This window comes from Variovorax paradoxus, from assembly GCF_009498455.1.
GTDB lineage: Bacteria > Pseudomonadota > Gammaproteobacteria > Burkholderiales > Burkholderiaceae_C > Variovorax > Variovorax paradoxus_H.
In genome coordinates, this window is the sequence record NZ_CP045644.1 from 2,689,572 (window position 1) to 2,743,811 (window position 54,240).

The following is a 54,240-nucleotide window of genomic DNA, read 5'->3' on the forward strand; positions in this document are numbered from 1 at the left end:
AGCGCGACGCTGTTGAAAAGGGACAGCGTTGAGGTAAGGAGCGAGCGACGATTCATTCAATGTGCTAGTTCTTGTTGATGCCGATCGCCTCATGCCTGCTCAGGTATCCCTTGTCCCTGTAGTGACTCGCCAAGAAATCCCAATCCGGCACTTGCCCATGCTCACCGCTCCTGCGCTGCATGAAGTCGAACGCGTTCGACCCCACCAGGGATGTCCCGATCTCCAGCGGAAATATCCACGGATCGTTTTCCCATTTCATGTCAGCACTCCAATCGGGCGTGGCCTTTCCCTTTTCGGGGCCCGTGGTGTACAGAGCGATCGTGGGCTTCTTCAGGATGACCTCGCAGAAGGCTTGCGTCACTCGCTGCATGAATAGAACCCCCGCACCTTTGGACAGGCCCGCAGCGCCACCCACAGCGGGGCGTGTGGAGGTCGTCACCATGGCTTCTGCCAGTTTCTTCAGGTCTGCCGAGGTGAAGCGCAATGCGCCCCCGGTCTCTGCGCGCTTGAACTCCGGAGTCAGGCAGTGCCAGGTTGAGGGCTTGGGTTTTTTCTTCTCGTCCACACGACCACCCTCAAAAATCCAGACCTTCATCGCCGCGATGCAGTCCAGCTTCTTCATTTGATCGTTCAACAGCACTTTCACGGTGTCAGCGCGCTCTTTGTTCAGCAGCCCTGTCCGAGATCCCCACGCGAAATGCACTGGCGCGTTGTCCGGTTGCAGCACGTGCAGGTAATCCAGGGCAACCGCCAGGCGTGGCACCTCGTTGTAACGAGTGCCTGTGTCGCGACCGGTGCGTTGGGTCTTGATTTGCCGGAGGTTGCGTTCGCTGCAATCGAGCAGGCTGCCTGCGGGTGGGCGCAGCGTGTGGCCGTTGAGTTCGCCAGCAAGGTTCTGGACACCGATAGGGCCGCCGCATGAACTCACCACGAATTGCGTACCGCTACGGGCATACGCTGTGAGTCCGTCCTTGTACATGCCGGGATCGCGCCGGGACGTGACGGTGATCGTGCCGGCGCCAAGGGCGTTGCGACCTTGATTGATGGTGTAGAGCGCGCTACGGTGGCTGTGCCCGCTAAGGTGCCAGTCGACGCGTGTCGGCTGTCCGGGCACGCTGGCGCAATGCGCGAAGTACCACTTGAGATTGCGCTCGCAGGTGCCGAAGTTGGCATTGTTGAAGCCGGCTGAGGTCAGTCCGCGCGGCCCGTCGTGGGGAACGAAGCTCAGCTCTTCCTGGAGGGCCGCAGCGTTGTAGTTGATCATCGTGAAGTGGCTGGCGACCACGAGCGGGGCGTTCGTGTTGCCCTTCAGTGCCAAAGCCTGACGCAGCACAGCCTGCTGGGCTGCATCGATGCTCGCACTGGCGCGCGGCAGGATCATTGCGCCATGGCGGTCGGTACCGAGCTTCGCGGCGCCTTCGACGTTCATGAAGTTCTCTGTTTCGCCCCACGCAAGACCGACGAGAACCTGCTGGGGAAGTCGCGTCGCATCGGGCTCTGTGGGCATTGCGATGCAAAAATCGGACAGCGGTGTGAAGAGCACGCTGAACCAGTCGAAGTTGGCGGTGGAGAAGTTCAGGCTGGTCCACGTCTGCCCATAGGTCGGTCCGTAGGCCAGCGTGGCTTCGAACACCGTCATGTTGTGATCTGCCGAGATGCCCGGATTGGCTTGCAGACCCGCGAACTTGCTGGCGCCTTCCACGTCTTTTCTGTGTGCGTCAATTGACGCATCCAACGTGGTGAGCATTTCCTTGTTGGCTTGCAGTGCGGCCTGCACGCTGACGCGCGCGACGCTGACCGCAAGATGTGACGACGTCGCCATGTGTGCAGCCACAGCCTGCGCCTGCACGACGCCGACACTCACGCCGAGGTCCCTCACGCGGGTGCCTAGGTCATCCGCGAGATCAGCCAGCTGGATGCCCAGATCTCCGGCGCTCTGGCCGAGGCCGATCGCGCCATGACCGACTGTGCTGACGGCGCTTGTGTACGTGCTCCAGAGTGCACTGATGCCGGCATTGGTTGCGTCGGCCACGGCTTGTTTGGCGCTTTGGAGTGCGGCGTGATAGATACCCCACGCCTGTGCAGCAAGACCGTTGCCGGACGACTTCAGGGCAGGCTCAGGCGACGCGACCTTGGGTTGCCCTGCCCGGGTCTGGCGCAGGTAGTCGTCGAGCGCGGCCTTGGCATTGGCGGCGGCGGTGTTGCTGCTGACCCGAAGCCCTTCGAGTGCGGCCTGATTCTGCTGGCGGACCGATCGCAGCGCAGCGTGTGTGTCCTCGCCCCGTTGCTGAGCCGACCGATCGAATGTGCTCTGAATGCTGTCGATCTGGCGGTCGCAGGCATCATGCGCTGCCAGCAGCTGTGCCCACTGCGCGAGCGTCTTGCGCATCTCGGCCTGCAGGATTTCCATGGCGCCGAGCGTCATGCCCCAGACGCCGACGCGCGGATAGACCCCATAGGCGATGTCGTAGGCCTCGTGGTTGCCCGTCGTCATGAACACAGGCAACTTGAGCTCGTTGTACGCATAGCGCACCAGGCTGTAGGCCAGCATGTCGTCCTGGCCGCGCGGGTACAGCTCGGGGTTCGCGGGATCATTGAGCCGGTTCAGGACGTTGAAGAGTTTCCATTGCTCCCCGATGCGCCGGTCCGGAACCTTGGCGGGGTCGATGTTGCGATTGAAGTCGATCAGGTCGCCTGTGAGCAGCAACATGGTGTCGGGACGCTTGTTGGCACCCACCTGATCGAACAAGGCCTTGAGTGCGTTGAAGGTGTTGCACACGAGCTCACCCACTGCAGGTCGTTGGCCCTTGGTGAACTGGCTGTCTTCGATCACATGCGCAGGCGACTTGGCCAGTGCGTTGTGCCGCACATTGATATGCACATCGCTCAGGTGCCCGACTTTCAAGGGTGCGTCGCTGGCGAGGCGGATGACCGGATGCCATGCGGCGAGGCGCGCATCGGTCTCGGTGAACAGCGATTGTGCGGAACGGGCGGTTCGTGGAACGTCATATTCCATCAAGGCCGCTTCCTTGCCGCGCCGCATCACGGCGGGCGCGTTGGTGGCTTGGTGACGATGCGACCGACTCGTGATTTGCCGAGAGAGAAAGGTTTCGACCAGCAAGTCCTGCGCGTGGACCGTGCCGCCCTTGCACAGCGATGGGTAGTCGTTCTTCTGGGCCTGTGTAGGCTTCACCATCCAGGCGAAGCTCTTGAACTCAGCGCTCTCTGGCTTGATGCTCAACCGGGCGAGGTCGAGTTCCACTTCGTAGATATCGCCTCCTGGAAAGCCGGCGGCACCGAACGCCTTGACGGCCTGCGGACTGACGGTGGCGAACACTTCGCCTTTCTGGTTGTAGATGATGGCGCCAGGCTCGAACTTGGCGACCCGCCAGACCTTGATGGCTGTTTTCGCGATAGCGCAGTCTCGGCCGTCGCCGGTCAGTGCGCCGACTTGAATGTCAGTGTCAGGCTTCGCCCCTTTCATTGCCACGAGTCGAAGATGGCGCGCGACGGTCGCTGATGCGTCGCTGGGCAGGAGGCTCACCCGTCCACGTTTGTCCAACGTGGTTCTCCCATCGCTGCTCGTGGCGAAACCGAGCGATTCCGCTGCAATGAAGAGACTGCACTTCTTCTGGTGCGGCCCGATCAGCAGAGGAGTCCCCAGGCTGGGGTAAAGGATCAACGCCAGCTTTGGCGAGGGCTCGCTGCAGTCGCAGACGGATGCTTGGGGGAGGGGGGCCATTGGCTAGCCTCCCGCTGTGGTCACGGCCAATCGATGGCGCGCGGGGTCTGAACCAGAAGCCGCGAACGCGACAAAGCGACGCATGAACATTGCGTTTTCCTCCCTGTTGTTTGACTGACCGGCGCTGTGCGCTCTTGTGGCCTCAACCTGTGACAAGGTGTGAGGCGAGGGCGCATTGTGCGGGGAGCATGTGCTCCCTGCGCAGGCAGTTCTTCACGAAGGCGAGAGGATTCGACGATGGTGCTTGCAGCGATGCACGGATGGGCGCGCTGCGGGTCGAGTCGGAGCAGCGTCCGACTCGACCTGGACCGATTCGATCAGTCCGGAGCAACTCGCGGCCAGGGCCGCTGCACTTCCCGGATCTGCTCGAACGCGCGCGCCACGCGCAGCACGCCGAGGTCATCGAAGCGCTGTCCCGCAATCTGCAGCCCGATCGGCAGACCGCCGGCCGAGTACCCGCAGTTCACCGACGCGGCCGGCTGCTCCGACATGTTGAACGGCACCGTGAAGCCGATGTGCTCCAGCGGCCGCAGCGGGTCGTTGGTGGGCGAGGGCGCCTCGGCCGCCGCCGGCATGTTGGGCGACACCGGCGAGATCACGTAGTCGAAGCGGGCGCAGGCGTTCACCGTCGTGACGCGCGTCGCGTGGAACTGGCTGAAGCTGCGGAACACATGCTCGCCGCTGAACTCCGCGGCGCTCTCGGCCCATTCGCGGATGTAGGGCAGCACCTTGGCGCGCTGGTCGGGGCGCAGGGCCTTCAGGTCCACGAGCGAGCGCATGCGCCACAGGTGGTCCATGCCGTCGAGCAGGGCCTGCGACATGAAGGGCTGCATCGGCTCGACGATGGCACCGGCCTTTTCGAACAGGCGCGCAGCCAGCTCGACCGCGGCCTGGATCTCGGGCTCGACCGCGAGGCCGCAGCCGGCGTCGAGCAGCAGCCCGATGCGCAGGCCGCGCAGGTGGTCGGGGGCGACGTCGAACGCGGCCCAGTCGATGTCCTGCGCGGGCAGGCTCATGCTGTCGCGCGCGTCGGGCCGGGCCAGCGCCTGCATCATGAGCGCAGCGTCGCCGACGGTGCGCGTCATGGGGCCGGCGGTGCGGCCCATGTAGGGCGGATCGATCGGGATGCGCCCCAGGCTGGGCTTGAGCGTGAAGATGCCGCACCAGCTGGCGGGCAGCCGCAGCGAGCCGCCGATGTCGGTGCCCAGGTGCAGCGGGCCGTAGCCCGCCGCCGCGGCCGCACCGGCGCCGGCGCTGGAACCGCCCGGCGTGCGGCTCAGGTCCCAGGGGTTGCGCGCGAGCGTGTGAAAGCTCGACAGCCCCGACGACAGCATGCCGTAGTCGGGCATGGTGGTCTTGCTGACGATGACGGCGCCGGCCTCCTTCAGGCGCGCGGCCGGCGGGGCGTCGGCTGCGGCGGGCATGAGGTCGACGGCGGCGGTGCCCGCAGGCAGCGGGTCACCGCGCGTGGCGATGTTTTCCTTGATGGTGGTCGGTACGCCGTCGAGCGGACCGCGCGCGTCGCCGCGCTGCCAGCGCTGCTCCGAGGCACGCGCCTGCTCCAGCGCAGCCTCGGGCCGGAACAGCCACGTGGCCTGCAGCCGGGGCTCGCAGTGCTCGATGCGCGCGATGACGGCGCGCGTCACCTCGACCGGCGACAGGCGCTTCTCGCGGTAGGCCGCGGACAGTTCCTGCGCCGACAGGTCGCTCAACGAAGGCAATGAAGGGTCGGACACTGCGGGGCTCATCCCCACGACAGCGCGGACAGGTCGTTCACGAAGATCGGGTTCTCTTTCCAGAGGCCTTTGACGTTCTTCTTGGCCACGGTCGGGAACTGCGGCTGGTAGAGGAAGCCGTTGGCCGCGTCGGTGGCCAGCAGCTTCTGCGCCTCGCCCAGCAGCTTGTTGCGCTCGGCCGCGTTGCCGGTGGACTTGATCTTGTCGAACAGCGTGTCGAAGGCCTTCGACTGGTAGCCCCAGTAGTAGTCGGGCTTGGCGTAGTTGCCGAGGTCGAAGGGCTCGACGTGCGAAATGATCGACAGGTCGTAGTCCTTGTTGCCGTAGGTGCCGCTGAGCCATTGCGCCCACTCGACGTTCTGGATCTTCACGTTGATGCCGATCTTGGCGAGCTGGGCCACGATGACTTCGCCGCCCTGGCGCGCATACGGCGGCGGGGGCAGGGTCATGCGCAGTTCGAGCGGGGTCTTCACGCCGGCTTCGGCGAGCAGCTTCTTGGCCTTCTCGATGTCGAAGGGGTTGATGCCCGTGGTGTCGACATAGCCCGCGGCGCCCGGCACGTAGTGGCTGCCGATCGGCACGCCCAGGCCGTCGGCCGCGCCCTCGATGAAGGCCTTGCGGTCGATGGCCGCGAGGATGGCGCGGCGCACGCGCACGTCGTCGAGCGGCTTCTTCTTGTTGTTGATCGAGAGGATGGTCTTGGCGCGCGAACCGGCCAGGATGGTCTGGAACTGCGGGTTGCTGCGGAACTGCGGCACGGCGCGCGTGCCGATGCGCGTGAACACATCGACGTCGCCCGAGAGCACGGCAGCGGCCTGCGCGGCGGTGTCCGAGATGAAGCGGAAGGTGACCTTGTTGATCTTCGCGACGGCGGGTGCGCGGAAGCCTTCCCACTTGCTCAGCGTGATCGACGAGCCCTTGGCCCAGCTGTCCAGCTTGTAGGGGCCGGTGCCGATCGGCTTGGTGGCGTTGGTGTCGACGCTCTTGGGCTCGACGATGGCGGCCGTGGCCTGGCCCAGCACGAAGGGCAGGTCGGGGTCGATCTCCTTGTTGATGACCACGACCGTGTGCTCGTCGACCACTTGCGTGGCGAGGTTGGCGAAGGTGCGCTTGTCCTTGTTGGTGCTCTTCTCGCCGCCGGCGCGGTCGAAGGCGAACTTGACGGTGGACGCGTTGAAGGGCTCGCCGTTCTGGAACTTGACGCCCTTGCGCAGCTTGAAGGTGTAGGTCTTCAGGTCGGGCGAGATTTCCCAGCTCTCGGCCAAGAGCGGCGTGACGCTGCCGTCGACGTTGATCTTGGTCAGCGTTTCCAGGATGTTGTATTGCACGACCTCGGCAATGGCGGCGGCGGCGCCGGTGGTCGGGTCCAGGCCCGGCGGCTCCAGGGCCATGCCGATCACGATGGCGTCCTTCCGGCCCTGCGCCATGCCGGCCAGCGGAGTGGCCAGGGCGACAGTGGCGCCGGCGGTGGTAAGGAGGGTGCGACGGTTCAACATACGGGGTGATCTCCGGAAAACGGTCAATGTCGAATGACTGCTTCGGCGCGCACCGTGCCCCAGGGGGAAGCGCAGCGCCACGAAAGAAAGACACACAGCACGAAAGATGCCACGTGCAGCGAATGATTCTCTCGCAGCAGGCCCTCCGGTGCGCGCCGGCGCAGGCGGTATTTCCTCGGGACGTTCCCGGATGGGCGAGCGATCTTGCGCGAAGCCAGGCGCTTGCGCCAGCAGATGCTCATGACCGATGTGTCCGAGGCCGCGCCCCGAGACTTCAGTCCGCGCGCAGCGTGCCGCCGGGCGGCGTGTGCAGCACCGCCGACAGCAAGGTGCGGGTGTACGGGTGCTGTGCGTGGTGGAACAGATCGGCCGGCGGTCCCTGCTCCACGATCTGGCCCTTGAACATCACGCACACGTCGTCGCACAGGTGGTTGACCACCGCGAGGTCGTGGCTGATGAGCAGGTAGCTGATGCCGAACTGCTGCTGCAGGTCCTGCATGAGGTTGAGCACCTGGGCCTGCACGGACACGTCGAGCGCGCTCACGGGCTCGTCGGCCACGATGAGCTTGGGGCGCGTGATGAGCGCACGTGCGATGGCGATGCGCTGGCGTTGGCCGCCCGAGAACTCGTGCGGGTACTTGTCGAGGTCGGTGGTGCGCAGGCCTACGGCAGCGAGCGCTTCCGATGCGCGCTCGCGCTGTTCGGCACGGCTGGTTTGCGCGAGTGCTTCGAGCGGTTCGGCGACGATGCGTGCGACGGTCTGGCGCGGGTCGAGCGAGCCGTAGGGGTCTTGGAACACCATCTGGAAGTCGCGCCGCGCGGTGCGCAGGTCGGCCTTCGACAGCGTGTGCAGGTTGCGGCCTTCGAGCGCGACGCTGCCCGAGGTCGGCGTGTCCAGCGCCATCACGAGGCGCGCGATGGTCGACTTGCCCGAACCCGATTCACCGACGATGCCCAGGCTCTTGCCGGCCTGCACCTCGAAGCTCACGCCGTTGAGCGCCTTTACGGTGGGCGGAGGGCCGAAGAGCTTTTCGCGCGGCAATGCGTAGTGCCGCACGAGGTCGGTCACCTGCAACAGCGGGGGCGATGAATTCATGGTGCGACGGCTTGTTCGGCCGCAATTTCTTCGAGGCGGATGCAGCGCACCGCATGGTCCGGCGGCAGCACCGTGGCGGACGGCCGCGTGGCGTGGCAGGCATCCACCGTGTACGCGCAGCGGCCCGCGAACGGGCAGCCCGGCGGCAGGTCGACCAGCTCGGGCACGCTGCCGCGGATGGTCGCCAGGCGCAGGCCGCGTGGTGCGCCGATGGCGGGGCGCGCGGCGAAGAGGCCCTGGGTGTAGGGGTGGGCGCGCTTGGCGAACACGGCATCGGTCGGGCCGCTCTCGACCACGCTGCCGCCGTACATCACGAGCATCTTCGAGACTGTCTGCGAGATCACGCCGAGGTCGTGCGAGATGAGGATCAGCGCCATGCCGCGCTCGGCCACAAGGCCCTGAATGAGCTCGAGGATCTGCTTCTGGATCGTCACGTCGAGCGCGGTGGTGGGCTCGTCGGCAATCAGCAGGTCGGGCCCGCAGGCCAGCGCCATCGCGATGCCGATGCGCTGGCGCTGCCCACCGGAGAACTGGTGCGGATACGCGTCGAGGCGCGAGGCGGCATCGGGAATGCCGACGCGGTCGAGCAGCGCGAGCACCTCCTTGCGCGCCTGCGCCTTCGACAGGCCGCGGTGCAGCCGCAGCGGCTCGCCGACCTGGCGCACGATGGTGTGCACCGGGTTCAGCGCTGTCATCGGCTCCTGGAAGATCATGCCGATGCGGTTGCCGCGGATCTGGCACATGTCCTTTTCATCGCGCCCGACCAGCTCGGTGCCATCGAAGCGGATGCTGCCTGTGACCTTCGCGGTGGACGGCAGCAGGCCCATGAGCGACATCACGGTGATCGACTTGCCGCAGCCCGATTCGCCGACGATGCCCAGCGTTTCGCCGCGTTCCAGCGAGAAGGAGATGCCGCGCACGGCTTCGGCCGGGCCGCGTTGCGTCTGCAGGCCGATGTGGAGGTCGTTGACTTTGAGAAGTGCCATGACGTGCTTGCTTACCTCGCGCGCGCCAGGCGCGGATCGAGCAGGTCGCGCAGGCCGTCGCCCATCAGGTTCAGGCCGAGCACCGCGAGGGCAATCGCCATGCCGGGGAAGACAGCCAGCAGCGGCTGTTGGAACATGAGGGTCTGGGCTTCGCTGAGCATGCGGCCCCATGAGGGCTGGGGCGGCTGCGTGCCGAGGCCGAGATACGACAGCGCCGCTTCGGCCAGGATCGCGATGGCGAAGCGGATCGTGATCTGCACGATCAGCACGGCCGAGATGTTGGGCAGCACGTGCTGCATCGTGATCGCGAAGCTGCCTTTGCCGCAGGCGCGTGCGGCAGCCACGTACTCGCGTGACCAGATCGCGTTGGCCGAGGCGCGTGTGATGCGCGCGAAGGTCGGGATGTTGTAGATGCCGATGGCGACGATGGCGTTGACGATGCCGGCGCCGAACACGGCGGTCATCATGATGGCCGAGAGGATGGCGGGGAAGGCGAGTGTGAAGTCCGACAGGCGCATCACCGCCTCTTCGACCCAGCCGCGCCTCGCCGCAGCGAGCAGGCCCAGCGCCGTACCGACCACAAGGCCGATGCCCACGGCGATCACGCCCACGAGGATGGACGCACGCGCACCCACGAGCAGCAGCGAGGCCACGTCGCGTCCGAAGGCATCGGTGCCGAGCCAGTGCGTGGCCGAGGGGCCCTGCATCTTGTTCGCCATGTCCATCGCGTAGGGGGACCAGGGCGTCCAGACGAAGGAGATCAAGGCGGCCAGCAACAGCAGCAGCGCGAACACGCCGCCGATGACGAAGCTGCGGTGCTTGACCGCGCGGCGCCAGAAGCCGGGCGCGAGGGGCGCGGCAGAAGCGGGCGCCAGGGGAGAGAGAATGGCGCTCATATGTCGCTCGCCTTGATGCGCGGGTCGATGACGGCATAGAGCACATCGACCACGAAGTTCACGATGACCACCATGGCCGCGAGCAGCATCACGCAGTTGCGCACCACGATCAGGTCACGGTTGCTGATGGCCTGGAAGATCAACCGGCCCAGGCCCGGCAGGTAGAACACGTTCTCCACCACGATGGTGCCGGCCAGCAGCTCGGAGAACTGCATGCCCATGACGGTGATGACGGGGATCATCGCGTTGCGCAGCACGTGGGTCCACAGCACCATGCGCTGCGACACGCCCTTGGCGCGGGCCGTGCGAACGAAGTCTTCGCGCATCACCTCGAGCACGGCCGAGCGTGTGATGCGCGCGAGGATCGCCGCTTGCACCACGGCCAGCGACAAGGCCGGCAACAGCAGCGATTTCAATCCCGCGAAGATGCCTTCGCCCCAGCCCTCGAAGCCACCAGCAGAAAACCACTGCAGCTGCACCGAGAACACAAGGATCAGCAGGATCGCGAACCAGAAGTTGGGAATGGCGATGCCGACCTGGGCCATGCCCATGAGGCCGACGTCGCCGAGCTTGTTGTGGCGAGCGGCGGCGGTCACGCCCACGAGCAATGCGATGACGACTGTCAGGCTCATCGCCATCACGGCCAGCGGCACGGTGAGGGCCAGGCGCTCGAGGATCAGGTCGATGACGGGCGAGCTGTAGGCGTAGGAGTCGCCGAGGTTGCCGGTGAGCATGCCGGCGATCCAGTGCCAGTAGCGGGTCCAGGCGGGCTGATCGAGGCCGAGCTTGGTGGCCAGGGCGGCGACGGCGTCGGGCGAGGCGTCGGGGCCCATGAGCATCTGCGCGGCATTGCCGGGCAGGATCTCGAGGACCAGGAAAACGATGACCGAGGCGCCGATCAGGGTGCCGATCAGCGTGGCGATGCGCTTGAATAGAAACAGACTCATGGGGCGGGCCGCAGCATAACTGACTGGTGCAACAACCGTGCCTCGACTGTGAACTTTGTCGTTCCTCGCCGGACCGCCCTGACGCTGGCGGGGGCTCCGCAAGGCCTGCGGCGGGGCATTCGCCCGGTCCGCCGATAATCGGGGGATGGCCCTCATGATCACCGACGAATGCATCAACTGCGATGTCTGCGAGCCCGAGTGCCCGAACGATGCGATCTACATGGGCGCCGAGTTCTACGAGATCGACCCGCACAAGTGCACCGAGTGCGTCGGCCACTTCGACGAGCCGCAGTGCGTGCAGATCTGTCCGGTGGCCTGCATTCCGGTGAACCCGGACCATGTGGAAACCCGCGAGACGCTGCTGCAGAAATACGTGCGCCTCACGGCAGACAAGGCGGCACCGCCCGCGTCGGATGCCGCCTCGCCGTCGTCTGCCGGCGCGGTCTGAGCCGGGCTACTCCTTCTTCTTTTTCTTCTTGCTGGTTTCCTTCGGGGTTGCGTCGTCGGTCGATGGGCTGTTGAAGCGCGCGCTCGTCGGACGGGGCTCGGCCATGTGCTTGCGCTGGCGGACCTGGGCGGTCTTTTCGGCGGGCGTGAGCGGTTGCGCGTTCGTGGTGAAGCGCCCCGCATCGAAGGTCGTGGCGCCGCCTTGACTGAGCGCCTCCCGCTCCATCGACTGGCGGCTGCGCGCCAGCCGGCCAGCGCTGCGTTCGTTGCGGCGCGCGGCGTCTTCCGACGCCTTGCGGTCCGCATCGTTGCGCCGGTCGTCCACCTTCACGGTCCGCCCACCCTCGCAGGGCTGGTCGGAATAGGTGTTGCCGCATCGCCAGGTCTGGGCTGAAGCGCCCATGGAAGCGGCGGACAGCGCGATCGCAAAAACAGCCATCACCCAGGTTGTTGCCGTCTTTGTTGCGGCTTCTTTTGTCTTCTTTTTCTTCGTCGTCGTTCTTCTTCTCATTTTTAGTTCTCTCCCTCCCTGCACTCCCGTGGCCGGCTAGGTGGCGGCAGGCGTCGTGCCTCCGTCGCCGGGCTCCCGCCTCGGCGGCTTGGGCCGCGGCGGTTTGCTCGTGTGAATCATCAGCGTGGCTTTTTCCATCTCGCCGGCCACCAGGGCGGGGGCGGCATGCAAGGTGCGCACGATGGCGTCTTCAATGGCTTCGCGTTGCTCCTTGAGCGGCTTCTTGAGCACCCAGTTGACGACCTCCGACTTCACGCCGGGATGGCCGATGCCCAGGCGCAGGCGCCAGTAGTCGCCGGTGCCGAGCTGGGCGTGGATGTCGCGCAGGCCGTTGTGGCCCGCATGGCTGCCGCCGAACTTGAGCTTGGCCTGGCCGGGCACGACGTCGAGCTCGTCGTGCACCACGAGGATTTCTTCGGGTGCGATCTTGAAGAAGCGCGCCAGTGCGGCCACCGACTTGCCCGACAGGTTCATGAAGGTCTGCGGCTCCAGCAGCCAGATGCTCTGGCCGCCGATGTTCGCGCGCGCCGCGAGGCCGTGGTAGCCGCGCTCGGGTGCGAGGTTGAGCTTCCAGTCGCGCGCGAGCGCGTCGATCCACCAGAAGCCGGCGTTGTGGCGCGTGGCTTCGTACTCAGGGCCCGGGTTTCCGAGGCCGACAAACAGCTTGATCATGGCGGGAATTATCTCGCCGCCCCACAAAGCAAAAGGCCCGCACGGGGCGGGCCTTCTGTTGGCGGACGGAAAGAAAGAGGATTACTTCTTCTTGGCCGTCTTGGCGGCGGGCTTGCCAGCGGCGGCAGCGCCTTCGGCAGCAGCGCCTTCGGCGGCAGGTGCCGGCTCTTCCGAGACCAGCGGCGGCACGGCCGACACGATGACGGGGTTGGTCTTGCCGTGGCTCACGAACTTCACGCCCTTGGGCAGCTTGATGTCGTTGACGTGCAGCGTGGCGTTCTTCTTCAGGCCCGAGAGATCGATCTCGAGGAATTCAGGCAGATCGCTCGGCAGGCAGTTGATTTCCAGTTCGGTCATCACGTGGTTCACGAGGTTGTGATCCAGCTTGACGGCGTCGGACTCTTCTTCACCCTTGAAGTGAAGCGGCACCTTCATGTTCATGCGGGTCTTGGCATCGACGCGTTGGAAGTCGATGTGTTGCACCAGCTGGCGGAACGGGTGGTATTGCACGTCGCGCAGCAGCACCTTGGTGACGGCGCCGGCGAGGTCCATTTCGAGGATCGACGAGTGGAAGGCTTCCTTCTTCAGGGCGTGCCACAGCGCGTTGTGATCGATTTCGATCAGTTGCGGCTGGGTGTCACCACCGTAGACGATGCCCGGGGTCTTGCCCGTGATGCGGAGACGGCGGCTCGCACCCGTGCCCTGCTTTGCGCGCTCATAAGCGACGAATTTCATAACTAGCTCCTGTGAGAGTCCACCGCGACCAGTGCGACTCCGATTCAAAAAGGCCTCCGTAGGAGGCCCGCTTTTTCGCTCTCAGGTCAGAACAGGTTGTCCTGGTCCGAGAACAAACTCATCACCGACTCGCCCTTGGCAATGCGCTGGATCGTTTCGGCGATCAGCGGTGCCACGGAGAGTTGGCGGATCTTTCCGCACGCGACGGCCGCGTCGGAAAGAGGGATGGTGTTGGTGACGACCACTTCGTCCAGGGCGGTGCCCTTGGAGAGGCGTTCGATGGCCGGGCCCGAGAAGATCGGGTGCGTGCAGTAGGCGTACACGCTCTTGGCGCCGCGCTCCTTCAGCACTTCGGCCGCTTTGACCAGTGTGCCGGCCGTGTCGATCATGTCGTCCATGATCACGCAGTTGCGGCCGTCGATCTCGCCGATCACGTTCATGACTTCGCTGACGTTGGCCTTCGGGCGGCGCTTGTCGATGATGGCGAGGTCGCAGTTCAGTTGCTTGGCCAGCGCGCGGGCGCGGACCACGCCGCCGACGTCGGGCGAGACCACGATCAGGTCTTCGTAATTCTTCTGGCGCAGGTCGCCCAGCAGCACGGGCGAGGCGTAGATGTTGTCGACCGGAATGTCGAAGAAGCCCTGGATCTGGTCGGCGTGCAGGTCCATCGTGAGCACGCGCTCGACGCCCACGGTTTCCAGCAGGTTGGCGACCACCTTGGCCGAGATCGGCACGCGGCTCGAGCGCGGGCGGCGGTCCTGGCGGGCGTAGCCGAAGTAGGGGATGACGGCGCTGATCCGCTCGGCCGAAGCGCGCTTGAGCGCGTCGACCATGATCAGCAGTTCCATCAGGTTTTCGTTGGTCGGTGCGCAGGTCGACTGCACCACGAACACATCGCGGGCTCGGACGTTCTGGTTGATCTCGACAGTGACTTCACCGTCGGAGAAGCGACCGACGCGTGCGGCGCCCAGCGAAGTGCCGAGGTTGTGCGCGATTTCTGCAGCAAGGCCGGGATTGGCGTTGCCGGTGAAAACCAAGAAGTCAGGTTGATTGGCCTGCATGAGCGCGTCCGGGCAGTGCAAAGGGCTTGCGGGAAAGCCGCCAAAGGTTTCGAGTCGTGGCGGCCTGTGTGGGCTGCCGATTATTGCAGCCGGTGGACTGCAAAAGAAGCACTGCGGCCATCAGGCCGCAGTTTGAGAGATTTGGCAGGGGAGAAAGGATTCGAACCTTTGCATGCTGGAATCAAAATCCAGTGCCTTAACCAACTTGGCGACTCCCCTACACAGGTTGATGGTTTGCACCACCCACCGATATATGTCGCATCGAACCGCAGAGCGTTCCGATTATCTCTTCAGGCTGCCCATCCCCAGAGTGGATGAACCGCCAGATTGTCGCATTGGCGAACCTGCCATCCCCGGGGGGCTTCGAGCAGTTCCGCTTGCTGCGGCGATTGCGGCATTTTTGCGAACACCGAACTTCCGGAGCCGGTCATCCGGGCCTTCAATCCTTGCAGTCCGAGCCATTCGATGGCGTCGGTGACTGCGGGGCAAAGCCGTTGGGCAACCGGCTGCAGGTCGTTGTGACCGAAGTCGTAAACCTCGTCGCCGAGGTTTGTGGCTTCTAGCTGTTCGCTATCTGCAGCAAAGCCTGAGATTATAGCAACAGGAGTTGCCCGTTCCAGATCATCCGCAGAAAAAATTAATCGGGTATCGAGTCCCTCGGGGGGCTTGGCCACCACGAAGCGTGCAGGCGGCAAGTTTACCGGTGTGATTTCTTCGCCGATGCCCTCGACCCAGGCGTTGCGCCCGCCGAGGAAAAAAGGGACGTCCGCACCGAGCTTCAGCCCGATCTGCGCCAGGCGCGACAGCGGCAGGTTCAGCTTCCAGAGGCGGTTGAGCGCGAGCAGGCAGGTGGCTGCATCCGACGAGCCCCCGCCCATGCCCGCCTGCGCCGGCACGTGCTTGGCAATGCCGATGTGCGCGCCTTGGCCGGGCGCAGCGTGCGCCTGCAGCGCGCGGGCTGCGCGCAGCACGAGGTCGTCGGCCGGCAACGGTGTGGTGAGGTCTTCGCGGCTGAGCTGGCCGTCGTGTCGCAGCTCGACGTGCAGCGTGTCGCACCAGTCGATCAGCATGAAGACCGACTGCAGCAGGTGATAGCCGTCGTCGCGCCGCCCGGTGATGTGCAGGAACAGGTTCAGTTTGGCCGGCGCAGGCAGGTCGTAGATCGCCTTCATGCGCGTTCGAAGACGATGCGCAGGTCGGCTCGGGGCGCGGGGGATTCGCGCGTGGCCTGCAGGCGGCCGTTCGACAGCTGGCCCAAGTCGGCGCGCCAGCCGGGCACGGGGTCGGCGCGGCCGTCGAGCCAGCCGAACAGCGCGCCGACCGGAATGGCGGCGCCCGTGGCGGCTTCGATCAGCGCGTCGACGGAGTCGTAGCGGCGGGTGTCGCTGCCGTTCTTCAGCAGGGCCTCACCCGGCGCCCAGTGCAGTTGGGCGAGCGTGCTGCCGATGGGCGTGGTCAGTGTCAGGTCGCCGGTTTCGGCCGAGCCGCGCAGCTCGAACAGGGCGGCAAAAGTCTGGACCGGTTCGCTGTCGATGCGCAGCGACATGCGCCCGCTCCAACTGGCCGAAGGCCGCCCGGGAGCGGCTGCGGAGCCGCCCGAGAGCTGGGCACAGCCCGTCAGCCACAGCAGCAATGCGCCGCCGCCCGCGCCAAGCGCCGCGCGGCGGGTGAAGGCCTCATCGCCCCGCGTGGGAGCCGTGTGCGTGATCGATGCCATTCAGGGTTTGACGCGCAGGCGCTTGAGGGTTTCCTGCAGCGTCTCGTTTTCTGCGTCCGTCAGCAGCGATTCTTTCCAGATCGCGACGGCGCGGTCCTTCTGGCCGACCGACCACAGGACTTCACCGAAATGCGCGCCGATCTCGGGGTCGGGCCGCGTCTTGTAGGCCGCTTCGAGGATGCGGATCGCCTCCGCCGTGTTGCCGAGCCGGAACTCGACCCAGCCCAGGCTGTCGGCGATGAACGGGTCTTCGGGCGCGAGCTGCACCGCCTTCTGGATCAGCGTGCGGGCCTCGTCGAGCCGGATCTTGCGCTCGGCAAACGAGTAGCCCAGCGCGTTGTAGGCGTTCTGGCTCTCGGGCTTGAGCGCCATCAGGCGGCGCAGCAGCCGCTCCATGTCGTCGAGGCGGTTGAGCTTCTCGGCCATCATGGCCTGGTCATAGACGAGGTCGCCGTCGTCCGGCGCGGCGGCCGAGGCCTGGGCCAGCAGGTCGTAGGCGGCCTGGTATTGCTTGGCTTCGCGCAACAGCTGGGCTTCGGCGAGCAGTTTCTGCTTGCGCTCGTCCGCCGTGCGCTCGGGCAGTGCGCGCAGCAGCTCGCGGGCCTGGGGCAGCTTGCCTTGCTTGGCGAGCAGGCTGGCGCGGCGGCCTTGAATGGCGCTCTGGTTGTCGGAACTGTCGATGCGCGAGACCCAGCGGTCGGCCGCCTGGAAATCCTTGCGCCGCTCGGCCAGTTGCGACAGCACGAGATACGCCTGCGTCAGCCCGCGCTTGCGGTCGGCGACGTCACCGGCGTCCTGGCTCTGGCCCGGCGCGGTCATCAGGTCGACGTAGCGCTTGAGCGAGGTCTCGGCCGCCGCTTCCTGGCGGGCCTGCATCTGCAGGCTGCCGAGCAGCAGCCAGGGCTCCGCCAGTTCCGGGCGCGCCGTGGTCAGCGTCTGGAGCTGCGCGGTGGCATCGCTGAAGCGGCGGCTCTCGACCAGCGTGCGCGCATAGGCGACGCGCAGGTCGGGCGAGGCCTTGGGGTTGTTCGCGAGGTAGCGCGTGACGATCGGCTCGGCCAGCGGCTGGCCCGGGTCGATGAGATCGAGCGCCAGCGCCGAGGGCGCCTCGGACGACGGATCGATCGCCTGCCCCTTGCGCGCGGCATCCAGCGCCCCCGAGGGGTCGCCGGCGTTCAGGCGCAGCCGGCCCACGGTGGCCCAGGCCAGTCCGCCGGTCGTCGGGCTCTTGAGTTCGTCGACCAGCGCCTGCTCGACCACCGAGGCGGCGAGCTTCTTGTCGGCGGCGCGGCCGTAGGTGCGCGCGATCACCGCCATCAGCAGAGGGCGCTCGATCTGCGAGGTGGCCGCCACTTCGGCGCGCAGCGGATCGACGGTTTCGCTGATGCGGTTCAGCGCGATCAAAATCTGCAGCTCGATGCGCCGGGCATCGCGCGAATTGGGCAGCGCTTCCTGCCAGGCGCGCGCCGCGGAGATGGCGGCGTCGCCGGAGCGCGACTGCAGCGCAATTTCGACCGCGCGCTGGAACAGCTTGCCGTCGCGCAGGCGCCGGGCGGCGTCGAGCACCAGCGAATAGCCGGAGCCGGGGTCGCCGGAACGAGCGGTGATCTCGCCCATGAGGATTTCGTAGAACAGATCGGCCGTCAGCGCCGACGGCTGTGCGGCCTCGGCGGCCGGCTTGGCGGCCGTGGTGGCCCGGGGTCGCACCGGCGGCTTCGGCGGCGCTGTGCGCTCGATGGCGGGAGCGGGGTTGCCGGCGGCGGTGGGTTCAAGAGACTGGGCCTGCGTTGCATAGGCAAGCAGCACGAGAGACGCGGCCGCCGCAAGGCGGTGACGGCGGGGCGATGGGTTCATCTGACCATAATAATCCAGCCATTTGAACGAGCGCCGCATGGGGCTTCGTCGCTGCCGGAGTTTTACTTTTCATGCCTGAACTACCCGAAGTCGAAGTCACCCGGCGCGGCTTTGCCGACCGCATCGCCGGCGCGCGCATCGAGTCCGTGCGCGTCGGCAAGCCGCTGCGCTGGGCGCTGATGGTGCTGCCGCAGGCGCTGGTCGGACGCCGCGTGCGCGAGGTGCGCCGTCGCGGCAAGTACCTGCTGATCGACCTGGACCGCGGGCTGTTGCTGCTGCACCTGGGCATGTCAGGCAGCCTGCGTTTCGACATCCACTTGCCGGAACCCGGCGTGCACGACCACTTCGACCTCGTCACCGAACTTGGAACCCTGCGGCTCAACGACCCGCGCCGCTTCGGCGCCGTGGTCTACGTGGACGACGAAGAGGCGCCCTGGGCCCTCAAGCTGCTCGGCGGGCTGGGCATGGAGCCGCTGGGCGATGCCTTCGACCTCGACGCCTTCCACGCGGGGCTGAAGAAACGCCGCACGGCCATCAAGCAGGTGCTGCTCGCGGGCGACGTGGTGGTGGGCGTGGGCAACATCTACGCGTCGGAGGCGCTGTTCATGGCCGGCATCCGCCCGACCTTGTCGGCGGCGCGCATCAGCCGGCCGCGCGCGGCGAAGCTGCATGCGGCGGTGCGCGAGATCCTGGCGCGGGCGGTGGAGAAGGGCGGCAGCACCCTGCGCGACTTCTCGAACGTGGACGGGCAGAACGGTTACTTCCAGCTCGAAGCGACCGTGTACGGCCGCGCGGGCGAGCCGTGCCGCGTGTGTAGCACGCCGATCCGGCTGTTGAAGCAGGGGCAGCGCTCTACTTATTACTGCCCTCACTGCCAGAAATCCTAGGAAGGCTGGCTCCGTGGCGATTGCTTCGGGGCAAACTCCTATAGGTACCCCGTTCGCCATTCGGCGATGTTATATTTGTAAATTCTTACTTACATCTTCCCCTTGAGCCGCTCTTTCAACCAACAGCTCGATCAGCACGGCGCCTGGCGGAGCAACTTCGCCCGCCGCCTTCAGTGGCTGTCCCGTTGGCTGACCGACAACGAGCTGCTCGACCAGGCCGTGGCCGAACGGCTGCGCGCACTCGAAGACCAGATCCGCACCAGCAAGGTCATGGTGGCCTTCGTGGCCGAGTTCTCGCGCGGCAAGTCGGAGCTGATCAACGCGATCTTCTTTGCCAGCTACGGGCGGCGGATCATGCCGGCCAGCGCCGGGCGCACCACGATGTGCCCGACCGAGCTGGGCTACGACGCCGCACTGGCGCCCAAGCTGCGCCTGCTGCCGATCGAAACCCGCCTGGAGCCGCATTCGCTCACCCACTGGCGCGAGCGACCCACGCGCTGGACCGAGCTGCCCATCGATGTGGACGACGCCGAGCAGCTGGCCCAGGCCATGGGCAAGGTGGCCGAAGTCCGCTGGGTGAGCAAGGACGAAGCCCGCGCGCTGGGTTTCTGGAACCCCGAGACGCCCGACGACAACCCGGTGCAAGACGCCGAAGGCCGCGTCGAAATTCCGCGCTGGCGCCATGCGGTGCTGAACATGCCGCACCCGCTGCTGGAGCAGGGGCTCGTGATCCTCGACACGCCCGGCCTGAACGCGATCGGCGCCGAGCCCGAACTCACCGTGAGCCTGATCCCGCAGGCGCATGCCGTCGTCTTCATCCTGGGCGCCGAAACCGGCGTGACCCGCTCCGACCTGTCGATCTGGCGCGAGCACCTGATCACCGGCGACGAGAGCCACGACACGCGCTTCGTGGTGCTCAACAAGATCGACACGCTGTGGGACACGCTGAGCACCCCCACGCAGATCGCGCAGCAGATCGAGCGCCAGCGCGAAGGCGCGGCCCGGCTGCTCGACGTGCCGCTGGCGCAGGTGCTGCCGGTGTCGGCGCAGAAGGGGCTGCAGGCCAAGATCGGTCACGACGCGGCGCTGCTCGAAGCCAGCCGGCTGCCAGCGCTCGAAGCGCTGCTCGGCGAAGGCGTGCTCGGCAAGCGCGAGACCATGCTGCGGCTCGCGGTCGATGCCGGCATGACCGCGCTGCGCACCGAGGCCGAGCGCCTGCTGAAGGTGCGCCAGCGCGACCTGTCGGAGCAGGCGCTGGAACTGCAGGGCCTGCGCGGCAAGAACGTGTCGGTCATCCGCCACATGCGCGCGCGCATCGACCAGGAACACGCCGAATTCGAAGGCAGCAACACGCGCATCCTGGCGCTGCGCTCGGTGCAGGGCAAGCTGCTGCGCGAGGTGTACGCGGTGCTCGGGCGCACGGCGCTCAAGGCCGACATGGTCAAGCTGGCCGCGGCGCTCAAGCGCCCCGGCGTCAAGTTCAATGTGCGCAAGGTATACGGCGAAACCTTCGATGCGCTGCGCAACAACCTGCGCGAAGTGCAGGCGACGACGGCCGAGATCCAGTCGATGCTGCACGCCACCTTCCGCCAGCTCAACGCCGAGCAGGGCTTCACGCTGCAGGCGCCGGCCGAGCCCGACCTGAGCGGCTTCGAGCAGGAGCTGGGCCAGATCGAGCGCAGCCACATCCACTACCTGGGCGTGGGCAACCTGATCAAGCTCGCGCAGGCTGACTTCTGCGACAAGCTGGTGCGCGCGCTGGCCAGCCGGCTGCGGCTCGTGAACGAGGCCGCCATGACCGAGGTCGAGCGCTGGAGCAAGGGCGCGAGCGCGCAGATCGATGCGCAGCTCAAGGAGCGCCGCCGCAATTTCAGCAAGCGCATCGAGGCGATCGAACGCATCCAGAACGCCGCAGGCAGCCTCGACGACCGGTTGGCCGAGATCGCCGCGCAAGAGAGCCACCTGGCCGCGCTGCAGGAGCGGCTGCACGAGTTCACCTCGCTGATCGCGCAGCACGGCAGCCAGCTGCCTGCCGCGGCCGCCGCCATCGCGGGCGAGCAACTGCGTGCGGCCTGAGCGCGCCGCCGCGCGGGCGGCCGTCTCCCCATCTGTGTCACTGCCCCCCGATTTCGCCGCACAGATCGTGCGCTGGCAGCGCAGCCACGGACGCAGCGAACTGCCGTGGCAGAACACGCGCGACCCGTACCGCGTCTGGCTCTCGGAGGTGATGCTTCAGCAGACCCAGGTCACGACCGTGCTCGGCTACTTCGCGCGCTTTCTTGAACGCTTCCCGGACGTGGCGGCGCTGGCCGCCGGCACCGAGGACGAGGTGTTCGGCCTGTGGAGCGGGCTGGGCTACTACAGCCGCGCGCGCAACATGCACCGCTGCGCGCAGGAGGTGGTCGCGCGCTTCGGCGGCGCCTTCCCGCACACCGCCGCCGAACTCGTGACTTTGCCCGGCATCGGGCGCTCCACCGCTGCGGCGATCGCGGCTTTCTGTTTCGGCGAGCGCGTGGCGATCCTCGACGGCAACGTGAAGCGCGTGCTGACGCGCGTGCTCGGCTTCGACGGCGACATGTCGTCGTCGGCGCAGGAGCGTGCGCTGTGGGACCTCGCCACGCAGCTGCTGCCGCCGGAAGGTCAGCGCGAGGCGGTGGCGCACTACACGCAGGGCCTGATGGACCTGGGCGCCACGGTCTGCCTGCCGCGCAAGCCCAGCTGCATGACCTGCCCGGTGAACGCCATCTGCGTGGGCTTGCGCCAGGGCGCGCCCGAGCGCTATCCGGTGAAGACGCGCAAGCTCAAGCGCAGCGCCCAGTCGCTGTGGGTGCTGCTGGCGCGCGACGCCCAAGGGCGCGTGTGGCTGGAGAAGCGGCCGGCCAAGGGCATCTGGGCGGGGCTGCATTGCCTGCCGGTGTTCGACAGCCATGAGGCGCTGCTCGCGGCCCTGCCGGCAGGCGCGGCGCATGACGCGCAGGAGCTACCACCCTTCGTGCATGTGCTGACCCACAAGGATCTGCACCTGCATCCGGTGCTGCTCCAGGGCGTCCAGCCGCAAGGCGAGGGCGCGCGCTGGGTCGAGGCGCAGGAGTGGAGTCGATTGGGGCTGCCCGCCCCGATGCGCAAGCTGCTGGAAGCCGCCGAGGCCTGAACGGCCTTCGCCGCCGTCAGGCGTCGAGTTCGCGGTGGCGCTTGAGCGCGCCCCAGCGGGCACCGAAGGCGCGCGCCAGCTGCTCGACCAGGAACACCGACCGGTGCTGGCCGCCCGTGCAGCCGATGGCCACTGTCACGTAGCTGCGGTGGTCGCGCGCGAGCGCGTCGAGCCAGTGCGTCAGGAACTGTTCGATGTCGTCGAACATGCGCGCCACGTCGTCGTGCTCGCGCAGCCACTCGATCACCGGTTCGTCGCGGCCCGTCAGCGCGCGCAGCGCCGGCACGTAGTGCGGGTTGGGCAGCATGCGCACGTCGAACACGTAGTCGGCATCGAGCGGCACGCCGCGCTTGAAGGCGAACGACTCGAACACCAGCGTCAGCGCGTTCTGCGGCGCCGAGATCAGCCCCTTGATGTAGCTCTGGAGCTGCGCGGGGCGGATGAGGCTGGTGTCGATCACGTCGGCGCCGTCGCGCAGGTCGGCCAGCAATTCGCGTTCGAGTTCGATGGCCTGCACCAGCACGCGGTGCTGCTCGGGCACGTCGGTGCGGCTTTCCTGGCGCGAGAGCGGGTGGCGCCGGCGCGTTTCCGAATAACGGCGCAGCAGCGCGTCGGTGGTCGCGTCGAGGAACAGCGAGCGCAGCGAGACGCCGTCGGCGCGCAGCGCTTCGAGCTGCTGCGGCACGATCGGCAGCGACACGCCGCTGCGCACGTCCATCGCAATTGCCACGCGCGTGGCTTGCTGTTCGTGCTGCAGCGCGATGAAGGCCGTGAGCAATTCGGGCGGCAGGTTGTCGACGCAGTAATAGCCGGCGTCTTCCAGCGCGTGCAGCGCCACCGACTTGCCGGAGCCCGACATGCCGGTGATGAGGACGAGGTCGAGATTCATGGCCGTCATGGGGCGGTCGCCGGCGTCTTGTGGCCGAGCATTTCGCGCGCATGGGCAAGCGAGGTGGCCGACACCTTTTCGCCGCCGAGCATGCGGGCGATTTCGCGCGCCCGGTCGTCGGCCGCCAGGCGCGACACACCGCTTTCGGTGCGCGGGCCGTCCGTGCCGGCGGTTGTCGTCTGGCGCTTGGCGACCACGAGGTGGTGGTCGGCGCAGGCTGCCACTTGGGGAAGATGGGTCACGGCGAGCACCTGGCGGTCGCGACCGAGTTGCTTCATGAGGCGGCCCACGGTCTCGGCGACGGCACCGCCGACGCCGGCATCGACCTCGTCGAAGATCAGTGTCTGCGCGGCGCCCAGTTCGCTGGTCGTCACGGCAATGGCCAGCGCGATGCGCGAGAGCTCACCGCCCGAGGCCACCTTGCCGATGGCGCGCGGCGTGCTGCCGGCGTGGCCGGCCACCAGGAACGAAATTTCTTCGAGGCCGGCGCGGCTGGGCTGTGCCAGCGGCTGCAGTTCGACGTCGAAGCGCCCGCCCTGCATGCCCAGCCCCTGCATCGCCTGCGTGACGGCCTGGGCGAGGCGCGGTGCGGCCTGCTTGCGGATCTTGCCGAGGGCCTTGGCTTCCTTCATGTAGGCCTGCTGGGTGTTCTGCTCGGCGCGCTCCAGGCCTTCGAGGTCGCTTTGCGCGTCGAGCGCCTGCAGCTCCGCCTGCCAGCCCGCCAGCAGCACGGGCAGCTCGGCCGGCGTGCGCTTGTAGCGGCGCGCGAGCGACATCCACAGGCCCATGCGCTCGTCGAGTTCGGCGAGGGTTTTCGGATCAGTGTCGGTGTCGCGCAGGTAGCCGTGCAGCGAGTGGGCCGCGTCCGAGGCCTGCGCCACGCAGGAAGCCAGCACTTCGCCCAGCGTGCGGAATTCGGGCTCGATGTGCTCGCAGTTCTGCAGCAGCGTCGCGGCGCGCGTAAGAGCGGCGAGGGCGCCGTTGTCGTCGTCTTCGAGCGCCTGGCTCGCGCCTTGTGCCGCGTCGATGAGCGCCTGCGCGTTCGAGATGCGCGAGTGGTGGGCCGAAAGCTCTTCCCACTCGTCGGCGCCCGGTGCGAGCTTCGCGACTTCGGAGATCTGCCATTGCAGCCGCTCGCGCTCGCGCTGCAGCGAGTCTTGCGCCGAGCGTGCGTGCTCGAGCGCCGAAAGCGCCTGCCGCCAGCTGTGCCAGGCGGCGTCGAGCGCGTCGGTGCGCGCGCCCGCATAGGCGTCGAGCAGGCCGCGCACGGCCTCGGGGCGGGTCAGGCTCTGCCAGGCGTGCTGGCCGTGGATGTCGAGCAGACGGTCGCCGAGTTCGCGCAGTTGCGTGGCGGTGGCGGGGCTGCCGTTGATCCAGCCGCGGCTGCGTCCCTGAAGGTCGACCGTGCGGCGCAGCAGCAGCCCGTCGCCGACCTCGAAGCCGCCTTCGTCGAGCCAGCCGGCCAGGGCCGGGTCGGCATCGAACTCGGCGCTCACGTCGAGCCGCTCGGCGCCTTCGCGCACGGCACCGGCGTCGGCGCGGTTGCCCAGCGCCAGTTGCAGCGCGTCGATCAGGATGGACTTGCCGGCGCCGGTTTCCCCGGTCAGCACCGTGAAGCCGGCCGACAGATCGAGTTCAAGGGACCGCACGATCACGAAGTCGCGCAGTGCGATGCGTCGCAAAGCCATCTCAGTTCGTCCTCAAGCGGGGGGCATGGTCCTTCATTCAGGAGCCCCCTTCGTTCCAATGGAGTTTTTTCCGCAGCGTGTCGAAGTAGCTCCAGCCGCGTGGATGCAGAAAGCGCACCCGGAAGTCGGAGCGGCGCACCACCACGCGGTCGCCGATGGCGAGCGAGGCGAGCGACTGCATGTCGAAATTGGCGCTGGCGTCGCGCCCGCTCACCAGCTCGATCACGATCTCGTCGGCGTCGGGCAGCAGCACGGGGCGGTTCGACAGCGTGTGCGGCGCGATCGGCACCATCACCCAGCCCGGCACCGCCGGATGCAGCAGCGGCCCGCCGGCCGACAGCGCATAGGCCGTCGAGCCCGTGGGCGACGCGATGATCAGTCCGTCGGCACGCTGGTTGGCCACGAAATGCCGGCCCACCGACACGCGCATCTCGACCATGCCCGAGGTGGCGCCGCGGTTGACGACCACGTCGTTCATCGCCAGCGCGTCGAACACCACGGCCTCGTCGCGGATCACCTGCGCGTGCATCAGGCTGCGGTGGTCTTCTTCGTATTCGCCGGCCAGCATCGGGATGAGTGTGGCCTGGTAGTTGTCGAGCGGGATGTCGGTGATGAAGCCGAGCCGGCCGCGGTTGATGCCGATCAGCGGGATGCCGTAGCACGCGAGCTGCCGGCCGATGCCGAGCATGGTGCCGTCACCGCCGACCACGAGGCCGAGGTCGCAGCGCTGGCCGATTTCTTCGACCGACAGCGCCTGGTAACGCGGGTGCGGCGGGGCGTCGGTGTCCTCGCAGGACGAACGCTCCACGAACACCGTGCAACCCTGCGATTCAAGGAAGGCGCCAATGCCCTCCATCACGCCGTCGCGCGCATCGGCTTGCGCCCGGGCGCCGGAAGCCTGGTATTTGCCGATCAGGGCGACGTGACGAAAGCGAGAGGTCATAGCTCACAAATTACAACACTAAAATCTTGCAATGCTGGACGACCGTGCCAAGTTGCTGTTGAAGACGCTGGTCGAGCGTTACATCGCCGACGGGCAACCCGTCGGATCACGCACGCTCTCGCGTTCGGCGGGGCTGGATCTCTCGCCCGCGACCATCCGCAACGTCATGTCCGACCTCGAGGCGCTGGGGCTCATTGCAAGCCCCCACACCTCGGCCGGACGCGTGCCGACCACGCGCGGCTACCGGTTGTTCGTCGACACCATGCTGACGGCGCAGCGCGAGGAGATGAGCACGCCAAGCCTGGCGGCCGACCAGCCGCAGAAGGTGATTGCCAACGCCGCCCACCTGCTGTCGAACCTGTCGCAGTTCGTCGGTGTGGTGATGGCGCCGCGGCGCGCCTCGGTGTTCAAGCAGATCGAATTTTTGCGCCTGTCGGAGCGGCGTCTGCTGGTGATCATCGTGTCGCCCGACGGCGATGTGCAGAACCGCGTGATCTTCCCCGAGTCCGATTACTCGCAGTCGCAACTGGTCGAGGCCTCGAACTACATCAACGCACACTTTGCGGGCCTGACGATCGAGCAGGTGCGCGACCGGCTGCAGTCCGAGGTCGAGAAGCTGCGCGGTGAAATCGCCGCGCTGATGCAGGCCGCGGTGCAGGTCAGCTCCGAGGTGCTCACCGATGCCAAGGCCGACGACGTCGTGATTTCCGGCGAGCGCAACCTGCTGTCGGTGACCGATTTCTCCAGCGACATGGGACAGCTGCGGCGCGCCTTCGATCTTTTCGAGGAGAAGGCTCAGCTGATGCGGTTGCTCGACGTGTCGAGCAAGGCCGAGGGCGTGCGCATCTTCATCGGCGGCGAAAGCCAGGTCGTGCCCTTCGAGGAACTGTCGATCGTCAGCGCCAATTACGAGGTCGACGGCCAGGTGGTCGGCACGCTGGGCGTGATCGGCCCGACCCGCATGCCGTACGACCGCATGATCCAGATCGTCGATATCACCTCGCGGCTGGTGAGCAACGCGCTGAGCTACCGCAAGTAGCCGGCCGCGCGCGGCGCATAGAATCGTGCCCGCGTGGGCCGTTAGCTCAGTTGGTTAGAGCAGCGGACTCATAATCCGTTGGTCGAGTGTTCAAGCCACTCACGGCCTACCACCAAAGCCGCGTCAATGCTGAGAAGTCCGCTATTCAAAAGATAGCGGACTTTTTTCATGGCGGAACCGTTGCCAGATTATTGCCAGATTTGCTCCGGATGCTGCTGCATTCAACCGCACTGTGCCGCACGTTTCGTCGTCAGTCCGGACCGTCGGCAACTTGCTCGCGTTGGCACTTGTGGGGATGGCTCTGGCTATATGCCGCCTTCCTGTTCTTCGTTGACCTTCACGACTTCCCCGGCAGCGCGCTGAATTGAAGCGGGGCTCAATCTCGGCTGCAGCCGCTCGCATGCTGCAAGACCGTCGACAATCAGCTCCCTTGCCGCCCTCTCGATTCCTTTCTCAGCCGACAGACCCACTAGCGCTTTCGCAGCGTTGTGCACGGCACACAGATCAGCATCATCCCCATCAATGGCGGCGTCCTCGCATGCGGAGACCACCCCGTAGATGATTGCCCCGGCTTGTTGCACGAGAGCCTGAACATCGTCGCCGATCAGCGCATGAATGCTGGCCTTGACATGATCGGCCTGCCAGGCTCGACGAATTTCGGCCTTTTGGAACAGGTTCAATCCCGTTACTGGTTTGCGACGAGTTCCCTTCCGCACTTTCCCACTCCCCAAAAAGATTGCGTTCAACGAGTGGAGCTTACTGCGGGGAACGACGACGAAGCTGTGTGGTGCTGAGCAGGCACTCAGATGACCGCTCTGGAGTCGTGCGAGTGTCGCAAAGGGGCCCGTTCACGACGGCCGGGCGACAGGCTACAGTCGGCCAAAAGCGGAAGCTCATTACACCGTCCGTGGTCACGCATGCGCTCCGAAAGGGGCAAGAAAAAACACTGAGGAGAGGGCATGCCATCAATTTGGAAAGCATTCCCCCGGCATATGGGGGCCGCAACTCTAGCCGTTGCACTTAGCGCATGCGCCCCCCCGGGTCCCGAGTCGACGGTGTGCAAATCCTTCTCCTTCGAGATCAAGAAAAGCGAATGGACAGACGTAAGACGGCTGATGCACGACTTCTCGATTGAAAGCCCCGGCAATCCTCCGTTTCTCGATGAGAGCTATCAAGATCCAGCAGACAAACGCAACTTAAGCCTCCAAGTTAAGCGTACGGGTGTGGGCATCACAATTTACGTTGATGGCCTGATCTTCAAAGATGGCGAAAAAGTAACGCTGCGAGTGGTAGATGCGAACACAAACACTCGAGCCACGCAGTGCAATGCGGAGTACCGTGCGGACTATGAAAACGTCCGAGCCAAACTGGCGGGGCGTTGGACGATTTCGGAGTCGTCGGAGCATGTCGGACCAGTGCGATAGCGACGGCCGCGCACAACCGGCCGCGGCCTTCAATGGCCGGAGTGATGGACGAGGATTCAGCGCCCGCTTCTGGGCTGGCGAGAAGACAGCTTAGGGCCCCATACCGGAAGTTTCGCCTTCTCTGAAGCGGACATTCAACTTGTGTCGGTGCATACGTCTAGCCAATCCGTTAGGCAGCGGGTTCACAAGCTGCACATCATCCTCACTGAAACCGAGTGGTCTTCCCCACTGCTCGCGGTGCCGTCAAAGGGGCCATCGGAGATGTCAATCAACACGCGCGTCAGCTTGGGATTGAATCTCTCCATGTAGCTGCGTATGCGTTCTGCACGTTCGCCTATGAGCTGGTAGTCCCGTCGCGGCAGCGATCTGGGCGCGACCGAATACTCGATCATCAGCCACGACCGAGAAGCCCAGTCCGACCCACACCGTTTTTCCATTTCTGCGGCGGCACGGTCGAGTGAGGCACTTTGATCACTCGATAGCGAAGATTCCGATCTGTGAAACACCAACGTCGCTCCTGCACTTGCTGGTGCGGCAGTACTCAACGCCCAGGCGTTCGAGAGGAAAGCTATGCCGAGTAGCAAGAGTACGCGAGTGACCAGGACTGACACGCTGCATAGTCGCATCGGAAGTCGCCATAACTCGGTATGTTGCATCGGGCAAAAGTAGTCGCCTGTGCTGAGGTTTTTCGGTTCAACGGTGTATCTCATGACAGCGGGTTTCGGGATTTAAAGTGCAGTTTCGTCAGCGATGACAAGAAAACTGGAGGGGCATGACAAACTTCTGCTCTTGGCCGACTGTAGCTGTACTGGCCACAGACAGAAAGGACCCGAAGCTGCCGGTCGGAATTGCCCAAAGCGGAAGTAGCAGCATCCCAAAGCGGTCCCTTGAGAACTTCGACGGCTCGTGCCCAAAGTCGTCATGAGAAATGACGACAGACGGTAGGTTGGCCCGCTTATAAGATTGCCGCGCAACCGGTGATTTCGACCGTGAAAGGCATATGAAAAAGTCCATCTGTGCGATCTGGTACACGCGGCGGCACCTCGCATTGACGGTGCTTTTACTGTCACTGCCTGTGGCTGGATGGCCGCTCTCTCCCGTTTACGTCGACCGAGACCTGTACTTTGGCAAGAACGAAGTCGCTCTTAAGCCAGAACACTTGGAGATCCTGAGGGCGCTTGCCTGCCACACAACCGCTGACGGCCGCCCAATCTTCGTTTACGGCCACGCCTCCAAGTCGGAGCACGCACCCATGAAGCTTGCTCAGAGACGAGCTGAAGCAGTCAAGAATACGTTGATCCAGTTCGGCTTCGCGGCAGCACGGATTGGCATCGAATCACACGGCGCCGACCTACCCGTTTCTGTAGAACGCGACGCAGATGGGAGGGCGAAAAACCGTCGCGTTGAAATCGCCTCGCCCGGATCTCTCAGTGCAAACAGTTGCGACAAGGTAAGTCGAGACCGACCTCGCCCGTAGCGGAAGAATAAAGCAGACTTGATTTGGCAAATAAAGCTGCTGTCGACACCTCCGCCGAGAGACTGCTTCTGGCCGATTCTGTTGAAAAAATCGGTCGCAGCGTTCACCGCTGCACCGTGTCGAAAATCGACCTCTCAGATCGATCCAGGATCGACGATCGCGGCACAGGGAATGGTTTGACGGTCGCGATGATTCGGACGGTGCTTTTCATGCAGGCTCAAGTTGGAGTAGAACTCCATCGACATAGGTGGACGCTGTCTGCTTCGGCATAGGCAAACGTCTAACTTTGGTTTTCCGCGACCGGCCGCTCGAGGTCGACTGTAGCCGCACCGGCTGTTGGCGCAATGGAGCCCAAGCCGCTCTGAACCCAACACCGCGCCACCCCTCTGCGACTCAACTCTGTCTTCGACCCGACTAGGGGCAGCCGCTTACACCACTTCGATGTGCCAGCCCTTGCTCAAGAGCGCCGTTCGCAATCCCGGCGGAACTCGCTCTTCGTTTGCCGCTAGGCACAACAACGCCGCAGGGCGGGACATCGCAACATAGAGATTCCGCATTTGGGCCTGCTGTGTCTTTGGGAGCTTGCCGAGCTTCTTCGAGGCAATCCCGGCGATGTATTCAAGCCCCAGCGCAACGTCAAACTTCCTGCTGGTGCCACCGTAGGATTCCAGGACCAGGGATGCGGAGTGCGTCTCGCCCTTCATCCCGGCTGTCGTGCCTAGCCCAAACTCAAGACTCCGTCCCAGGTGGGAGACCTGACACCTCGTCGAGGCGGTCGAACTCGTCGTCCCTTGCGGCCCTGGCCCATCAAATACGCTCATTTCTGAGAACTCATCAAACTCGAGTTCATCCGGGAGGTACGGCTTGAGTCCTACATACACAAGCTGGATGGTCGAATCGCGCTGGCCCACGACACAGAGTTGCTCACCAGAAATCGCCAGGTGACGGGTGAGACCTTCAATCGGCCCTGATGCCCCGAACTCTCTTGCGGCCCGAGGTAGCGCACGTGCATCTCGAACACCGTCCGCCAGAGGCGACCCTGCCGCGCGGAGCACCAGCAGCAGTGCCCTCCGGACGTCGGAAACACGCGAGCTGAGCGATGCCTCCAGCAGGGTCTTCTTGGCATCCCCGACGAGCCCCCAGAAGCATTCAGAACGCATGCTGGCGATTTGCTGGCCTTCACCATAGGCCGGCCAGTAGTCCACAAGATGGCGCCCAGCCGCAACCTTGCCCTCTCCCGCCTTGCGAGTGCACATCGCCTTCACCTCGCGGGCACCAGCTTCGTCCTCGGTCAGGCGGTCGATTACCAAGCGGCCATAGTGTGGCAACACCTTGGCTGCATCTGCCGTGGAATACAAGAGTAGGGTCGGCGCGTGGGTGCCAGTTCCCTCTCCAACAACTGCATTGCCGCTCAGGCGCACGCTTCCCACCGCACTCGCGATGGCCGGACCAAACCGCTTGCTGGTGCTGATGCAACCGTAGCCGCCCCTCGGGAACGTGAGGAGGTCAGCATTCTCCTCGTCCGAGAGAATCTTCTGGTCTACATCCCCGAGTCTTTGCATCACCGACTTTCCATCGAAGATGCGATTCAGGAAGGACTCTTGGTCCCAGGACGTGTCCTGCATCTCGTCGATGAACACCATCGGGAACCGCCGGTGAACGACATCCACGAGATGAGGGCAGGTCTTGAGCGCGAGGTCGGCGTACGCGAACATGTCCCGATGCCGAAAGATGCCGTCCTTGGTCAGCATCTTCTTAAGCGTCATCAGCGACTTGTATGACGCCGTGTGCGTGCCGGGCAGTGTTCCGCTCTCAATTTGCACCTGCAGGTCCGCCGTCCGATAAAACAAGGATGTGGCGATGCCGTCGCCATTGTTCTGGTTCTCCAGATACACGCGCAGGCCCGAGAACATGCCCAGCTGAAGAAGCGACTTGGCCTTATCGGCGAAGACCACGTCGTCGATGACATCGACCTTTTGGCCCAAGCTTCGCAGCATAGGCATCGCGAAGAACTGGTTGACGAAGGCATGGATGGTGCCAACGAAATGGGGATAACTCAGTAGCTGCGCGCCCTCAGCGCTCCCCCCTAAGCGCTGCGCAATCTCGTCCCGCGCCACGTTGGTGTGGCTGAGAACACAGATTCCGCGTCGAGCATGTGGCCACTTCTTGGCCAGCAAGAGCAGCTTGGCCGCGAGCAATGAAGTCTTCCCGCTACCCGGAACCGCATTGAAGTCACGCGAACCGTTCTCCAGCAGCGCGCTCCGACGTTCCGCATCATCGAACATCAGGTCCTTGGTTAGGGTCGTGAGATCGGCCAAGTCCGCCGGTCCGAGGCTGACCGCGCTCACGTTCCAGTTCCCTGCGTGACACCCGTCGACGCACTTGGCGGAGCGACTGGGGCCGCCGGCGCGGCTCCAGCCTGACCATATGTCTGAGCACTGGCGACGACGGGGCCTTGCGGGGCGGCCACGGTCGGGATGGCCGACGGAACTGACGGGAACGCCGCAGGCACCGGAGGCAGCGTGGAGCTTGGGACTGACGCGGCAGCTCCAGGCACGGTGAGCGCGGATAGCACTGCCGCCCCCGCGCCCGCCGTCGCTGCCGGCTTCGCGGCTGGAGCGATAGTCAAGTGGGAGAGTGCTGCCTGCAGGTAAGGAGGCAAAGCCTTGAACAGGTCTTCGCCCGTTCCATACTTCCCCGTGCAGACCAAGTGGGCTGCGTACTGGGCCGCGATGGCCTTCGATGCTTCCTTCAGTTGAAGCGGCTTGTAGATGATGGCCGCCAGGGCTTCTGGGGTGTGCCCTGCACCATCCAACGAGGTCCAGCTCAACTCAGCTGCGGCCAGCGTCTCAGTTTCATCGGCTTCTTCAAGACGTTCATCGCGAGACTTTGCCTTGGCTGCCAGAGAAATCGCCAGGTGCATCAGCTTCGCGCAGCCATGCAGCGCCAGGTCGAACTCAAGCGTCCAGCGGTCAGAAACACACACGATGGTCTTGCCGCCTTCAGCTCGCTCCTTCTTCCTCTGTACCGCTTCAGCCATCTCAAGTGCGGAGTAATCAGAATCGAAGCGCTTCCCCTTGGCGGGCTTGGCGACGTAAGGCTTTGCGACGTCGGGCACGATGTCCCGATCCGTCAGGCAGACCACCGGAATCGGAATCTCCGGGCCGGCTCCCTCGCGCTGAAGGATGCGAGCGTAGTGATACAGCCCAGTGTGTCCGACGTTGACCATCGACACGCCGTGCTTTGAGAACGACCGACCGCACATCTCAGCGATAGCGGGAACCAAGATGGCTTCGGCAGGTCCCTCCACCATCATGATGCCGCGGGCAAAGAACAAGTTCGCCTTGGTTGCGTCGATGAAGCGGCGCAGGAACGAGTAGTCGGTGCGCCTGAGCTTGGTCTTTCCCGCGGCCAACGGGAACGTCTGAGCCTTGTGCACCAGCGTCATGTCTTCGATGCGCGCGGTCGACACCAACGAAGGGCTATGGGTCGTCATGATGACCTGCACGCGCTTCTCCGCCTGCTCCTCGTTAGAGTGTTCCTTCAGCAGGTCCATCACGCGCTCTTGCAGCTGCGGATGGAGGTGGGCCTCAGGCTCTTCGACGAGCAGCAGAGCGAGTTCCTCGCCGTCCCGAAGCAGCACCAGCTCGGTGGCCATGAACAGCGCGTTGTTGTAGCCAAGGCCCCGCGCACAGCGTTCATCCGGATGAATATGCGCGCCGGGCAGCAAGGACAGCTCGAACTTCTCAAGGATTGGCGTCAGCGAAAGGTCGGGGGCGATACGGATGCGCGACTGAAGCTCCTCGCCGGAGAACGCGAACTGACCGAGGTAGTTATCGTTGATGTCTTTCTCTACGCCCTTGACGACCTCATGCTCACCCAGGTGGTGCTGCGCGAATGCCATCAAGCCGACCAAGCGCTCAGGAACGTCTTTGGGCGAGGCCTTATCGAAGTCGTTCACTTCCTGACCTGCGATGTCGTTGTGGGCGCCAAGAATCTGCGAAAGACGCGATTGGCGGCCTGGTCGCAACTCCGCTTCGGCGTCACGCAGTGGCCTCAGGTAGGTCGCGCGCACAAGCTCTCTGACCGCATAGCCGACCTCCGGCCCGGTGCCAGCAGCGCCGGTTCGAACGACGGTGTCGACGCGCGCTCGCTTTGTCGCTTGCGGCGGATGGTAGCGCGCCTCGAGATGGAGGATGAGCGAGCAGGTTCCGTCCGCGCCGAGGGTGAGCCATTCGAGAACCGATGCCTCTTGGTCTGGGCTCAATCCACACAGCGTGGCTTCGATGCTGAGTGTTTGGGCGCGACTTTTTCCTTCAATGTGGAAGTCCTGCTCGAAGAGCCTGACAGGCTCATAGCTTGTCGTCAGCAGTACCTGCCGGATGGCATCAACGACTCCGGTCTTGCCAGCATCGTTCTCACCAACAAGGATGTTGAGCCCGGGATTGAGCTCCCAGTTCAGTTCAGGCGCAGTCGTGCCGTCCCCGAACGCGCGATAGTTGCGCGCCCGGATGTGCTTCAGGTACATGCTTTCTCCCCACTTGTTCGACGGCATCACCTGCGAAAGTTTGCAGGCTCCCTCCGACTTCGGTTCTCGCTTGCCGCTTAGGTCATTCACGCCCTTGCGATGTCGTCTTCACCGTCTCGTCCCACGGCACTAGGCTCCGTACCGGATAGGCCCCTCAGTTGAGGTGGTTGGACGCATTCGGCGCTAAACGTCTTGGCGCTACCGCAACACTATCACCTCTCCGCGCATGCGGGGGAATCGAAAGTTCGCATCGAACGTCCGCTTGTGCTCGTCGCGGCCATTTGAATCGCTTTTCGCGAAGGACACCGCACCCCCGAGCAGCGGGTCTTGCCTCTCACATTGCAGAGTGCCTTCGGGGGCCGTGAATCGCTCGACCACGTCTTCGTCGCCGCCTAGGGATTACTTTGATGCGATGGACGTGAACCGTAACTCGATACTTTGCGGGACGGCGCAGCCGCCCGCATGCACCGCCGGCTCAAAGCGCGCAACCGCCAACTGATCTCTGATGGCTGTGTCCAGCACGGGGGCGACCGGTGGATAGGGAAACTGGACCGTGACCGGATCAACCTGCCCGTCGGTGCCGACAACGAATCGGGCCACGATACTGTCTCGGACACCGATGCCGTTCAGATTTGTGCTCAAGCTGACGGCACGGGCCGAGCGTTCGACCTCGAGTGTGTTGAAAACATACTGGCCGGGCGCAACTCCCGGTACTTCGGGGGGACAGCCCTTAGCCAGGCGAGCCGGATGCTCCGGCAGCACGGTGAAACCCGACGCGGCACCTAGCTCGCGGTATCGGTGGTACATGTCCATGATCACACTGGTCCTGCGCCCTGACGCGCATGAGACGGTGTAGTCATCCAGCGTGTTGCCGTATGGCCCAGGTCCGTGGCTACCCCGGCGCTCGAAAGTCGGCGCATCGCCTTCTGGGCAACGCAGCCGAAGCAGGTAGTCACGCTCGCCTATCGGTCCGGCCGACCGCACGGGATTCGCTCTAGAGCCCAAGGGTACAGACGAATCCAGCGTCGTGGCAGGCGGTGGCGTGCTATCGACGGGTCGCACGAGCTTCAGTTCAGTTGAGCCAGACAAGCGGCCGGGGCGAACAATATGACGCACAGCAGTGAAAGGACGATTCGCTGCTGCGCCATGAATGAAGCCGTCCGATGCAGAGCCGAGAGGATCACCGTAGACACTGAAGCGCTGAATCGACGCCGGGACACTGGAGTTGCGATACGCCTCAAGGAAAGCTGTGCGCTCTATTCCTGAAGCTGCTGCGCTACGTCCCGCTTGCCCAAGCTTCGCACCGACGCCAGAGATTCGAGCTGAGCGGCACGCGGCCGGGCCTTGCCCTGTTCCCAGTGGTAAATCGTCTGGCCCGAAACGCCTACCAGCTTGCCGTAGGCAGCAGCAGATACCCCGAGCTTGCTGCGATGCGCCGCTAACCGACCGGCGCTGAAGCGACGTGCGGGCCCTTCCTCAGCCGGCTCCGTCGCATCAGGTGCTGACCGCACTCGTGCCGAGCCCTTGCTGAACCGGCGCAGTTCTTTCTCCAGACCGTCGATTTGGCGGCGCAATGCAGCAATCGAGCTTCGGTAATGAGTCGACGCCTTCTTGAGCGCTTCGATCTCGGTGCGAACCTCCTTGCGAGCTACGCGGGAGATTTCGGCTTTCAGAATGGATGCGATATTTGGCATGCCCGCATTGTGCAGGCCAATACCTTAAGCGTCGAATTTCGTCGGCTTGCACGAAGGCCAGCCACGGTCGAGGCTGTACTGCGTCAGCCGAAAAAGCTGAACGCAGATCGAGCTACATTTTCGAACGCTGTGCGTCCGTTGCTTGACGCGATTTTTTCCCAGCCTCAATGGCTTCGCGGTAGTTCTGCTGTATCTCGTTTGTCTGGATGAGGAGCGCCGGGGCGTAGTCAGTCTCGCCACAGTGGTAGTACGGATAGCTCTGGTAGCTACAGGTGTACAGCGCCACCTCGCCCCACGGACGTATCCAACTTATCTCTTCTGTTTCGATTCTCGGAGCACGTGCATCGAGTGAAAGAAGCTTCCATCTCATTGGTTGACGAGTGCTGGGCTTGGCACCGAGTTTCTCCGAGATACGATCAACAAGCTCTTCAATGCGTTGCTTTCGAATCGCCGGCGTGATTTGCTCGCCAAGTGACTTAAAAGTGTTCAATCGGAACGTCGCTTCTCGGATCACGCCGTCTGCGGTCATATACAGATTGACCCTCATTGGTTCAGTCACCCAGACTGGACCGCGCTCTTGGTCAACGCGAAACTCGTCGTCCCACATTTGCGCGCTGCCGACTCTGAAGCCCACATTGTTGTTCCATCCTTTGCGCGGCGTCACGCCGTTCATCGTGAAACCGAAGAACGTTCGCTCATCCAAGCTCGACCGGGGCTGTGGTTGTGCAGTTGCGACACAAGCAATCAGCAACAGCGGTGCGACGACGAAGACGTACCGGCGGCTCATCGCTTGAACCCCATGATCAGCGAGATGACTAGCGTCATCAAAAAGCACAGGATCTGTTGCGTCGATCCGATCGGCGTCGTCAGCGTGTACAGGTAGTACACCGACGTGATGAGGATGCCGGTCTTGAAGTTCTTGGGGAACGTCTTCACGGTGCCCTTGGCGTCGTAGTGCATCGAGCCGGTCAGCGCGATCAAGCCGGTGACCACAGGGATCGTCAGAAACGACGTGATCAAGAACCAGCGACGGCGGTACCACGGCACCTGGGAATATGCGCTCGGCGCGCCCGCCAATGGCGCGGCCACGGTCGCTCCGGTCGCGGCGGCCACGACTTGCGGCGCACCGCATTTGGGGCACATCGGCGCCGTTTCATGAATCTGTGCGCCGCAGCCGCGGCAATGCACGAACGTTGTCATTGAAGTTCTCCTCTTCAGTTAAAGATTGGCGAGACAGACCAGCAGAGCGGCGCCTGCTGTCACGAGACCAACCACGGCAGCTGTGCGGCCGGGTTTCTGGTGATAGATGCTCAGAGCGCCACAGACGATGGCGATGAGAGAAAGACAGAGGCCACCGAGCAGCTCGTCGCGGTCCGCCGGACCACCGTCGCTCAAGAGGCCCAAAAGCGTCAGAACGCCGAGCACGCACGAGACGATGGCCAGAACCAGACCGCCGGCCGACTTCGAGACAGCGCCGCTGGCTGCGTCTCGCTGCGGAGCACCGCAGTGGGGGCATGCCGTGGCCTGGACATGCAGCGGCTCGCCACACGCACGGCAATGCACAAGACCTTTCATTTCGATTTCTCCTCAAGTTGTCGCCTGAAATCAGAGGGGCCACGGCTGCTGCACCGCGCCAACCTTGATTTACTTGATATGGCTTACAAAACGCATCATATATAACGCATACCAAACACGTCTGAATCACGACTCTGGGGAGCATGAAATCCTCAAAAGTCGCGGTATCCAGCGACCTGGCCGTCACGTCGTCGGAAGCAAGGGCCACGGCGTCGCTGACGAGAAACCCTCTCTCGTTGGCGCTGGGCGAGAACTTGAAGCGCATCCGCCAAGAGCGCGGACTGACTCAGCAAAATCTTGCATTTGCCGCAGAAATGGACAGGACGTTTGTTTCCTTGTGCGAGCGAGGAGCGACGAATCCGTCGCTCTACAGCTTGGGCACGCTGTGTTGGTGCCTGAAGATCACCATGGCCGACTTGTTCGCCGGCATTGAGTACACGCTGCCACCGTCCGGGATGACCAATGGCAAGAAGCGAAGAGCCAATCAGGCGTCGCACGAGCCGCGTCCACCTTCCGTCGCGACGCTCAAGCGCGCCGAGACGATGCGAAAGAAGAAGCTGGCGCAGCAAGAAGCTCTCCCTGCGACTCCTACCGCCGGTTCGCGTCGAAGGGCTCCGCAAGCTTGAACTTGCGCGGATTCCAGCTCGCGTTCGCAAGTGCCGAGTTGTCTCGCAGACAACCAGCAGTCGTGTCGCTAGGAACTTCAGTCTCGCCCGCTCAACTAACTCTCACGCGGTCAGCACCAAGCACACCATCGTGGCGCACTACCGAAACGGCAGACATGAGCCTCACCGGCTCGCTGTGACCGGCACTTTCGTAACGCCACTCCACCGACTTGCGCCGGCGCTTGAAGTCGATCGGTCTGTCGATCTTCAGCACGCCGTTGCAACACGAAAACGGCGGCGCGTCTGCCGATGGGTCGAGCACCAGCAACGAATCGACCGTGAACTTCTGGCCGACCATGTGGCCGCCGCTTCCGACGCCCAGCACAAAGTGCCGGTATCGGCCATCCTTGAAGCTCTCGTACGCAATCGCGGTCAGCTGACCCTTCTTGAGTGATTCCACGGCGAACACATCAACGCCTTGGTCGAAGCCGTCTGCTGACCGGACAGTGAGCGGCAACTCCAGCGCTTCGAGCGCATCCACCACATCTTGCGCGTACGCCCCTTCGAGCCAGCTATCGCCCAGCACCGCATAAAGGTCTGCTGCGACGCCGTACTTCCGATGCGTCATGGAAAGCAGTGCACTGCGCTTCGCCACGTCGAGGATCACGAGCGCCATCGCGATGCAGTGCAATGCGCAAGCACTGTCCAACTCACTCTGACGCATGTGAACCGCAACAGGGTCGAGGCGTCGGCTCTCGGTCGTTAACACGTTTCCGACAGTGAGCGCAGCGTGGTACCGCTGGACGCGGATTCCGGTGTTCGCCGAACGCATCATGTCAGTACTCGTCGGGAGAAAGCAGTGTCGTGCTCGACTGGTCAGCTTCGGTCACGCACCACAGGGTCGGCGTGCGTCGCCGCTCTTGTTCGGTCATGCGTTCCAGCGTCGCCGCGCCGAGCAGCCGGTACACGGAGAAGATGCGGCCACCGTCGGCCAGCGCCATCACGTTGCTCGCCGCATCATCCGTACAAACGTCGCCCCAGTCACCGCTCTGATGCCGCACCAGCAGACACGAGGGGTTGGCGCCATGCTTTTCCAGCAGAGCCATTGCACCAGGCGTCGCCAGTGTCCGACCGAGCGCGAACATCGGCTGGACGTTCTGCGGTGCCGCTGGCGTGCAGCGGTGCTTGCGAACGTTGGGGTCCAAGAGATTGCACATAATTTTCCTTTCGATGGCGGTGATGAAGTAATCGGAATGGACGTGCACTGGCCTTCGATCAGGAGACCGAATGGACACGTTGAGACATAAAAAAAGCGGCCTGAAAGACCGCTTGTTCGGGATGCCGGCTGGTGCACTAGCTGGCAGCGGCATACAACGCCTGCATCAATGCCAGGACCGTCACGGGCTCGTTGCGTTGGCCGTGTTCGACGAAGCAGCGTTGGACCGTCCGCTCGATGACGTCGAGCGGCAGATGGCCAGCCAGCGGCTCGCACTGCGCATCCGGCACCTGCCAGCCGGTGAGCCACGTGATGGCCGCTGAGATGTTGGCTGCGGTCAGGGGGCGTCCGCTCAAGCTGGCGATGAACGCGTCTGCCACCGGCTGCTCGAACCACTCGAGGAGCGCTGCATCCGGCACGTCGTTTTGCGGCTGCAGCGACCAGTGCGGTAACCGCGGTTCCAGCAGGTCGAAGATCAATGCATTCTTCGATCGGTGCACGGTCTCCAGCACTTCGATCAGCGTGTCGCTGGCCTCCAGACACTGGGACAGACTTGAGGGCACTCGCTGCGTCTCCGTCAGGATCAACCGCATAGCCTGCAGTCGACACGGCAAAACCAGGCACTCGGCAACCGCAATGACCGGCTCTTCCAGGAGGATCGACAGTGCTTCGATCACATCAGCCCAGTTCTCGCACGGCACGCATCCGAGCACCCGATTGAGCACGGCTGGGTACTGCGTTTCGGCGCAGTACGCCCAAAGCAAGAGCTTGCGCTCGACCGGGGTCAGATGAAGCAGCTCCGTCAGCCAGGCGAGATTTCGAGCCACGGCGCATTCGCCATCAGGCTCCGACAAGGTCAAGGCCGCGATCTCGGCGGTGAACAGCACCGGGTCGATCAACGGCTCAGCACGATGATCCGCAGCCAGCAGGAAGCGCGGGGTATCGAACGAGCAAATGCGGACGTCGGCGATGCCAAGCTCAGGGGCGAAGAAGTTCTGGACATGACGCGCTGCCCGCTGGAAATCGTCTCCATCGACCAGGCGATGCAGATTCACGCCAAGGGTCTGAAGCATCCGGGCCGCCTGGGCTTGGCGAAACGCCACATTGCTGGGGTGCTCAGGCACGGTAAAAGGCAGGACAAGGGGCGCAGCAACCAATGCTTCAGGCACGGCTGCGCCACCGGACGAGGTGTCGGTCATAAAAGCTCCGGGAATGAGTGAGAAACGGGGACGTCAGACGCTCTGGCGCCGGCCACGACAAGGCGGTCGACGAAGCGGTCAGAAACGATCAGGGAAAGTGAAAAGCGACAGTAGAAAAACTGCCAATGGCCAGGCTGTCACGCCGAGCCGGCGTAATTGGCCGCAGACTCGAAAACCGGTCAAAAACCGCTAAAAACACGCTATTTTTAAGCCAAAAACAGTGAATTTCGAGAAAATATAACTATTTTTTCTATTTTACCACAAATCAAAGTCAAATCAATTAAGATGGAAATTACAATGCCAGATTGGGCATTGACTTGCAAAATTCGGATGTTTCTATATTTTCGACTGCGGTAGTCCCGCTGTGCATGCGGTCACTTCTGGCTCCCGACTCCCGTATGTACGAGTCAGTGTTACATTCACCCTGTTTAGGGCATAACAAGACTCAACTCCTTTAGTCTTGTTTAGGCGGCAGTGCTCTATTTTTTGCCTCGAAAAAGAAAACACCTACTCCCTAAATTTTGCATTTTCTCTGTGTGGGACCTTGCTTAAAGCATCCACCCCGTAGTCGAACGTCGTTGAGAACCTGAATTCCTCCTTCTGATCGTCAATCTCATAAATATAATAGTCAGAAGCGTCTTTCCAGAGGCAGGACGCGTATTTCACTTCCGCAGTCACCTCACCACAAAATACGACTGCAACCAATGGAAGTGTTTTTAAAAGAATAGCTCTTACCACTTTGACTCCTTGAGAAAATTCGTGCGCATCGCCAATGCAGCAATTAAATCTGGAAACGTCTAGTTGAACGATATCCGCACGGTGACGGTGCACTTGTGAGCGTCAACGGGTGTGGTGGAGCCAACGCTCTTTCCCGTTTCTCGGAGGTACTGTGCTTGTTGCTGCGGCAGCCTTCCTAGTGGATGAGCAGTCGCATATGCCCAAACTCATGCTCTTTATGTTGGGCATTCGCTTTGCGTATTCTGCGGCCGATGACTTGGCCTGTGCGCGCGAAGACGACTTGGAACTGTGACTACTATCTTGGCCGACGATGGCCCTGCGAAGGTCTATATCCAGTTGGAAACTCGTGCAGCGCTGGCGCCGCCATTCGCCTTTCCGATCACATTGCGTGCTGAGGAGTCATTTGTTCGAACAGTTGATCGCCGCACCGATATTCCCTCGACAAAAGCGCTCGGGCGAACCCGGCGGGCGACTCACCTGCAGGGCCCGCGGTTGCGGTCTAGCGTCTTTTGCTGCTCAAAGCTTTGGCTCAGGCAACCGACTCGCTTGACACACGCCCGTAATTTAAAAACCAATCCCTGCGACCGGCCATTTAGGATCTACTACGTAGGCAATCTCCATTGCATACGAGCCAGTATGTCTATTTAAAGTCATCTCTTCTTTTGCAACCTGGTCGCTCTGAAAAATCCAATAATACCTGTCAGGCGTTATTTGGGCGGCATCTTTCGCCACCGAAAATTGACTGCAGCGATCAATATTCAGGTTCTTATCCACTCCAGGGCAATTTCCAGCCTTATTAAATCTATATGGTTCGACCCGCATCGGAGTGCAAAGAAATCCATCTCGAGCGAGCGCTGGCGCACTAATCAAACAGACGGCCAAAACCGCGAGAAATTTCATCACATCTCCTCCGAAGTACTATTGGGATTTCCACGCTCTCGACTGGGACTTACCGAGACTCGGCCCGGCCAAGGCCGCTCTTGCCTCACAGACAGCAGAACCGTTCGGTAAAGGCTAGTTCGTCCGCGCCCGAGAACCATCCCCTGTTCGGGTGATGGCTACAACTTTTGTCTTCCTGCATGCTCCTTGGCGCGTTCATGTTCGAACTACGAGGAGGCCCCAGCATGCGAACTTTCCTGAGCCAACCGCGAGTGTTGCAGCTCGCCATTGCCCTTGCCGCAGCTGCGCTGCACGTTTCAGCGGGGGCTCAGAGTGGGTCCATCGGAGGCGGCAAGCTCTCGCCTGATGGCCCGCGCGCAATAGAAGAACAATCCGCAGCCATCAGCTACAGCTCGCGCTCGACAGCCTGTGCGGTAGCCAAACAATCGGCGTCCGAATACGCGAAGCGGAAGCCCAACATGAAGGACATGAGCCTCGGCAACTGCGAGTGCTCCATCGCCAAGAAAACACTGTGGATTCCTCAGCAGCAAGCTCAGTACCACAGGGAAACGGGGCAAAGCATCGGGTCGACCACACCCGTCGAAGTTCACGAGTGCACCGTCACGGTGAGAATTTCACTCAGATGAGGCTCAACCAGATGAAAGCCTTCTGCCTCGTTGGAGTGGTCTTAGCTGCGTTGTTGCTCGGGAATGAGTCGAAAGCACAAAATCCAATCACATTGAAATGCGAGGAGATTGGAAGCGCTGGCCGCTGGAATTCATCATTGGAAATCAACACTTCCGAAAAGAAAATAATCGTCGATGGAGAGAGCTATTCATTCTCACCGCAATCGAGTGAAAAAATCGTCAAAAACAACGTAGTTCGGGAAGTGAGCGTCATCCACGAATGGACTGATGGCGGAATTTCTTGGAAAAAGGAGTTCCATGTTAACGGAAAATTCGACAGCGATTTGACCAAGCGCTATCGCCTAAATCGAATAACTGGCGATATCCATGGGCCATATTCCTCCGGCCCATGCAAGAAAGCCGAAAAACTATTCTAAGATGCTGGATAGAGGTCTGTTAATCAAATGTGGCTCACTGATTTTAGTGAGAAATTCCATGAAACATTTCACTGAAAAAATTGCGGCCTGCAGCATCGTCAAGATCGCAATGATTTTGATTTTCTCTATTTCGCAAGCCGCATTTGCTCGGGATGGATTTTTATGCTTACCTCAGGAGGTACACAATAGTTTTAGAGCAGGGGCGAGGGAGGAATCAAAAAAATGCCCGAACCCAAGCATCAAGCAATGCCAATCACTTCTTGTTCCCAAGGACTCCCTCCAAGTCAGTCCTGATAGATATTACCTTCTGATTGGCCAAGATGAATCCTACAAAAAGCAGATTTCAATTAACCGGAATACAGCGGAGTTTTATCTTGAAACCATTTATGAGCTTCGAAGTGGCCGCTCGATAGAAACGATTTCCGGGAGCTGCCAGCCCCAGCAGATGCCTAGTCAGAAGCTTTGAAAAATGAAATTTAATGCAGTCATCTTTCATTGAGCGAACGCCTGCGAAGCACAGCGAGCCCTGATGAGTTGATCCATGGATCACCCACTGACCGCCACCGTGGTGCGCCGGATGGGGGCAATCGGGCGGGAGTCCCCCGCCGACAGGAGGCAGCTCAGTGCCGAGAGGCTCTATCAGCGCGGCGAGCTCAAGTGACTGCGCGCCGTGAGCCTATCGGACTGCGTGCCCTCATTTGGAGTTGGGGTTGGTGTACGTGTTCGGCCACCACGATGTGTACGACACGTACGCTGGCGCTCGATCGCGTGGATGTCGGGCACATCGAACTGACGTGAAACGGGCTTTGCGACGTATTCTGGTCCGGCGACTTCACAGAGGCCGTACCACTTTCAATGGCGCTGCGTTGCATCGGTGCGCAACGGCTGATCGCAGGACGCGGCCGATGATGTGTAAAAACGAGCCGTATCGCCAGGCCGCAGGAGGTTGGCAACCAAATGCAGCCAGAGCGCTGGTGCGTTAAAACCCGCATCTCGCATTGAGTGACTCTAAGATGTCAATACGCTTGGCAAGCATCGAATCAGATACGTTCAAAAGATGAATCGGCTTTCATTCCATCTTCAGAGTTTCTGATTGGACATCTGCTGCGGTTGGCATTCCCCTAGAATTGTTTCCAATGAAGAAGCATTTTCAATCTTGTAAATTGTTTCAAGAAAAAAACCTGCCGTATTTCTATCAACCACCATCTTCTTCTTGTATGAAGAATCATCGCCAATCAGCCAAGAATAGTGAGTTGGCGTGACTTGAAAGGCATCTTTTGCGACAAGAAATGAGTTGCAGACCTTGCTGTTGGGACTTGGGCACTTCTTGATTTCACGTTCTCCGCTCATGATGAATAGCTTGCTTACTTCTTTCGGTGTGCACAAGAATCCATCGCGAGCAATAACTTCCTGAGGAATTTCGAGGATAAGAACTAGAAGAAAAATGGCAATTGATTTCATTTGTTTTTTCCTATTTCAATGAAACCCTCATGGTGGCGGTGCACCCACTCTGGACGCCTTCTGAAACGTGCAGCGCAGCTGCGGAAAGGCCGATGGCGAGCTACAACACTCGCTGTTGGCTCAGGAAAACTCGCATGCTGGGGTCTCCAACGAGGATGGCTCGTTCGTTGAGGTGATTTCCAGCAGCCTGTTAGGGTCTGTTGTCCTTGCCACTTCTTACTTGGCCAGTCGTCGCACGCGTGTGATCGTTCATGCGAGTGTTTGTGCTCTGCGCTTTCGCTGTGCCGCTCGCCCCGTTACTACCCCGAGCAGACGTCCCGGCTTCGGTCTTCGTACCGCCTGATGATTTTTTCAGATTTGGGTCTGCCGCCGACGCGAGGGCAGCAACTCCAGAAAGAACGATAGCAATCACAGTCAAGCGTTTAGACATAGTCTTTCCTTCAGGTCTTGTTAACGAACACCGGCAGCTTGCCAATACTGCTGAACGCTTGCCATCCCTCGAACGGGGTAGGTCGAGATCGTTCTCAGTGCGTTATGTGCAGAAGGGCCACGGAAACCAGTGGTTTTGATTTCCATGAAAAAGAATCCCGGAATTTGTAGTGCCTTCCACGGATGGGGCGAGCCGCCAGTCGGCGTGAATTGAGACGGTCTTCTTGATCGCCTTCAAAGAGAAAACACCGGTGACCACCGCGCGCGACATCACCGATATCCAAGATGTTCATCCCCGTTCTAGGGATAGCTGCGCCGCTTTTTCTCCTGCACGCTGATTGACCTGTTCAAGCCAGACAACCTCTTGGCTTGGTTATTTTATTTATGAGCTTTCCGAGAGCATGATGGCTGGCTTTCCAGGCGGCTTCGCCGGTGTCACAGCTCTCGCGCGCGTCGCGGGTCGCTGGCGCGATGGCCATGGGCCTGTCGGAGGCGGATGGGCTCGTGTTGGGGCGGATGGATGTCAGACGCAAATAGGGCCCCATTCGGGGCCCTTAAATCAATCTTGCATTGACGTGAATCAGAACTTCGTGCTGCCAGGTTCCGCTTTTGTGCACTCACCCTTTTCCGTCACCCGCCCGGAGGTAATCGAGTATTCCTCAAACTGCCCATTTCTTCGATTGATGGTGGCACATCGCATCCTGTTTTTACTTACACACCAGCTGATGGACACCGGACTGTGCTTGTCTAGCGTGTACTCGTAGCCGCCCTTGCTCACACGGGGAACTGGCTGACCATCGACTCTGATGCTGGATCTGTCCGCATCATCCCAATGCACCGTGTACTCACCTTTTTCGCCGTCGTAGGTGCTGGTGTATTGGCAATACACGGTTGTCGGCTCTGCCATTGCAGCGCCAAGAATTCCGATCCAGAGTCCTCCGCAAACGAAAGCTGCGCGTGCGCCCATAGATACCTCCTCGCAATTGCTTGTTGAATGGAATCCACAAAGGTGGAGGCCGAGCCAAGATGTAGCACAAAGGCGCTAAGAACGGTATACCTCAGCCGGGGTATGGAAAACCTCATAGGGAGACTGCACGCTCTCTCCCTTAGCTAGAGAGGAGCGCGAAATGCAACGTCAAATGAAGATTTCTCAATACGCTACTGTCTGCGCGTTAACCGCCTACCTCTTCAGCGGTCCCGCCATTGCACAAAACGTCTCGGTCGGGGGGGACTCGCGGATCACTAGAGGGGCCGAGAGCAGTAGAGGAGCAATCCATCGGCATCAGCTACAGCTCGAGCGCTGCCGCTTGCGCCCGCGCCAAGTCAAGCGCTTACATGTGGATCACCCGCATTTTGGTTTTAGGCAGCCTCCTGATAGGCGCTGCGTTGCCCGTACAGGCCACAGGCGATGGCACGGACAAATCGCAGGCCGGCCCGTGCATGGATAGAAGGCTGACACGCGCCGGTCTGAGCGGCTCGATCCGCAGCGGTTTGCGCTGATCCCCGCAAGCACTGGACCGTCAACGAACCGAAAAACGGCGAGCCAATCTACAGCACATCGTCCTGAAGGAGATTCGCAATGACTGACAAGCCGATGGCCCTCTACATGAGGATGACTGAGATGTTCTCGGACCACCGGAGTACAGCGCGAGCCTACCCGGAAAAGTTCATCCTGAGCACCGTGCTGCACAGGCAGTACTTGCGAGACTGGGTGCAACTGCGTCAAATGGTCACGACGCGCATCGATCCGACAAACCACATGGGTGTGCCCATCGAGATTTCCGACACCACGCCCAGCGTCATGGTGGCCTCCAACGGCACCGAGGTCGCGCTGTCGTGATGTGCCTGCGCCACCAGATCACTTGATCGCGGCCTCCTGCGAAGACAGCAATTGCTGTGTCCAGCTTTCCATCAAGCGATTGAAGACTGCGGTCATCCCCTGATTGCGCCCATAGTACAGATGCGGCGCGAACTCCTTCAGGTATCGTTCACGGCAGTCCTCGAAGTCCCGCAGGTCCAACGGAAGATGCTGGCAATCGATGATGTCGGCCATGACCATCTTGCGCGTTGCGCCTGCACTCCTACTCAGCGTGCTGCGGTTCTCGAGCAGCCAGCGCTTGAATGAACGCTCCCAAGTCTGGAGCATGGTCGAATGTGGCGTGCTGCGCTTGAACAGGACCAACATCGTCGAGCCTGGTGCGTACCACGACCATTCAGACAACACAGTGCAAGTCCAACCAATGCGGCCAGCCAGGTGCGAGGCTTCCTCAAGGCTGAGTGGCATGTCCATGGCGTCGACATACGGCATGGACACCATCGCCCGTTGGTATTCAACGACCTTGCCATTGGTAAGTGGCAGCGACTCATAGAAGCGCCGGCGGTGATCGCTACCGGGAAATTCGACAGCTCCCCCGCGTTGGCAATTGATCTTCTCACCCCAGCCCGGCAGGCTCGCCGTGTGATCGACACCGATGCTCCAGCGCTTGAAGACGCGTTTGTCATCCTCTTTCTCCGGATAGCCCAATTCGAACGTCCTCGCAAACTCGTTGGCGCATTGCTTGCGCAACGCTGATATGCGACCTCCACGCCCACTAGGAGCCTTCTCCAGTTCACGCAGTTGGTCAAGCCAGTCGAGGAAGTGTGCTGGTGGCTTGGGTGAGGCAGCGAGGGGGCCGAGTGTGAAGTCGGACTGCAGCGGGTAGCCAAGTTCCACCAAACGACGATGGAACACCATCGTGTCGATCTTTTTGTGTTCCAGCATCCACGTCTGTGGTCCAGCCAGAGCGGCACGCAGCGCAGCGTTGGTGCTGAAGCCCAAGCCGGCGGCAATGGCCTCGCTCAAGTGGGATGATCTGACCGTCGAAAAACGGGCTTGCAGCCGGTTCTTCAGAGAACGGAGAGTGGAGCCGGATTCGACGGCATTGGAAACTTGCGCAGCAACGCTTGCAGACGCGATGAATTGGGCCATGACGGCACTCCTGTCTTCATGCGGACCAGCGTTCCTCGATTACGCGCCGGCCCCCGACAGCTAGTGCGGTGGTGGTAAATGGATGTGTGACGTAAAACTCCGATTTCACCCGAGGATAGGTGGGGCCGGATGCCTTGACGCCCATTGTGCCAAATTCTTACTGCCATGCCCAGGCGTGGAGGAACGTGGCCGCCGTGCCCCGCCGCGACTGACTATGTGCGACCCACTGCATTGGAAGAAAGCCAGCCACCGCACGCTCATTGAAATCGCCCCAATCTGATTAGGAAGCCCTTGCCAGCGGCATCTAGGAGGTGGCGCGAGGTACGCGATCATGGTGCGGGCCTTGATGGAGAGGGTTGATCACAGTCGAGGGCGTCTCGCTCCTCGATCCAATGAGTTCCTGCACCAAAAACCTCGTTTCCAGCGCGCACCATGATTTCGTAGTGACTTGCATTTACGTTTTCACCATGCAAACCGATTAGGATCGCGCCGCCGCAACAACGCCGCAACAACGCCGCAACAACGCGGCAGCAATATCTGAGTAATCATGGAATGACGCGAACTGAGTTCGAAAGGCTTGCGACGCTGGCCCGCTTGCGCCATACCCCTTCCAAAGAGGCCGCGCGCATGGTGTTGACTGGAGACATGCGCCCTGGCGAGGCGGCCAAAATTTCGGGCTCCAGTCCTCAGGCTGTGACCAACGCTCTGCGCAAGATCAAAGACGCAATGGCATCCGCAAGCTGAGCGCACGTGGTTCGTCGGCACTAGCGTTTCGACGTTCCGCCGATGTGATCACGTCCTCTCTTGCTGCTTACCGCTGCCTTTGGATCTACCACCGCGCCGCGGCCGGACCGCTTGATTGCCTGGTTACTGGTGTGAGCGGCGGCGAAAGCATCACCGTTTGCTGCAGCGAACCAGGCGGCTACGCGCGGGTCAAGGTTCGCATCAATGGCATTGAAGCGCGCGATGCGCACCTTGCTGTGGGGCGCTGCGGCGGAGGTACTGCGCACCGTCTTTAAATTGACCGCTATTACCAATTGCGCGATCCGTGAAGTAATTCCCAGTACCGGCAGGGAAACGGCATTGAGGATTACATTCCGGTCTGTGAGAATTTCCCATGTTGTTAGCCCGTCCAAGCGGCACCGATCGAGTGCAGTTCCTCGCCGCCCAACTTGGCTGCAGTGTCGGCGAGTTCTCGGCAGCCTTTGGCCGCTTGAAGCCCGCTCTGCTGGGCAGTGTGTCCGGGTATTCCTCGGTTCTGGCCGAGTTCGGAGGCCGCTTCGAACAGCGGGAAAAAATCTACCTCTTTGCCAGCTGGCCGAACTTGGAGGCCGCGCTGCAGCACATCGTCGATGAGCGCAAGAGGGCGCACCTATTTTGTCCTGACCCCGAGCAAGGGGCTTGACAATCAGCGAGCGCTTTCGCCCGCCGCAATCGCAGCCATGAGCGCTGACAAGTCGGCCCCAATGGCCGGCATTGTCGATGGCACGCCATGGCTGCCCCTGGGCGACGGCTGGGGAATGCGCAACGCCGAATCGCAGCTGGCTGACTCGGCCGCCATGCTGCAACTCTACAAAGGCGGATCGCGCTGCGCCGCCGCGAGTCCGCGCCCCAAGCCACCGATCGCCCGTGAGCACCTCACGGATAAACCTGCTTAGCTTTCGAGCGTCAATCAACGTTTGGCGATTCACGCCTCGATTTACGCTTCAATAAGTGATCGTCACCGTGATCGTGCTGCCATAGCTGCCCCGCGCCACGTACTGGCCGGCCGATATGCGGCCATACACGGTGTAGGTGCGACGGTGCCCCGAGGGTGGCCAGCGCGGTGTAGCCGTCGCTGAAATTGCTGGTGCCCCAGACCGTGTCGCGCGCGCTGGTGGTGTAGAGGTTGTAGCCCAGCGGCGTGGCGCCCCAAACCGAGGACGAAGCGACGGAGGCCTGACCTACCGCCGCGGCCGGCGGCAGCTGGTGGACCGCTTTGCCCGCGGCGCGGCCGTGCGCCACAGATGCGCGCGCTCCCCGTGCGCAGCCTCGGCAAGTTCCGGGCGCTCGTACGTCAGTACCGCGTGGGCCAGACGGGCAATATCGCGCGGGTCGTCATTGAAGGCTCGCGGGTGCATTGTGTCGCAGACGATGGTGAGCAAGTCACTATCGACCGCGCCCTCGTACAGTTCGTAGAACTCGTCCTTGAACTCGTGCCACCACGCCTCCTGATCAGTCAGGGTCCGGCCGGCGAACACGATGGGGGTGGTGGGCTTCCACATAGGCCTATGGTACGTCTCAGCCCGGCTGTTCGCACTACAGATCGAGCGGGAAAAGCTGCCTCAAGGGCGGCGCGGACGTTTGGCTGTTGGTTGCTCAATGCCAGCCGCCTTCTCGAATGAACTTTTGCGCCGCAGCAGGAGACAGCACGTCGTAGACCCAACGAAACGAGGTGTAGAGAAAGGGGGGGCCGCTTTGCCGATCGGTCACCTGCGCCGTGATCAGAAAGAATGTTCCGACCGGGTGGCCATTGCGCATGTTGGACGAACACTCGACATGCATGTCAACGTCTAATCCTTGTCCATCGACCGGCCTTGCCCGAATCGTGCTCGAGGACTTCTCTCCCCGCGCCAGGTAGCTTTGAACGACAACTTTGCGATAGATGCTCATGGCGAATGCTAATTGTCCAAATGAAAAACCGCCTCAAGGGCGACTCTTTTGATCTACTAACGTGGCCGCCAGGGGCCAGCGCAGTGTGCCATCCACGGCGCAACAGACCTCGACCGATGTGCTCGCGTGAGAGATTTGGACGTGGCATCTTCTGGTCGCTCGAGGCCGAAGATTGCGTAGGCTAGCTTGGCCATGTGCCGTGGATCATCTTTGACGGCGATGGGGTGCACGACGCGGTAGAGCATGGTGAGCCGGGCGCCGTCGAGCGAACCTTCTCCCAGCTCTTCAAGTTCGTTTCGAAACTCGTGCCACCAAGCCTCCTCATCGTTCAGGAGTTGGCCGGCGATCACGATGGGGCTGGCGGGCTTCCATATGTGCAAATGGTACTTATTACTTGCCATTCTGTGTCGTCGCGCCTTCGCCGCTCCGGGTGTCCGCGTGCGCTCCCACGGTTTCAGGTAGGCACTTTGTCATGGTCGCATGTGCGCCGGCGTAGTGCACGCGCCCTCCCGCAAAAAGGGCGCTTTGCTCATGCGCAAAGGCGCAGCGTTTCCTAAAGTGATCCCTATGTCACACGCCACGGTCCACTCCGGGAGGACAAGCGGCACGACCTGCATCCGAAGCCGTACCGTCTGAACCATCGCCGTCGCACAGGGAGACGATCATGCGTATCCGCCGCCTTCACCAACGCCAGCGTGGCGCAATGATCGTCACTGCCGCGCTCTTCGTGTTGTTCCTGCTTGGCTTCATGGGCATTGCGCTCGATTTCGGCCATTTGTTCGTCGTCAGGACCGAGCTGCAGACGGCGGTGGACAGTTGCGCATTGGCGGCGGCGCGCGAGCTCGACAAAACGAGTTCGGCGATCACGCGGGGCAAGAGCGCCGGCCAGACGGCCGGCAACGCGAACCGGGTGAACATGCAATCGGCCACCTGGGGTGGGCAGGGCCAGATCCAGGCCACCGAAGTCACGTTCCGCGACGCTTCCTATGCGTCCACGAGCGTTCCTACCGCGGCCGTCTACGCGCAGTGCGCGCACAGCCAGCCCAACATCAGAATGTGGCTGATGCAGGCCATCGGCGCCTTCTCAGGCGACACCGCCGGCAACCCCCCGACACGCAGCGTGGCGGCGAGCGCCGTCGCCACCCGCGCGAGCGCACAGACCGCGTGCCCCGTTCCGGTCGCGGCGAAGCCGAAGCCGGGCGGCACGGCGCCGAACTACGGCTTTGCCGTCGGCGAATGGGTGACGCTCATCATGGCGCAAAACGCGGCCGTGGGCGGCCAGATCGGCTGGGCCAACCTCGACGGCAGCAACAGCGCCTCGGAAACCGTAGCCGAGCTCAACGGCCGTTGCGGCGCCAAGGTGGGCGACACGATCGGCACTCCCGGGGTGCAGGCCACGGTGGCCGATGTCTGGAATGAGCGCTTCGGCATCTACAAGAACAGCGGCGACCCGAGCACGGAGCGGCCCGACTACACCGGCTACGCCTACACCTCGCTTAACTGGCCTGCACAGTTCAATGCCTACAGCGGCACACCGGGTGCTGGAGCGCCCGCGAGCGCACAGAACTTCGTGACCAAGCGAGCAGCGTTCGCGTCGTGCGCCGACACCGGAACAAAGCTGAGTGGCTCGAACAGCTGCGAGTCGATCACCGGACTGTCCCTCAACAGTTTCAAGAAGCTAGCCAACCCGGGCAATGTCGCCGGAGGCCACATGCAGTACGGCTTCGACCGCCGCATGGTCACCGTGCCGGTCGTCGACGGCGGCAACCACGTGATCGACTACCTCTGCATGCTGATGCTGCAGCCGCTGAGCATCCCGATGACGGAGGTGCAGCTCGAGTTCCGCAGCAACGCGGGTGCCGTAGGCAGCCTTTGCACTACCAACGGGCTGGCTGGTGGATCAGTGGGGCCGCTGGTTCCTGTCCTGGTGAGGTGAAGCGAGCACCATGAAAAATTCCCATCGCAGAAAACATTGTGCGGCGCTGAACGAGTTGGCGCTGATCAGCTACGCCATGAACCCCACGGAGACCGACGCCGAGAACCTGCCGCGCACCTACCGGCACGACCGTCAATTGCCTCGAATCTTGCACCGAGCGGCGGCGTGGGGTTTGGGCGCACGGTTGGGCGTCCCCAAGTTCTTGGCAGCCAGTGCGGCCTTGCGTTCCGGCATCGACAGTCAAACAACCTCACCTGCGCCGCCGGTCCACGTAAACCCGGGAGACCCAATGCCTATGCATCTGCCTTGCCGCCTTTGCTGCGCGCGACTGTCGCTGCTGATCGATGATCAGGCGGAGATTCGAATGTGCGAGGTGCTGCGCAGCGCGGGGTTGATCGAGGCTGAGCTTCCGCCCTTGCTGCACCAGCGTGGGCGAGTCGTTTATTCAGGCCAGGCGACCGTGATGCGCGTGACGCCCAGGGGGCATGCCGCATCCGGACAAGCACATTGAATCGAGCAGCATGGCCAAGCTTCTCAAGCACATGGCGACGGTGACCCTCCGCTTGCCCTTCGGCATTGGCTCGGATGCTGAAGTCGCAGCCCTTCGCCGCGCAGGAATTCCCGTTGATGCGCTCGGCAACGCAGAGTTTGGCTACCTGTTCATGAGGCCCTCTAACAACCGCTGCGACAACATCTTCCGATGGTTCGCCACGGAGCTGATGCAGAATCCTCCGGGACCATGAGAGGCTGCGTAGGTCTCTGTGTCGGGGGCGTGCGCCATCGAGGTCAAAGCAGACGTCCCCCGACAGCCGAAGGTATGACAGCAGAGGGCCCTTTTAAGACAGTCGATGGTTTTCAAGGCAGTCACTTCCCAACTTGGTTACCAATCACCAACTGGGCGCCGACCAGTCTGTGTATGGCTACAGCAATGACGGAATCTTGCGTCTCGCCACCGGCCGGATGTAGCGCGCGAGCGTGGCGTCGGATGTGTGACCGGTCTGCTCCCTGATCTGGAACGGCTGGAGCCCGGCAATTGCCGCTTGCGTGCAATAGCCGGCGCGCATTGAGTGACCGGACACATCGGCTTCGCGGCCACCAACCTTGCCGATGGCAGATTTGATGATCAATGCCACCGACTGCGCCGTCAGTGGTCCATCGGCGATGCGGTCGTGACGGTCGACGCCGCGAAAAATGTAGCCGGCGTCGATGCCGGAGATCGTCAGCCACTCCTGCAGCGCCAACACGGGGCAGCGATCGCCGTTGGCATGCGGAACGAAGACAGTTCGTCCTGCCCCGCTCTGATCTGTCTTGGAACGAACAAGCAGAATCTCAAGGCCGTTGCTGTGCTCGGTCACGTGCTCGCGCTTGATGGTCACCAACTCACTGCGGCGGAATGCGCCGGCGAACCCGACCAAGAGAAGCGCTTTATCACGCGCGGCTTTCTTCGGCCTTTGGCGGTCGGACATCACCATCATTGCCACCAAGTCGTCTTTGAGGATCGGCCGGACCCGGCGTTGGCGCACGCCGAATGTGCGCTTGATGCCGGCCATGGTCTTCTTCACCACAGGATCATGGACCGGCGAAGCAAAGCCGCGCTCGACATGCGCATGGTGAATGCCGATGAGCCGGCGCTCTAGGGTGGCAACGGCCAGTTGCCCAGCGAACGCGGCCAAAAATTCCACGATCTGCACCGGGCTCGCCGGTATCGTGCCCCCGGCCGCACGGAACATTTTTTCGTCGAGCGCGTAGGCGGCCGCTGTCGCACTCGATTGCGATGCCGCCATGTAGCCATTGGCGAGTGCCGATGGCGCGCCAGCGGTCCGATTCGCCGGCTTGGTGGCGGTGCCGATGAACGTCGGCTTGGTGGCGGCGGTGGACAGGGCGAGATTCTGAATTTCTTGCC

At 62.7% G+C, this 54,240-nt stretch carries 58 protein-coding genes and 2 tRNA genes (2 of these 60 running past the window's edge); 20 read left to right on the forward strand and 40 right to left on the reverse strand.

The features are described 5' to 3' along the window. The 9 genes from GFK26_RS12275 to GFK26_RS12315 all read right to left on the reverse strand — a co-directional run. Nucleotides 1-56: the 5' portion of a hypothetical protein gene (locus GFK26_RS12275; RefSeq protein WP_153282204.1), read on the reverse strand. Its footprint begins 1,201 nt before the window's first position; the window shows 56 of its 1,257 coding nt (coding positions 1-56); its start codon is at nt 54-56; its stop codon lies beyond the left edge, outside the window. 8 nt (nt 57-64) lie between these two features. After that, nucleotides 65-3,742, reverse strand: coding sequence for a metallophosphoesterase (locus GFK26_RS12280; protein ID WP_153282205.1), 3,678 nt, complete (start codon nt 3,740-3,742; stop codon nt 65-67). Between the two features lie 317 nt (nt 3,743-4,059). Beyond that, a complete protein-coding gene (locus GFK26_RS12285; protein ID WP_153282206.1) occupies nt 4,060-5,490 on the reverse strand; it encodes an amidase in 1,431 nt (476 codons plus the stop codon). Then, on the reverse strand, nt 5,487-6,974 hold the full coding sequence (locus GFK26_RS12290; protein WP_153282207.1) for an ABC transporter substrate-binding protein: 1,488 nt from the start codon (nt 6,972-6,974) through the stop codon (nt 5,487-5,489). Before GFK26_RS12290 ends, GFK26_RS12285 begins: the two co-directional genes overlap by 4 nt. A gap of 23 nt (nt 6,975-6,997) precedes the next feature. Next, the gene (locus GFK26_RS12295) at nt 6,998-7,216 is read right to left on the reverse strand and encodes a hypothetical protein (RefSeq protein ID WP_153282208.1); all 219 of its coding nucleotides are present in this window, start codon (nt 7,214-7,216) and stop codon (nt 6,998-7,000) included. Nucleotides 7,217-7,248: 32 nt separating this feature from the next. Next, nucleotides 7,249-8,070 carry an ATP-binding cassette domain-containing protein gene (locus GFK26_RS12300; protein WP_153282209.1) on the reverse strand — a complete coding sequence of 274 codons (822 nt, stop codon included), beginning with the start codon at nt 8,068-8,070 and terminating at the stop codon, nt 7,249-7,251. Continuing rightward, nucleotides 8,067-9,056: an ABC transporter ATP-binding protein gene (locus GFK26_RS12305; RefSeq protein WP_153282210.1), complete on the reverse strand. Its 990-nt coding sequence runs from the start codon at nt 9,054-9,056 to the stop codon at nt 8,067-8,069. The genes GFK26_RS12300 and GFK26_RS12305 overlap by 4 nt, the downstream gene beginning before the upstream one ends. An 11-nt stretch (nt 9,057-9,067) precedes the next feature. After that, nucleotides 9,068-9,952, reverse strand: coding sequence for an ABC transporter permease (locus GFK26_RS12310; RefSeq protein WP_153282211.1), 885 nt, complete (start codon nt 9,950-9,952; stop codon nt 9,068-9,070). Continuing rightward, complete coding sequence (locus GFK26_RS12315; RefSeq protein WP_153282212.1) at nt 9,949-10,899, reverse strand: ABC transporter permease; 951 nt, start codon at nt 10,897-10,899, stop codon at nt 9,949-9,951. The genes GFK26_RS12310 and GFK26_RS12315 overlap by 4 nt, the downstream gene beginning before the upstream one ends. A gap of 145 nt (nt 10,900-11,044) precedes the next feature. On the opposite strand from GFK26_RS12315, the gene GFK26_RS12320 reads away from it, so the two are divergent. Next, the gene (locus tag GFK26_RS12320) at nt 11,045-11,347 is read left to right on the forward strand and encodes a YfhL family 4Fe-4S dicluster ferredoxin (protein ID WP_099792625.1); all 303 of its coding nucleotides are present in this window, start codon (nt 11,045-11,047) and stop codon (nt 11,345-11,347) included. Between the two features lie 6 nt (nt 11,348-11,353). On the opposite strand, the gene GFK26_RS12325 is transcribed toward GFK26_RS12320, so the two are convergent. Next, a complete protein-coding gene (locus GFK26_RS12325) occupies nt 11,354-11,749 on the reverse strand; it encodes a hypothetical protein (protein WP_153282213.1) in 396 nt (131 codons plus the stop codon). Here GFK26_RS12325 and GFK26_RS12330 point away from each other — a divergent pair. Next, the gene (locus GFK26_RS12330; RefSeq protein WP_153282214.1) at nt 11,748-11,897 is read left to right on the forward strand and encodes a hypothetical protein; all 150 of its coding nucleotides are present in this window, start codon (nt 11,748-11,750) and stop codon (nt 11,895-11,897) included. The two genes, GFK26_RS12325 and GFK26_RS12330, sit on opposite strands and share 2 nt — an antisense overlap. Here the strand turns inward: GFK26_RS12330 and pth are convergent. The 7 genes from pth to GFK26_RS12365 all read right to left on the reverse strand — a co-directional run bounded on the left by pth (nt 11,894) and on the right by GFK26_RS12365 (nt 17,896). Next, nucleotides 11,894-12,529, reverse strand: a complete 636-nt coding sequence (gene pth, locus GFK26_RS12335) for an aminoacyl-tRNA hydrolase (RefSeq protein WP_153282215.1) — start codon at nt 12,527-12,529, stop codon at nt 11,894-11,896. The genes GFK26_RS12330 and pth overlap by 4 nt on opposite strands. Before the next feature lie 81 nt (nt 12,530-12,610). Next, entirely contained in the window at nt 12,611-13,264 is a 654-nt protein-coding gene (locus tag GFK26_RS12340; RefSeq protein WP_153282216.1) for a 50S ribosomal protein L25/general stress protein Ctc, read from the reverse strand. An 86-nt stretch (nt 13,265-13,350) separates the two neighbouring features. Next, entirely contained in the window at nt 13,351-14,325 is a 975-nt protein-coding gene (locus GFK26_RS12345; RefSeq protein WP_153282217.1) for a ribose-phosphate pyrophosphokinase, read from the reverse strand. Nucleotides 14,326-14,467: 142 nt separating this feature from the next. Continuing rightward, nucleotides 14,468-14,544, reverse strand: a tRNA-Gln gene (locus GFK26_RS12350). A 71-nt stretch (nt 14,545-14,615) separates the two neighbouring features. Continuing rightward, nucleotides 14,616-15,497, reverse strand: coding sequence for a 4-(cytidine 5'-diphospho)-2-C-methyl-D-erythritol kinase (ispE, locus tag GFK26_RS12355; RefSeq protein ID WP_153282218.1), 882 nt, complete (start codon nt 15,495-15,497; stop codon nt 14,616-14,618). Then, a complete protein-coding gene (locus GFK26_RS12360) occupies nt 15,494-16,042 on the reverse strand; it encodes a lipoprotein insertase outer membrane protein LolB (RefSeq protein ID WP_153282219.1) in 549 nt (182 codons plus the stop codon). The genes ispE and GFK26_RS12360 overlap by 4 nt, the downstream gene beginning before the upstream one ends. Continuing rightward, on the reverse strand, nt 16,043-17,896 hold the full coding sequence (locus GFK26_RS12365) for a tetratricopeptide repeat protein (RefSeq protein WP_153282220.1): 1,854 nt from the start codon (nt 17,894-17,896) through the stop codon (nt 16,043-16,045). 71 nt (nt 17,897-17,967) lie between these two features. On the opposite strand from GFK26_RS12365, the gene mutM reads away from it, so the two are divergent. The 3 genes from mutM (at nt 17,968) to mutY (ending at nt 21,934) form a co-directional block, all read left to right on the forward strand. Beyond that, a complete protein-coding gene (gene mutM / locus GFK26_RS12370) occupies nt 17,968-18,783 on the forward strand; it encodes a bifunctional DNA-formamidopyrimidine glycosylase/DNA-(apurinic or apyrimidinic site) lyase (RefSeq protein WP_153282221.1) in 816 nt (271 codons plus the stop codon). Between the two features lie 102 nt (nt 18,784-18,885). Beyond that, nucleotides 18,886-20,859, forward strand: coding sequence for a dynamin family protein (locus tag GFK26_RS12375; protein WP_153282222.1), 1,974 nt, complete (start codon nt 18,886-18,888; stop codon nt 20,857-20,859). Between the two features lie 40 nt (nt 20,860-20,899). Then, nucleotides 20,900-21,934: an A/G-specific adenine glycosylase gene (mutY, locus tag GFK26_RS12380; RefSeq protein WP_194274122.1), complete on the forward strand. Its 1,035-nt coding sequence runs from the start codon at nt 20,900-20,902 to the stop codon at nt 21,932-21,934. 16 nt (nt 21,935-21,950) lie between these two features. Here mutY and rapZ read toward each other — a convergent pair whose 3' ends face one another. The 3 genes from rapZ to GFK26_RS12395 are packed head-to-tail and all read right to left on the reverse strand — an operon-like array spanning nt 21,951 to nt 25,454. Further along, the gene (gene rapZ, locus GFK26_RS12385; protein ID WP_062476353.1) at nt 21,951-22,823 is read right to left on the reverse strand and encodes an RNase adapter RapZ; all 873 of its coding nucleotides are present in this window, start codon (nt 22,821-22,823) and stop codon (nt 21,951-21,953) included. Nucleotides 22,824-22,828: 5 nt separating this feature from the next. Beyond that, a complete protein-coding gene (gene recN / locus GFK26_RS12390) occupies nt 22,829-24,511 on the reverse strand; it encodes a DNA repair protein RecN (RefSeq protein ID WP_153282224.1) in 1,683 nt (560 codons plus the stop codon). Between the two features lie 37 nt (nt 24,512-24,548). Continuing rightward, nucleotides 24,549-25,454 (reverse strand): NAD kinase, encoded by a 906-nt coding sequence (locus GFK26_RS12395; protein WP_056573377.1) that lies wholly within the window; start codon nt 25,452-25,454, stop codon nt 24,549-24,551. A gap of 31 nt (nt 25,455-25,485) precedes the next feature. Here GFK26_RS12395 and hrcA point away from each other — a divergent pair, with 31 nt between their 5' ends. Then, a complete protein-coding gene (gene hrcA / locus GFK26_RS12400) occupies nt 25,486-26,493 on the forward strand; it encodes a heat-inducible transcriptional repressor HrcA (RefSeq protein ID WP_153282225.1) in 1,008 nt (335 codons plus the stop codon). 35 nt (nt 26,494-26,528) lie between these two features. Continuing rightward, nucleotides 26,529-26,605, forward strand: a tRNA-Ile gene (locus GFK26_RS12405). Between the two features lie 193 nt (nt 26,606-26,798). Here the strand turns inward: GFK26_RS12405 and GFK26_RS12410 are convergent. After that, complete coding sequence (locus tag GFK26_RS12410; protein ID WP_153282226.1) at nt 26,799-27,173, reverse strand: hypothetical protein; 375 nt, start codon at nt 27,171-27,173, stop codon at nt 26,799-26,801. A 435-nt stretch (nt 27,174-27,608) separates the two neighbouring features. On the opposite strand from GFK26_RS12410, the gene GFK26_RS12415 reads away from it, so the two are divergent. Continuing rightward, complete coding sequence (locus GFK26_RS12415; protein ID WP_153282227.1) at nt 27,609-27,917, forward strand: hypothetical protein; 309 nt, start codon at nt 27,609-27,611, stop codon at nt 27,915-27,917. A 1,000-nt stretch (nt 27,918-28,917) separates the two neighbouring features. After that, nucleotides 28,918-29,394 (forward strand): OmpA family protein, encoded by a 477-nt coding sequence (locus GFK26_RS34660; RefSeq protein WP_153282228.1) that lies wholly within the window; start codon nt 28,918-28,920, stop codon nt 29,392-29,394. A 428-nt stretch (nt 29,395-29,822) separates the two neighbouring features. Here GFK26_RS34660 and GFK26_RS12425 read toward each other — a convergent pair whose 3' ends face one another. From GFK26_RS12425 to GFK26_RS12455, 7 genes are all read right to left on the reverse strand, one after another. Further along, nucleotides 29,823-31,742 carry a UvrD-helicase domain-containing protein gene (locus GFK26_RS12425; protein ID WP_153282229.1) on the reverse strand — a complete coding sequence of 640 codons (1,920 nt, stop codon included), beginning with the start codon at nt 31,740-31,742 and terminating at the stop codon, nt 29,823-29,825. Next, the gene (locus tag GFK26_RS12430) at nt 31,739-33,922 is read right to left on the reverse strand and encodes an AAA family ATPase (protein ID WP_228121985.1); all 2,184 of its coding nucleotides are present in this window, start codon (nt 33,920-33,922) and stop codon (nt 31,739-31,741) included. Before GFK26_RS12430 ends, GFK26_RS12425 begins: the two co-directional genes overlap by 4 nt. A 399-nt stretch (nt 33,923-34,321) precedes the next feature. Next, nucleotides 34,322-34,735 carry a hypothetical protein gene (locus tag GFK26_RS12435; protein WP_153282230.1) on the reverse strand — a complete coding sequence of 138 codons (414 nt, stop codon included), beginning with the start codon at nt 34,733-34,735 and terminating at the stop codon, nt 34,322-34,324. Between the two features lie 443 nt (nt 34,736-35,178). Beyond that, complete coding sequence (locus GFK26_RS12440; protein ID WP_153282231.1) at nt 35,179-35,616, reverse strand: helix-turn-helix domain-containing protein; 438 nt, start codon at nt 35,614-35,616, stop codon at nt 35,179-35,181. A 112-nt stretch (nt 35,617-35,728) separates the two neighbouring features. Further along, on the reverse strand, nt 35,729-36,403 hold the full coding sequence (locus tag GFK26_RS12445; protein ID WP_153282232.1) for a hypothetical protein: 675 nt from the start codon (nt 36,401-36,403) through the stop codon (nt 35,729-35,731). After that, nucleotides 36,400-36,816: a hypothetical protein gene (locus GFK26_RS12450; RefSeq protein WP_153282233.1), complete on the reverse strand. Its 417-nt coding sequence runs from the start codon at nt 36,814-36,816 to the stop codon at nt 36,400-36,402. The genes GFK26_RS12445 and GFK26_RS12450 overlap by 4 nt, the downstream gene beginning before the upstream one ends. A gap of 18 nt (nt 36,817-36,834) precedes the next feature. Beyond that, nucleotides 36,835-37,191, reverse strand: a complete 357-nt coding sequence (locus GFK26_RS12455; protein WP_153282234.1) for a DUF4190 domain-containing protein — start codon at nt 37,189-37,191, stop codon at nt 36,835-36,837. A gap of 143 nt (nt 37,192-37,334) precedes the next feature. Between GFK26_RS12455 and GFK26_RS12460 the strand changes: the two genes are divergently transcribed. Further along, nucleotides 37,335-37,817, forward strand: a complete 483-nt coding sequence (locus tag GFK26_RS12460) for a helix-turn-helix domain-containing protein (protein WP_153282235.1) — start codon at nt 37,335-37,337, stop codon at nt 37,815-37,817. A gap of 91 nt (nt 37,818-37,908) precedes the next feature. On the opposite strand, the gene GFK26_RS12465 is transcribed toward GFK26_RS12460, so the two are convergent. The 4 genes from GFK26_RS12465 to GFK26_RS12480 form a co-directional block, all read right to left on the reverse strand. After that, nucleotides 37,909-38,631, reverse strand: a complete 723-nt coding sequence (locus tag GFK26_RS12465; RefSeq protein ID WP_153282236.1) for a hypothetical protein — start codon at nt 38,629-38,631, stop codon at nt 37,909-37,911. Between the two features lies 1 nt (nt 38,632). Further along, nucleotides 38,633-39,061 carry a type I restriction endonuclease subunit M gene (locus GFK26_RS12470; RefSeq protein WP_228121986.1) on the reverse strand — a complete coding sequence of 143 codons (429 nt, stop codon included), beginning with the start codon at nt 39,059-39,061 and terminating at the stop codon, nt 38,633-38,635. Between the two features lie 88 nt (nt 39,062-39,149). Further along, a complete protein-coding gene (locus tag GFK26_RS12475) occupies nt 39,150-40,211 on the reverse strand; it encodes a hypothetical protein (protein WP_153282237.1) in 1,062 nt (353 codons plus the stop codon). A gap of 1,302 nt (nt 40,212-41,513) precedes the next feature. Further along, nucleotides 41,514-41,849, reverse strand: coding sequence for a hypothetical protein (locus tag GFK26_RS12480; protein ID WP_153282238.1), 336 nt, complete (start codon nt 41,847-41,849; stop codon nt 41,514-41,516). Nucleotides 41,850-42,073: 224 nt separating this feature from the next. Here GFK26_RS12480 and GFK26_RS12485 point away from each other — a divergent pair, with 224 nt between their 5' ends. Genes GFK26_RS12485 through GFK26_RS12495 form a run of 3 tightly spaced genes read left to right on the forward strand, consistent with a single transcriptional unit; the run spans nt 42,074 to nt 43,357 of the window. Further along, a complete protein-coding gene (locus GFK26_RS12485; protein WP_153282239.1) occupies nt 42,074-42,475 on the forward strand; it encodes a hypothetical protein in 402 nt (133 codons plus the stop codon). Next, complete coding sequence (locus tag GFK26_RS12490; protein WP_153282240.1) at nt 42,472-42,891, forward strand: hypothetical protein; 420 nt, start codon at nt 42,472-42,474, stop codon at nt 42,889-42,891. Before GFK26_RS12485 ends, GFK26_RS12490 begins: the two co-directional genes overlap by 4 nt. A gap of 58 nt (nt 42,892-42,949) precedes the next feature. Then, the gene (locus GFK26_RS12495; protein WP_153282241.1) at nt 42,950-43,357 is read left to right on the forward strand and encodes a hypothetical protein; all 408 of its coding nucleotides are present in this window, start codon (nt 42,950-42,952) and stop codon (nt 43,355-43,357) included. Nucleotides 43,358-43,971: 614 nt separating this feature from the next. Here GFK26_RS12495 and GFK26_RS12500 read toward each other — a convergent pair. Together GFK26_RS12500 and GFK26_RS12505 are read right to left on the reverse strand one after the other, a co-directional pair. Then, nucleotides 43,972-44,352 carry a hypothetical protein gene (locus tag GFK26_RS12500; protein WP_153282242.1) on the reverse strand — a complete coding sequence of 127 codons (381 nt, stop codon included), beginning with the start codon at nt 44,350-44,352 and terminating at the stop codon, nt 43,972-43,974. A gap of 1,009 nt (nt 44,353-45,361) precedes the next feature. Next, a complete protein-coding gene (locus GFK26_RS12505) occupies nt 45,362-45,748 on the reverse strand; it encodes a hypothetical protein (protein WP_153282243.1) in 387 nt (128 codons plus the stop codon). Nucleotides 45,749-46,360: 612 nt separating this feature from the next. Between GFK26_RS12505 and GFK26_RS12510 the strand changes: the two genes are divergently transcribed. Then, entirely contained in the window at nt 46,361-46,621 is a 261-nt protein-coding gene (locus tag GFK26_RS12510) for a hypothetical protein (RefSeq protein ID WP_228121987.1), read from the forward strand. Nucleotides 46,622-46,639: 18 nt separating this feature from the next. Here the strand turns inward: GFK26_RS12510 and GFK26_RS12515 are convergent, their stop codons facing one another. Further along, entirely contained in the window at nt 46,640-47,749 is a 1,110-nt protein-coding gene (locus GFK26_RS12515; protein WP_153282244.1) for a hypothetical protein, read from the reverse strand. Nucleotides 47,750-48,301: 552 nt separating this feature from the next. Between GFK26_RS12515 and GFK26_RS34225 the strand changes: the two genes are divergently transcribed. Beyond that, nucleotides 48,302-48,493, forward strand: coding sequence for a hypothetical protein (locus GFK26_RS34225; RefSeq protein ID WP_153282245.1), 192 nt, complete (start codon nt 48,302-48,304; stop codon nt 48,491-48,493). A gap of 20 nt (nt 48,494-48,513) precedes the next feature. On the opposite strand, the gene GFK26_RS12525 is transcribed toward GFK26_RS34225, so the two are convergent. After that, a complete protein-coding gene (locus GFK26_RS12525; protein ID WP_153282246.1) occupies nt 48,514-48,885 on the reverse strand; it encodes a hypothetical protein in 372 nt (123 codons plus the stop codon). Between the two features lie 14 nt (nt 48,886-48,899). Here GFK26_RS12525 and GFK26_RS12530 point away from each other — a divergent pair, with 14 nt between their 5' ends. After that, complete coding sequence (locus GFK26_RS12530) at nt 48,900-49,154, forward strand: hypothetical protein (RefSeq protein WP_153282247.1); 255 nt, start codon at nt 48,900-48,902, stop codon at nt 49,152-49,154. A 37-nt stretch (nt 49,155-49,191) separates the two neighbouring features. Next, on the forward strand, nt 49,192-49,407 hold the full coding sequence (locus GFK26_RS34020) for a hypothetical protein (protein WP_194274167.1): 216 nt from the start codon (nt 49,192-49,194) through the stop codon (nt 49,405-49,407). 48 nt (nt 49,408-49,455) lie between these two features. Here GFK26_RS34020 and GFK26_RS34665 read toward each other — a convergent pair whose 3' ends face one another. From GFK26_RS34665 to GFK26_RS12545, 3 genes are all read right to left on the reverse strand, one after another. Next, a complete protein-coding gene (locus GFK26_RS34665; protein ID WP_153285945.1) occupies nt 49,456-49,593 on the reverse strand; it encodes a spore coat protein U domain-containing protein in 138 nt (45 codons plus the stop codon). A gap of 99 nt (nt 49,594-49,692) precedes the next feature. Then, nucleotides 49,693-50,013 (reverse strand): hypothetical protein, encoded by a 321-nt coding sequence (locus GFK26_RS12540; protein ID WP_153282248.1) that lies wholly within the window; start codon nt 50,011-50,013, stop codon nt 49,693-49,695. Between the two features lie 94 nt (nt 50,014-50,107). Next, nucleotides 50,108-50,401: a hypothetical protein gene (locus tag GFK26_RS12545; RefSeq protein ID WP_153282249.1), complete on the reverse strand. Its 294-nt coding sequence runs from the start codon at nt 50,399-50,401 to the stop codon at nt 50,108-50,110. A gap of 703 nt (nt 50,402-51,104) precedes the next feature. Here GFK26_RS12545 and GFK26_RS12550 point away from each other — a divergent pair. Genes GFK26_RS12550 through GFK26_RS12560 form a run of 3 tightly spaced genes read left to right on the forward strand, consistent with a single transcriptional unit; the run spans nt 51,105 to nt 53,080 of the window. Then, on the forward strand, nt 51,105-52,337 hold the full coding sequence (locus tag GFK26_RS12550; RefSeq protein WP_228121988.1) for a pilus assembly protein TadG-related protein: 1,233 nt from the start codon (nt 51,105-51,107) through the stop codon (nt 52,335-52,337). Nucleotides 52,338-52,347: 10 nt separating this feature from the next. Further along, the gene (locus GFK26_RS12555; RefSeq protein WP_153282251.1) at nt 52,348-52,848 is read left to right on the forward strand and encodes a hypothetical protein; all 501 of its coding nucleotides are present in this window, start codon (nt 52,348-52,350) and stop codon (nt 52,846-52,848) included. 10 nt (nt 52,849-52,858) lie between these two features. Next, nucleotides 52,859-53,080: a hypothetical protein gene (locus tag GFK26_RS12560; RefSeq protein WP_153282252.1), complete on the forward strand. Its 222-nt coding sequence runs from the start codon at nt 52,859-52,861 to the stop codon at nt 53,078-53,080. A 177-nt stretch (nt 53,081-53,257) separates the two neighbouring features. Here GFK26_RS12560 and GFK26_RS12565 read toward each other — a convergent pair whose 3' ends face one another. Beyond that, nucleotides 53,258-54,240, reverse strand: the 3' portion of a protein-coding gene (locus GFK26_RS12565) for a site-specific integrase (protein ID WP_228121989.1). It continues 43 nt past the right edge of the window; the window shows 983 of its 1,026 coding nt (coding positions 44-1,026); the start codon falls outside the window, past its right edge — the gene reads right to left on this strand; the stop codon is at nt 53,258-53,260.

Excerpts from the sequence above, each read along its gene's own strand:
- GFK26_RS12280 (WP_153282205.1), bottom strand. The coding sequence starts at position 3,742 with ATGGCCCCCCTCCCCCAAGCATCCGTCTGCGACTGCAGCGAGCCCTCG.
- GFK26_RS12285 (WP_153282206.1), bottom strand. The coding sequence starts at position 5,490 with ATGAGCCCCGCAGTGTCCGACCCTTCATTGCCTTCGTTGAGCGACCTG.
- GFK26_RS12290 (WP_153282207.1), bottom strand. The coding sequence starts at position 6,974 with ATGTTGAACCGTCGCACCCTCCTTACCACCGCCGGCGCCACTGTCGCC.
- GFK26_RS12295 (WP_153282208.1), bottom strand. The coding sequence starts at position 7,216 with ATGAGCATCTGCTGGCGCAAGCGCCTGGCTTCGCGCAAGATCGCTCGC.
- GFK26_RS12300 (WP_153282209.1), bottom strand. The coding sequence starts at position 8,070 with ATGAATTCATCGCCCCCGCTGTTGCAGGTGACCGACCTCGTGCGGCAC.
- GFK26_RS12305 (WP_153282210.1), bottom strand. The coding sequence starts at position 9,056 with ATGGCACTTCTCAAAGTCAACGACCTCCACATCGGCCTGCAGACGCAA.
- GFK26_RS12310 (WP_153282211.1), bottom strand. The coding sequence starts at position 9,952 with ATGAGCGCCATTCTCTCTCCCCTGGCGCCCGCTTCTGCCGCGCCCCTC.
- GFK26_RS12315 (WP_153282212.1), bottom strand. The coding sequence starts at position 10,899 with ATGAGTCTGTTTCTATTCAAGCGCATCGCCACGCTGATCGGCACCCTG.
- GFK26_RS12320 (WP_099792625.1), top strand. The coding sequence starts at position 11,045 with ATGGCCCTCATGATCACCGACGAATGCATCAACTGCGATGTCTGCGAG.
- GFK26_RS12330 (WP_153282214.1), top strand. The coding sequence starts at position 11,748 with ATGGAAGCGGCGGACAGCGCGATCGCAAAAACAGCCATCACCCAGGTT.
- GFK26_RS12325 (WP_153282213.1), bottom strand. The coding sequence starts at position 11,749 with ATGGGCGCTTCAGCCCAGACCTGGCGATGCGGCAACACCTATTCCGAC.
- pth (WP_153282215.1), bottom strand. The coding sequence starts at position 12,529 with ATGATCAAGCTGTTTGTCGGCCTCGGAAACCCGGGCCCTGAGTACGAA.
- GFK26_RS12340 (WP_153282216.1), bottom strand. The coding sequence starts at position 13,264 with ATGAAATTCGTCGCTTATGAGCGCGCAAAGCAGGGCACGGGTGCGAGC.
- GFK26_RS12345 (WP_153282217.1), bottom strand. The coding sequence starts at position 14,325 with ATGCAGGCCAATCAACCTGACTTCTTGGTTTTCACCGGCAACGCCAAT.
- ispE (WP_153282218.1), bottom strand. The coding sequence starts at position 15,497 with ATGAAGGCGATCTACGACCTGCCTGCGCCGGCCAAACTGAACCTGTTC.
- GFK26_RS12360 (WP_153282219.1), bottom strand. The coding sequence starts at position 16,042 with ATGGCATCGATCACGCACACGGCTCCCACGCGGGGCGATGAGGCCTTC.
- GFK26_RS12365 (WP_153282220.1), bottom strand. The coding sequence starts at position 17,896 with ATGAACCCATCGCCCCGCCGTCACCGCCTTGCGGCGGCCGCGTCTCTC.
- mutM (WP_153282221.1), top strand. The coding sequence starts at position 17,968 with ATGCCTGAACTACCCGAAGTCGAAGTCACCCGGCGCGGCTTTGCCGAC.
- rapZ (WP_062476353.1), bottom strand. The coding sequence starts at position 22,823 with ATGAATCTCGACCTCGTCCTCATCACCGGCATGTCGGGCTCCGGCAAG.
- recN (WP_153282224.1), bottom strand. The coding sequence starts at position 24,511 with ATGGCTTTGCGACGCATCGCACTGCGCGACTTCGTGATCGTGCGGTCC.
- GFK26_RS12395 (WP_056573377.1), bottom strand. The coding sequence starts at position 25,454 with ATGACCTCTCGCTTTCGTCACGTCGCCCTGATCGGCAAATACCAGGCT.
- hrcA (WP_153282225.1), top strand. The coding sequence starts at position 25,486 with ATGCTGGACGACCGTGCCAAGTTGCTGTTGAAGACGCTGGTCGAGCGT.
- GFK26_RS12415 (WP_153282227.1), top strand. The coding sequence starts at position 27,609 with ATGCACGACTTCTCGATTGAAAGCCCCGGCAATCCTCCGTTTCTCGAT.
- GFK26_RS34660 (WP_153282228.1), top strand. The coding sequence starts at position 28,918 with ATGAAAAAGTCCATCTGTGCGATCTGGTACACGCGGCGGCACCTCGCA.
- GFK26_RS12430 (WP_228121985.1), bottom strand. The coding sequence starts at position 33,922 with ATGTACCTGAAGCACATCCGGGCGCGCAACTATCGCGCGTTCGGGGAC.
- GFK26_RS12435 (WP_153282230.1), bottom strand. The coding sequence starts at position 34,735 with ATGGACATGTACCACCGATACCGCGAGCTAGGTGCCGCGTCGGGTTTC.
- GFK26_RS12440 (WP_153282231.1), bottom strand. The coding sequence starts at position 35,616 with ATGCCAAATATCGCATCCATTCTGAAAGCCGAAATCTCCCGCGTAGCT.
- GFK26_RS12445 (WP_153282232.1), bottom strand. The coding sequence starts at position 36,403 with ATGAGCCGCCGGTACGTCTTCGTCGTCGCACCGCTGTTGCTGATTGCT.
- GFK26_RS12450 (WP_153282233.1), bottom strand. The coding sequence starts at position 36,816 with ATGACAACGTTCGTGCATTGCCGCGGCTGCGGCGCACAGATTCATGAA.
- GFK26_RS12455 (WP_153282234.1), bottom strand. The coding sequence starts at position 37,191 with ATGAAAGGTCTTGTGCATTGCCGTGCGTGTGGCGAGCCGCTGCATGTC.
- GFK26_RS12460 (WP_153282235.1), top strand. The coding sequence starts at position 37,335 with ATGAAATCCTCAAAAGTCGCGGTATCCAGCGACCTGGCCGTCACGTCG.
- GFK26_RS12465 (WP_153282236.1), bottom strand. The coding sequence starts at position 38,631 with ATGATGCGTTCGGCGAACACCGGAATCCGCGTCCAGCGGTACCACGCT.
- GFK26_RS12475 (WP_153282237.1), bottom strand. The coding sequence starts at position 40,211 with ATGACCGACACCTCGTCCGGTGGCGCAGCCGTGCCTGAAGCATTGGTT.
- GFK26_RS12480 (WP_153282238.1), bottom strand. The coding sequence starts at position 41,849 with ATGAAATTTCTCGCGGTTTTGGCCGTCTGTTTGATTAGTGCGCCAGCG.
- GFK26_RS12485 (WP_153282239.1), top strand. The coding sequence starts at position 42,074 with ATGCGAACTTTCCTGAGCCAACCGCGAGTGTTGCAGCTCGCCATTGCC.
- GFK26_RS12490 (WP_153282240.1), top strand. The coding sequence starts at position 42,472 with ATGAGGCTCAACCAGATGAAAGCCTTCTGCCTCGTTGGAGTGGTCTTA.
- GFK26_RS12495 (WP_153282241.1), top strand. The coding sequence starts at position 42,950 with ATGAAACATTTCACTGAAAAAATTGCGGCCTGCAGCATCGTCAAGATC.
- GFK26_RS12500 (WP_153282242.1), bottom strand. The coding sequence starts at position 44,352 with ATGAAATCAATTGCCATTTTTCTTCTAGTTCTTATCCTCGAAATTCCT.
- GFK26_RS12505 (WP_153282243.1), bottom strand. The coding sequence starts at position 45,748 with ATGGGCGCACGCGCAGCTTTCGTTTGCGGAGGACTCTGGATCGGAATT.
- GFK26_RS12510 (WP_228121987.1), top strand. The coding sequence starts at position 46,361 with ATGACTGACAAGCCGATGGCCCTCTACATGAGGATGACTGAGATGTTC.
- GFK26_RS12515 (WP_153282244.1), bottom strand. The coding sequence starts at position 47,749 with ATGGCCCAATTCATCGCGTCTGCAAGCGTTGCTGCGCAAGTTTCCAAT.
- GFK26_RS34225 (WP_153282245.1), top strand. The coding sequence starts at position 48,302 with ATGACGCGAACTGAGTTCGAAAGGCTTGCGACGCTGGCCCGCTTGCGC.
- GFK26_RS34020 (WP_194274167.1), top strand. The coding sequence starts at position 49,192 with ATGAGCGCTGACAAGTCGGCCCCAATGGCCGGCATTGTCGATGGCACG.
- GFK26_RS12540 (WP_153282248.1), bottom strand. The coding sequence starts at position 50,013 with ATGTGGAAGCCCACCACCCCCATCGTGTTCGCCGGCCGGACCCTGACT.
- GFK26_RS12545 (WP_153282249.1), bottom strand. The coding sequence starts at position 50,401 with ATGAGCATCTATCGCAAAGTTGTCGTTCAAAGCTACCTGGCGCGGGGA.
- GFK26_RS12550 (WP_228121988.1), top strand. The coding sequence starts at position 51,105 with ATGATCGTCACTGCCGCGCTCTTCGTGTTGTTCCTGCTTGGCTTCATG.
- GFK26_RS12555 (WP_153282251.1), top strand. The coding sequence starts at position 52,348 with ATGAAAAATTCCCATCGCAGAAAACATTGTGCGGCGCTGAACGAGTTG.
- GFK26_RS12560 (WP_153282252.1), top strand. The coding sequence starts at position 52,859 with ATGGCCAAGCTTCTCAAGCACATGGCGACGGTGACCCTCCGCTTGCCC.